This is a genomic window from Streptomyces sp. NPDC048337 (genome assembly GCF_043201175.1).
Lineage (GTDB): Bacteria > Actinomycetota > Actinomycetes > Streptomycetales > Streptomycetaceae > Streptomyces.
This window is the reverse complement of record NZ_JBICYR010000033.1, coordinates 1-57,671: the sequence shown is the minus strand read 5'-3', so window position 1 is coordinate 57,671 and position 57,671 is coordinate 1. Positions and strand designations below refer to the sequence as shown.

The following is a 57,671-nucleotide window of genomic DNA, read 5'->3' as shown; positions in this document are numbered from 1 at the left end:
CCGCGCGTGCACGCCAACCAGCTCGGCCACGGCCCCGGCGTGCAGCTCGCCGTGGAGCTGGAGGCCGCCTCCGCCGACCACTGCACCCACCTCACCGACGCCGATGTGGACGCGCTCGCCCAGGCCGCCGACACCACCGTGGCCACCCTGCTGCCCGGGGCCGAGTTCTCCACCCGCGCCCAGTGGCCCGACGCCCGCCGCCTGATCGACGCGGGCGTGACCGTCGCCCTGTCCACGGACTGCAACCCCGGCTCCTCCTATACGAGTTCCATGCCGTTCTGCATCGCGCTCGCCGTCCGGGACATGCGCATGACCCCCGACGAGGCCCTCTGGTCGGCCACCGCCGGCGGCGCCCGCGCCCTGCGCCGCGGCGACATCGGGTACGTCACGCCGGGCGCGCGCGCCGATCTGGCCCTGCTGGACGCCCCCAGCCATGTCCACCTGGCCTACAGGCCAGGTGTTCCGCTCGTTTCCGCGGTGTGGCAGAAGGGTGTCCGCGCGCACTGACGAAGGGTCAATTCCGGCCTGTCCTTTGTCTTCCCTCCGTAAGGCCCCGGGCGTACCTTGAGCCACCAATCTGATGTGGCGTCAGTAACTTGTGGTCCCGAGGTTCGAGGGGAAGACGAAGGTGTCCGACCGGAAACGCTCCACCGCGCTCGCGCTGGCCTCCGCGCTGGCGGCCGGATCGGCGGTCCTGCTGGCCGCCCCCGCAGCCCACGCCAACGTCGTCGACGTGGCATACGACTGCAAGACCCCGATCGGGGACAAGTCGGCGGTATCGCCCATCGACATCAAGGCCGTCAAGGAGGGCGACGGGTACAAGCTGACGATGTCCTTCCAGAAGGGCGTCTCCTCCAGCCCCGTCGAGCTCGGCAAGGGCGCGATGAGCCCGAGCGCCGTCATCCTCGTCGACGGCGCCGAGAAGGTCTCCGTACCGGTCTCCGGCCCGCCCAACCCCGAGGCGGTGCCCGCCAACACACCCATCAAGATCACCGACCTGTCGGGCACCTACACGCCCAAGAAGACCGGCAAGGCCACCTTCACCGCCGGCGTGCTCACCATCAAGGCCCTGGGCACCACGACCACCTGCACCCCTGGCAACAGCCCCAAGCCCTCCCTTGAACTCGACGTCACGGCCGCCGGCGGCTCCGGCGGCTCGCAGACCGGCGGCGGCTCCGGGGAGGACACCCTCCCGCAGACCGGACCCACCGACTCCGCCCTCGCCCTCGGCACCCTTGGCGGCACCGTGCTGCTCTCCGGCGCCGCCGGCGTGCTCTGGCTGACCCGGCGCGGCCAGCGGGCCCGGTCCTGAACGGAGCACCTCCGGCCATGCCCGTGCTCCACACCATCCGCAGGCTCGGGGTGCTGCTCCTCGTGGCCGCCGCGCTCCACACGGCGGCCGCCGCGACCCCGGCCGCCGCCGACGAGCCCGGCTGGACCGCCGAGCCCGCCGCCGGGACGGCCGCCGCCCGGCCCGGCGGCGCCCGCCCGTACTTCTACCTTTCGGGCCCCGCCGGCACCGTGCTGGAGGACCGGCTCGCCCTGGCCAACACCACCGACCAGGAGCGCACCGTCACCCTGCGCGGCGCCGACGCCTACAACACCGCCGACGGCGCCCTCGCCGTGCGCCCGGCCAGGGAATCGACCGCCGCCGGGGCCTGGATCAGCTTCGGCGCCGGAGCCACGGTGAAGATCCCGCCCCGCACCCGCGCGGTCGTCCCCTTCACCGTCACCGTCCCACCCGCGTCCCCGCCCGGCGACCACCCCGCCGCCGTGGTCGCCACCGAAGCCGGCCACGAGGTGGGCGTACGGGTCCACCTGCGGGTCAGCGGCCCCACCCTGGCCGCCCTCACCGTCGAGGACGTCGCCGTACGCGGCAAGGGCGCGGCCGCGGTCGTCGCCTACACCCTCGTCAACCGGGGCAACGTGGCCCTCACCCCCGAACTCGCCCTGCACGCCGAGGGCCTCTTCGGCGAAGTCCCCGGCCGCGGCGCCCGCGCCCTGCCGGTGGAACTCCTCCCCGGCCAGCGCGTGGAGCTGACCGAACCCTGGCCCGGAGCCCCCGTCCTCGACCGGGTCCGCATCGGCCTCACCGTCACCGCCCCCGGCGGCGCCCGGGCCACCGCCGACGCCTCGGCCTGGTTCGTGCCCTGGGGGATCGCGGCCCGGACGGGCCTCGGCCTGCTCGTCCTCGGCGGGACCACCCTGGCCGCGCTGCTCCTCGTACGCACCCGGCGGACCGGCCGGGACCAGCCGGACGGCGCGGCGCCCACGGCCGGACCGGCCACCCCCGCACCGGAACACGAACTGACGGGAGCCTCCAGGTGAGAAGAGTCGGAGCCCTGCTCGCCGCCGGGCTGGCGGTGTGCGCGCTCGCGCTGCTCCCGGCGGCCCCGGCCACGGCCGCGGACGGCAAGCCCGCCGTGACGCTCTCCCTCCAGGAGGCCGCCAAGGGCACCGAGATCACCGTCAACGGCACCGGCTGGCCCGCCAAGACGCTGGTGATGCTGCTGGTCTGCGGACAGAACATGATCGGCGGCACCAACAGCTGCGCCAACGCCGACGGCGCGGCCGTCTCGGTCGCCGACGACGGCCACTTCGCGGCCAAACTGCCCGTGGTGGCACCGCCCAAGCCCTGCCCCTGCGTCGTCAACGTCACCTCCGTCAACGGGGACCAGTCCACCGTCGCGGCCCCCCTGAAGATCACCGACCACCCGGTGGCCGAACTGCCCGCCGAATCCGGCACGGCCCGCCTCGCCATGCTCACCGGGGTGCGGCTGGAGGGCGACGACGGCGTGCTGACCTGGTTCGGCGCCCCGCCGACCCGGAAGTTCAAGGTCACCGTCGGCAATCTCGGCTCTGCCCCGGTCAAGGACCCGGTCTTCCAGCTCGGCACCGCCCACGGGGTCTTCGCCCCGCTGTGGGAGGAGGCCCGCTGGAAGGGCACGATCCCGCCCGGCGGCAAGGCGGAGATCGCCCTGGACGTCGCCCTCACCGCGGGCGCGTACGGCGACTACACGATCTCCCTCAAGTACGGCGAGACGGTCGTGGCCACCCAGCCCTGGGGCGTGGACCGCCCGTACGGGGTCCTGCTCTTCTGGGGCCTGCTCCTGCTGGTGATCCCGGCCGCGGTCTTCCGTATCGGCATGGCCGTCGTCGACAAGGTCCGGCCCCGCACCCCCGGCGCGAGCGGCCGCCACCGGGGGGCGCGGCTCCCCGACGCGGCGGCGGCCGTGACGGCCCGGCTGCCGAGGATCCCCGCCGTACGGAGCCCCGCGCCGGCGGACTCCCCCCAGACGACCACGGCGGTCCTGCCGTGGTTCACCCCGGACAGCGCGCCGGGCACAGCACCACAGGCGTCCGCACCGTCTGAGAACCGTTCGACGACGAAGGGACCACAGTGAAGACCCAACGGAGGGTGAGCGCGGCCGTGGTCGCGCTGCTGCTCGGCGGCGCTGGTATCGCCATGGCGGCTTCCCCCGCCCAGGCCGCGGAGACCACATTCAAGGTCAAGTGCGTTCCGCCGGCCGGCGGCGGCGACCCGGTGGAGGGCGAGACCACCGCCAAGATCACGGCGCCGGCCACCGCCAAGGTCGGCGACGAGGTGGACGTCTCCTGGGAGACCGTCAAGCCGGCGTCCAACAACACCGACCTGATGGTGATCCCGAAGGACTCGGTCCAGCCGACCGGCTGGATCACGCTGGGCGGCGGGGCGGGCGAGCTCAAGGTCGTCGGGGAGAAGAAGAACCCGGAGATCCCCAAGAAGGCGCCCATGGTCATGTCCACCATGAAGGGCAAACTGAAGCTCACCAAGGCCGGCAAGATCACCCTGACGCCCGGCAAGTACGACGTCGCCGTCACCTTCTCCTTCGGCACGTTCGTCACCAAGTGCGCGCCCGTGGGCGAGGTGAGCGCGGCGGCCACCATCGACGTGTCGGCCGGCTCCAGCGGCGGCACGACCAGTGGCGGCTCGACGAGCGGCGGCACGACCAGTGGTGGCACCACCAGTGGCGGCTCGACGAGCGGTGGCAGTGGTGGCACGACCAGTGGTGGGACGACGAGCGGCGGCTCCACCAGCGGAGGCGGCGGCGGGCAGACCGACTTCCCGGGCAAGGCCGTCGAGGTCGCCTTCGACTGCGGTGCGGTCGTCCCCGGGGGCATCAAGACCCCGGTCACGATCAACGCCAAGAAGAACGGCGGCAGCTACGACCTGACCGTCAAGACGGCGAAGGGCGCGATGGCCGCGCCCATGGCCCTGCCCGCGGGGGCCCTCAAGCCCTCGATGGACGTCAAGCTCGGCGGCGCCGACAGCGGCACGGTCAAGGTCTCCGGCCCGGCCAACGCGGAGCCGATCCCGGACAAGGCCCCGGTCAGCCTGAGCGACATGACCGGGACCTACAAGCCCGGCAAGAGCGGCAAGGTCACGCTGAGCCCGGACCAGCTGACCATCGACGTCACCATGGCCCCGGGCTCGACGCCGATCAACGTCCCCTGCAAGGCGACCAGCAGCGGCGTCTCCCTGGAGCTGGACACCACCGCCCAGCCGGGCGGTTCCGGCTCCCCGTCCACCACCGGGGCCACCACGTCCAACCCGGGCGGCGGCCTCGCCGAGACCGGAGCCGAGGACGAGGGCGGCATCAAGGCGCTGGCCCTGGTCGCCGGCACGGTGATCCTGCTCGGCGGCGCGGTGTTCACGTTCACCCCGTGGCGCCGCCTGCGCGGCACCCGGTAACCCTGGAAACGCAGGACGGCCCGGCACACCGAGAGGTGTGCCGGGCCGTCCGCACGGCTCAGGGTGACGGTGACGTCAGTGGACGTCGCCCATCAGGCCCTGGACCTTCTTGCGGTACATGTAGATCGCGAAGCCCGCGAGCGTCGCCAGCGCGGCCTGCGCCGCGATGATCGAGGTGCCGTTGAGGTCCACACCCGCGATGGAGAGCAGGCTGGTGGTGCAGTCACCGGCGGTGACGGCCAGGAACCAGACACCCATCATCTGGCTCGCGTACTTCTTCGGGGCCATCTTGGTGGTGACGGACAGACCCACCGGGGACAGGCACAGCTCGGCGATGGTCTGGATCATGTAGATCGAGACCAGCCACATCGGGCTGACCTTGGCGTCGCCGGCCGCCATGCCCATCGGCACGACGAAGACGAAGAACGAGCCGCCCACCAGGACCAGGGCCATCGCGAACTTCACGATGGTCGACGGCTCCTGGTTCTTGCGCGACAGCCAGATCCACAGCCAGGCGAAGACCGGGGCCAGGGACATCACGAAGAGCGGGTTCAGCGACTGGAACCAGGTCGAGGGGAAGTCGAAGCCGAGCAGCGTGTTCGCGGAGTTGGTCTCGGCGAACGCCGACAGGGTGGAGCCACCCTGGTCGTAGATCATCCAGAAGACGGCGGCGGCCACGAAGAACCAGATGTAGCCGGTCATCTTCGACTGCTCGGTGGCGTTCAGGTCCTTGTCGCGCTTGATGCGGGCGAGGACACCGATCGGGATGAGCAGACCGGCGATGGTCAGCGGGACCATGGCCCAGTTCAGCGTGAAGACGCCGGCGAAGCCGACGATCGCGTAGAAGAGGGCGACGATGCCGACGACCGCGGCGGCCTTGACGATGATCGCGCTGCGCTCCTGGGCGGAGAGCGGGTTCGGGACCAGGTTGCTCGTCGGGCTCAGGTGCTTGGTGCCCAGGAGGAACTGGGCCAGGCCCAGGGCCATGCCCACACCGGCCATGGCGAAACCGAGGTGCCAGTTGACCGTCTGGCCGACGGTGCCGATGGCCAGCGGCGCGACGAAGGCACCGAGGTTGATGCCGACGTAGAAGAGGGTGAAGCCACCGTCACGGCGGGGGTCCGTCGGGCCGTCGTAGAGGTGGCCGACCATCGTGGAGATGTTGGCCTTCAGCAGGCCGGAGCCGACCGCGACGAGGGCCAGACCGACGAAGAACATCGCCTGTCCGGGGACGGCGAGCGCGAAGTGGCCCGCCATGATCACGCCGCCCGCGACGGTGACCGTCTTGCGGGCACCCCAGACGCGGTCGCCGAACCAGCCGCCGGGCAGGGCCATGAGGTAGACCATGGCCACGTAGACGGAGTAGATCGCCGTGGCGACGGCGGTCCGCATGGCGAGGCCGCCGGCCTGGCTGCCCTCCGCCGCGTCGGGGCCGCCCGACAGGATGTACACGACGAGAAGGGCGCGCATGCCGTAGTAGGAGAAGCGCTCCCACATCTCGGTCATGAACAGAGTGGCCAGGCCACGGGGGTGTCCGAAGAAGGTCTTCTCGGCGGACGGCGCCGCGGAGTCCCTCGTCAGGCTGGAAGCCATGGTCGATCCTTGCTTGCTCGGGACGCTTGGCTTCGTGAGCTCATCAGCGCCCGGTGGGGGGTGGCCGGCACCGGCGACGGGGCCCTACCCCACGCCCGGGGGTCCGCCCCCCTCGTGCGGGGAGCGCAGGAACATCCGTAACCGGGATCCACGCCCGCTCACGCACCATCGCGAGAGGGGCCCGGCCCACAGGTCATTCACTGTCATCAAGCCCGGACAGGGCAGTCCATCAAGACTGCTCGATCCGGTCAGGACAGAAATAGAGACCTTTGGCTCGCTTTTCGGCACAAAGGTCCCTGAGGTAGTGCATCAGGCGTCTCGCCACCATACGACACGACACTGCGGCATATGAAAGGACTTGAGATATGGATCACAGGGTGGCGTGGGAACCATTCATCATATTCGAAGGCGCTTAGTAGTTCATAAGCGCAGATAGACAGGGGTCTACCGGCACGACCCTGGTTTCACCGTGTGCGGACTACCATCACCCACATGACGCGTGTACTGCTCGCCGAGGACGACGCATCCATCTCGGAACCCCTGGCCCGTGCTCTGCGCCGGGAGGGGTACGAGGTCGAGGTCCGGGAGGACGGCCCCACCGCCCTGGACGCCGGACTGCAGGGCGGCGTCGATCTCGTCGTCCTGGACCTGGGACTGCCGGGCATGGACGGCCTCGAAGTCGCCCGCCGGCTGCGAGCCGAAGGCCACGGCTTCCCGATCCTGGTCCTCACCGCCCGCGCGGACGAGGTCGACACGGTCGTCGGCCTGGACGCCGGAGCCGACGACTACGTGACCAAGCCCTTCCGTCTCGCCGAGCTGCTGGCCCGGGTCCGGGCCCTGCTCCGGCGCGGCGCCACCGAGGCCACCCAGCCGCCCGCCACCCACGGCGTGCGCATCGACGTCGAGTCGCACCGCGCCTGGATGGGGGAGGAGGAGCTCCAGCTCACGGCGAAGGAATTCGACCTCCTGCGGGTCCTGGTCCGCGACGCCGGCCGTGTCGTCACCCGCGACCAGCTCATGCGCGAGGTCTGGGACACCACCTGGTGGTCCTCCACCAAGACCCTCGACATGCACATCTCCTGGCTGCGCAAGAAGCTGGGCGACGACGCCGCCAACCCCCGGTACATCGCCACCGTCCGGGGCGTCGGCTTCCGCTTCGAGAAGAGCTAGTACGTACTGAGCCATGCGCCGCCGCCTGATCAACTCCACGCTCGCCGTGGTCCTCGTCGTGATCGCCGTCTTCGGGGTCTCCCTGGTCATCGTGGAGACCCGGACCATCACCAGCAGCGCCCAGGACCGGGTCGAATCCGAGGCGCTGCGGCTGGTGGGCATCGTCGAGTCGAACGTCCTGGAGCACAAGGCGGTCGACCCCGAAGCGCTCGCCGAGCAGCTCGACACCGGCCGCTACGCCCGGATCACCATCCCGGGCCGGCCGGTCGTCGAGGTGGGCGACCGCATCCCCGAGAGCGTCATCCGGGGCACCGCGCGCGGCGAGCAGGGCGAGGTCGTGGTCGTCGAGGAGTCCCGCTCCACCGTGACCAAGGAGGTCGGGCGGACCCTGGCGGTGGTCGGCGCCGTGGCGCTGCTGGCCGTCGTGGCGGCCGTCCTGCTCGCCGTACGGCAGGCGAACCGGCTGGCCTCCCCGCTCACCGACCTCGCCGAGACCGCCGAGCGGCTGGGATCGGGCGACCCGCGGCCCCGGCACAAGCGGTACGGGGTCCCCGAGCTGGACCGGGTCGCGGACGTACTGGACTCCAGCGCCGAGCGGATCGGCCGGATGCTCACCGCCGAGCGGCGCCTCGCCGCGGACGCCTCGCACCAGCTGCGCACGCCCCTCACGGCCCTGTCGATGCGGCTGGAGGAGATCACGGTCACCGAGGACCTGGAGACCGTACGGGAGGAGGCGACGATCGCCCTCACCCAGGTGGAGCGGCTCACGGACGTGGTCGAGCGGCTGCTCACGAACTCGCGGGACCCGCGGACGGGCTCCGCGGTCCCCTTCGACCTCGACGAGGTCGTCAAACAGCAGGTGGAGGAGTGGCGGCCCGCCTACCGCAGCGCGGGCCGGGCCATCGTGCGCTCCGGCAAGCAGGGAGTACGGGCCGTGGGCACCCCGGGAGCGGTCTCCCAGGTCCTGGCGACGCTGGTGGAGAACGCCCTGATGCACGGGGGCGGCACGGTCGCCCTGCGCACCCGGGTGATCGGCAACCAGGCGGTGCTGGAGGTCACGGACGAGGGCCCGGGGGTCCCGCCGGACCTCGGCAACCGGATCTTCGAGCGGGCGATCAGCGGCCGCAACTCCACCGGGATCGGCCTCGCGGTCGCCCGGGACCTCGCGGAGGCGGACGGCGGGCGCCTGGAGCTGCTCCAGACACAGCCGCCGGTCTTCGCCCTCTTCCTCAGCCGGACGGCGCCGGAGCGGGCCGAGCCGGAGGCCACGGTCCGCTGAGCCCGCGGGCCGGCCGGGCGGCGTACTAGTTGTTCGCGGGCTCGGGCTCGGGAAGCGGCTCGGGCTTGCGCTCCGGCCTGGGCAGCGGGGCCGGCTCGGGCACCGGCTCGGCCGCGGGAGCCGGGGCGGCCGGCGGGAGGGCCTTGAAGACCCAGGTCCGGTAGGACCAGAAGCGGAAGACGGTGGCGGTTCCGATGCCGATGAACTTGAAGACGTTCGTGGCGACCGGGCCGTCCCAGCCGAAGCCGTAGGTGGCCGTGTACAGCACGCCGTTCTCGATGACCAGCCCGATCGCGCTGAAGGCGGCGAACAGGGCCAGCTCGCGGGTGCGGCCGCTCTTGGCGCGGTCGCGGTAGGCGAAGTAGCGGAAGCCGATGTAGTTCGTGGCGATGGCCACGACGGTGGCTATCACGCTCGCGCGCACCACCTGGAGGTCGGTGGTGTTGCGGATCAGGTTGAAGACACCCAGGTTGACCAGCACGCCCAGACCGCCGACCGCCCCGAACTTCGCGACCTCGCGGACGAGGGCGCGGGCGCGTTCGAGGACAGATCCGTACCCCGGTGTGCTCATCGGATGGTTCAGTCCCTGTCGGTCACCGCCCCGCGAGGGGCGTCCGGTGTTCTGGTCAACCCACCCATCGTAAGTGTCGCCCCTGTGGTCCGTCTGTGCCTTCGGGCACCGTGCGATGCACGGCACACCGGGGCCCACAGGGGGCCCGCGCGAGGCGGACCCGACGGGTCCGCGCCAGGGCTGCGTCCGGATGGCGGAATACCGCCGGATACCCTGGAGGAGTGACGTTCCCGGTAGTCGGCATGGTCGGCGGCGGACAGCTCGCCCGCATGACCCACGAGGCGGGCATCCCCCTCGGCATCAGATTCAAGATCCTCAGTGACACCCCACAGGACTCGGCGGCCCAGGTCGTGAGCGACGTCGTCATCGGCGACTATCGCGATCTGGAGACGCTGCGCGCCTTCGCGCGCGGCTGCGACGTGATCACCTTCGATCACGAGCACGTACCCACCGAACACCTCAGGGCCCTGGAAGCGGACGGCATCCCCGTCCGCCCGGGGCCCGACGCGTTGGTGCACGCCCAGGACAAGGGGGTGATGCGCGCCAAGCTCGACGAGATCGGCGCGCCGAGCCCCCGCCACCGGATCGTGCGCGATCCGGTGGACGTGGCGGCCTTCGCGGACGAGGTGGGCGGCTTCCCGGTCATCCTCAAGACGGTGCGCGGCGGGTACGACGGCAAGGGCGTGTGGTTCGTCCGCACCCCCGAGGACGCGGAGGCCCCGTTCAAGGCGGGCGTCCCGGTCCTCGCGGAGGAGAAGGTCGATTTCGTCCGCGAACTCGCGGCCAACATCGTCCGCTCCCCGCACGGCCAGGCGGTGGCCTACCCCGTCGTCGAGTCCGTCCAGGTGGACGGGGTCTGCGACACGGTGATCGCCCCCGCCCCGAACCTCTCGGAGGCCCTGGCGGGCGAGGCCCAGGCCCTGGCCCTGCGCATCGCCAAGGAGCTCGACGTGACCGGCCACCTGGCCGTGGAGCTCTTCGAGACCACCGACGGCCGCATCCTCGTCAACGAACTGGCCATGCGCCCGCACAACAGCGGCCACTGGACCCAGGACGGCGCGGTCACCTCCCAGTTCGCCAACCACGTACGCGCGGTCCTGGACCTCCCGCTGGGCGACCCGCGCCCCCGCGCCAAGTGGACGGTCATGGCGAACGTGCTCGGCGGGGACTACCCCGACATGTACGCGGCGTACCTGCACTGCATGGCCCACGACCCGCAGGTGAAGATCCACATGTACGGCAAGGACGTGAAACACGGTCGCAAGGTCGGCCACGTCAACACCTACGGCGACGACCTTGACGATGTGCTGGAACGCGCACGTCACGCAGCCGGCTACCTCAGAGGAACGATCACCGAATGAGCACCTCTCCCGTCGTAGGCATCGTCATGGGCTCGGACTCCGACTGGCCGGTCATGGAGGCCGCGGCCCAGGCCCTGGACGAGTTCGAGATCTCCTACGAGGTCGACGTCGTCTCCGCCCACCGCATGCCGCGCGAGATGGTCGCGTACGGGGAGGAGGCCGCGGGCCGCGGCCTCAAGGCGATCATCGCCGGCGCCGGCGGCGCCGCCCACCTGCCCGGCATGCTCGCCTCGGTCACCCCGCTGCCGGTCATCGGCGTCCCGGTGCCGCTGAAGTACCTCGACGGCATGGACTCGCTGCTGTCGATCGTCCAGATGCCGGCGGGAGTTCCCGTCGCCACGGTCTCCGTCGCGGGCGCGCGCAACGCCGGGCTGCTCGCCGTACGGATGCTGGCCGCGCACGACACGGAGCTGCTGGCCCGCATGCGCGAGTTCCAGCAGGAGCTGAACGACCAGGCCACCGAGAAGGGCAAGCGGCTGCGTACGAAGGTCGCGGGCGCGGAGTCCTTCGGATTCGGCAAGTGAGCGCGGCGCAGCGCCTGGACGAGGCGCGCGAGCTGCTGGCCGAGCACCCCGTCGTGGACGGCCACAACGACCTGCCCTGGGCGCTGCGCAAGCAGGTCCGCTACGACCTGGACCGGCGGGACATCGCCGGGGACCAGTCGGCGTACCTGCACACCGACATCCCGCGGCTGCGGGCCGGCGGCGTCGGCGCGCAGTTCTGGTCGGTGTACGTGTCCACCGAGCTCACCGGGGACGAGGCGGTCAGCGCCACCCTGGAACAGGTGGACGCGGTCGACCAGCTGATCGACCGTTACCCCGCCCACCTGGCGCGGGCGCTGACGGCCGACGACATGGAGGCGGCCCGCGCCGACGGCCGCATCGCCTCGCTGATGGGCGCCGAGGGCGGGCACTCCATCAACAACTCGCTCGCCACGCTGCGCGCCCTGCACCAGCTGGGCGTGCGGTACATGACGCTCACGCACAACGACACCATCGACTGGGCGGATTCGGCGACCGACGAGCCTCGGCACGGCGGCCTGACGGACTTCGGGCGCGAGGTCGTCCGCGAGATGAACCGCGTCGGCATGCTGGTGGACCTCTCGCACGTCGCGGCGACGACGATGCGAGACGCCCTGGCGGTCACGTCCGCGCCGGTGATCTTCTCGCACTCCTCGGCGCGCGCGGTCTGCGACCACCCGCGCAACGTCCCGGACGACGTGCTCGCGCTGCTGCCGGGCAACGGCGGGGTGGCGATGGCCACCTTCGTACCGAAGTTCATCCTCCCGGCTGCGGTCGCCTGGACCCAGGCGGCGGACGAGAACCTGCGCGCGCACGGCCTGCACCACCTGGACACCACCCCGGAGGCGATGGCCCTGCACCGGGCCTTCGAGGAGTCACGCCCCCGCCCGGTGGCCACGGCGTCGACGGTGGCCGACCACCTGGACCACATGCGCGAGGTGGCCGGCGTCGACCACATCGGCATCGGCGGGGACTACGACGGCACGGCCTTCACCCCGGCCGGTCTGGACGACGTGGCGGGCTACCCGAACCTGATCGCGGAGCTGCTGTCGCGCGGCTGGTCGAAGCCCGACCTGGCGAAGCTGACCTGGTCCAACGCGGTCCGCGCCCTCCGCGACGCGGAATCGGTCTCCCGCGACCTCTCGTCCACCCGCGGCCCGTCGAACGCGGTCCTGCCCACGGCCCGCTGACCCGCCCCCACCCGGCGGGGCCGATCCGGCCCCGCCGGTCTTTGAGCCGCACGTGCGTGCTTGGGCGGGCAAATCCAGCCCCGCCGGCGTTTGAGGCGCGGGGTCTGGGGCGGAGCCCCAGGTCTTGTACGGGCGGCACCCGGAGGGCAGCGGCAGGGCGGGTCGGGAGCGGCCCCGCCCAGCAACGCCAAGGCCCGCCACCCGAATGCCGCACCCGCCGGGCGGCACACACGCCCCGCGTGTCACGGTGGCACCATCTCTCCCTGCTGCCGCCGAGACCGGAGCGAACGCCATGGCCGACCTGCAGGATGAACCCCACTCCGTGGGCATCGGAGCAGAAGACCTTCCCGCACCCACCGTGGTGGCCGGCGCCCTCGACCGGGCCGCCGTGCTGCTCTCCGTGCATCCCGTCGCGGACGGGTGCAACACCCTCGTCTGGACGCTGCGCCAGAGCCCGTACCACGACATCGACACCCCCGACATCGGTGTCGACACCGACATCCCGCGGCTGCGCGCCGGCGGGGTCGGGGCCCAGTTCTGGTCCCTCCTGACCCCGCGCGAGGCCTCGGAATCAGACCAGGTCGTCTCCGACACCCTGGAACAGATCGACGTGGCGCTGACCCTCATGCGCCGCTACCCCGACGGCCTGCGCCTGGCGCTCACCGCCGACGACATGGTGGACGCCCGCAACCGGGGCCGTATCGCCTCGTTCCTGGGCCCGGTGCCCGGCCGCACGCTGACCGACTCCCTGGGGGCGCTGCGCGCCTTCCACGCGCTGGGCGTACGGATCCTCGCGCCGGCGGGAGCGCCCTGGGCCCAGGAGGGCCTGACGGCCTTCGGCCACGAGGTGGTCAAGGAGGTGAACCGGCTGGCGATGCTGCTGGACCTCACCGGCTGCCCACCCGTGGCGGCCTGCCAGCTGGCCGGCGCCTCCAAGTCACCGGTGATCATCTCCAACACGGCCGCGGCGGCGCTGAACCCGCATCCGGGGAACGTGACCGACGAGGTCCTGCTCGCACTGCGGGCGGCCAACGGCCTGGCGATGATCACCTTCGACGCCGCGCGCACCGGGGACTCCCTCCACGCGGTGGCCGACCACCTCGACCACGTCCGCGCGGTCGCGGGCCCCGAGTGCGTCGGCCTCGGCGCCGCCTTCGGCACCGAACCCCGCAACCCCCGTCCGGCCGGCCTCACCGACCCCTCGGGCTACCCGCTCCTGATCGCGGAGCTCATGGAACGGGGCTGGCCGGAGTCCGACCTCTCCCTCCTGACCTGGGGCAACGCCCAACGGGTCCTGCGCGACGCGGAGTTCACCTCCCGCGCCGCCCAACACCACCGCCGGACCTGACCTGGCAGGCGCACAGGCACACCTGGGGCGGAGCCCCCGGCAACGGCGCCGCACTCAGGCGCGGGGGCGCCCCATCACTCAGGCGCGGGGGCGCCCCATCGCCCGGTACGTCCACCCGGCGGCGCGCCACCGCTCGGCGGAAAGCGCGTTGCGGCCGTCCAGGATCAGCCGATCGGTGACCACACCGCCCAGCTCCGCGGGATCAAGGTCCCGGAACTCCCGCCACTCCGTGAGGTGCAGCACGACCTCCGCCCCACGAGCCGCATCCACCGCGGAGTCCGCGTAGCCCAGCGTCGGGAAGACCCGCCGCGCGTTGTCCATCCCCTTGGGGTCGTACACGGTGACCTGTCCACCCTGCAGATGGATCTGCCCGGCGACATTCAGCGCGGGGGAGTCGCGGACGTCGTCCGAGTCCGGCTTGAAGGTGGCGCCGAGCACCGCCACCCGCTTGCCCAGGAAGGACCCGCCCACCGCCTCGCGCGCCAGCTCCACCATGTGCCCGCGCCGCCGCATGTTGATCGAGTCGACCTCCCGCAGGAAGGTCAGCGCCTGGTCGGCGCCCAGCTCACCGGCCCGGGCCATGAACGCCCGGATGTCCTTGGGCAGGCAGCCGCCGCCGAAGCCGATCCCGGCCCGCAGGAACTTCGCGCCGATCCGCTCGTCGTAGCCGATGGCCTCCGCCAGCTTGACCACGTCGCCGCCGGCGGCCTCGCACACCTCGGCCATCGCGTTGATGAAAGAAATCTTCGTCGCCAGGAACGAATTGGCGGCCGTCTTCACCAGCTCCGCCGTCGGGAAGTCGGTGACCACCAGCGGCGTACCCTCGCCCATCGGCGTCGCGTACACCTCGCGCAGCAGCTTCTCGCCGCGCTCCCCCTGTACGCCGATCACGATCCGGTCGGGGTGCAGGGTGTCCTGCACGGCGAAGCCCTCCCGCAGGAACTCCGGGTTCCAGGCGAGCTCGACCCCCTCGCCCGCCGGGGCCAGCTCGGCCAGCTTCGCGGCCAGCCGCTCCGCCGAGCCCACCGGCACCGTGGACTTGCCGACCACCAGCACCGGCCGCTTCAGGTGCGGGGCCAGCGACTCCATCGCCGCATCGACGTACGACATGTCACAGGCGTACTCCCCGTGCTTCTGCGGAGTGTTCACGCACACGAAGTGGACGTCGCCGAATTCGGCGACCTCCTCCCACGACTGCGTGAAGCGCAGCCGCCCCGTGGAGCCCGGCAGCCCGGCCACGTGCGCGCCCAGCAGCTCCTCCAGCCCGGGTTCGTACATCGGCACCCGGCCCGAGGCCAGCATCTCGATCTTCTCCGGCACCACGTCCAGCCCGAGCACCTCGAACCCGAGCTCCGCCATCGCCGCGGCGTGCGTGGCGCCGAGGTAACCGGTGCCGATCACAGTGATCCTGAGGGGGGCCATGGGTGCTCCAGAGGTGCGGGGCCGTTTGCGGCCACTGAGCATAGTCGGGCCTGCCAGGGGGGACGTTCCCCAGGAGTCCACCGCTGGCGCCGCCGCTGTCACGCAACTCACGTAGGCCGTCCATATCGCCATCCGTGTGCCGGACACTAAGCTTTGGGTTACTTAACGGTAGTTAGCACACGCATCACGCATCACCCTGGGGAGTGAGAGATCTTGGCGGGTTCTGCCGACTTCGACCTGTACCGCCCGGCCGAGGAGCACGACATGCTCCGCGAGTCGGTCCGCGCTCTCTGCGAGGCCAAGATCGCGCCGTTCGCCGCCGCGGTCGACGAGGAGTCCCGCTTCCCCCAGGAGGCCCTCGACGCCCTGGTCGCCAACGACCTGCATGCCGTCCACGTGCCCGAGACCTACGGCGGCGCGGGCGCCGACGCCCTCGCCACCGTCATCGTGATCGAGGAGGTGGCCCGCGTCTGCGCCTCCTCCTCCCTCATCCCGGCGGTCAACAAGCTCGGCTCGCTCCCGGTGATCCTCTCCGGTTCCGAGGAGCTCAAGGCCAAGTACCTCGGCCCGCTCGCCAAGGGCGACGCGATGTTCTCGTACGCGCTCTCCGAGCCCGAAGCGGGCTCCGACGCGGCGGGCATGAAGACCCGCGCGGTCCGCGACGGCGACTTCTGGGTCCTCAACGGCGTCAAGCGCTGGATCACCAACGCGGGCGTCTCCGAGTACTACACCGTCATGGCGGTGACCGACCCGGAGAAGCGCTCGAAGGGCATCAGCGCCTTCGTGGTCGAGAAGTCCGACGAGGGTGTCTCCTTCGGCGCCCCGGAGAAGAAGCTCGGCATCAAGGGCTCCCCGACGCGCGAGATCTACCTCGACAACGTCCGGATCCCGGCCGACCGCATGATCGGCGCCGAGGGCACCGGCTTCGCCACCGCGATGAAGACCCTGGACCACACCCGCATCACCATCGCGGCCCAGGCCCTCGGCATCGCCCAGGGCGCCCTGGACTACGCCAAGGGCTACGTCCAGGAGCGCAAGCAGTTCGGCAAGCCGATCGGCGGCTTCCAGGGCGTGCAGTTCATGCTCGCGGACATGGCCATGAAGATCGAGGCCGCCCGCCAGCTGACGTACGCGGCGGCCGCCAAGTCGGAGCGCGTCGACACCGACCTCACCTTCTTCGGCGCCGCGGCCAAGTGCTTCGCCTCCGACGTGGCCATGGAGGTCACCACGGACGCCGTCCAGCTCCTCGGCGGCTACGGCTACACCCGCGACTACCCGGTGGAGCGCATGATGCGCGACGCCAAGATCACCCAGATCTACGAGGGCACGAACCAGGTCCAGCGCATCGTCATGGCCCGCAACCTCCCGTAACGGGCGGTACGTGCTCTGACCTGCACTGACGAGGAAGGCTCCGGCTGTGGCCGGGGCCTTCCGGCGTTCCGGGGGCGTGGCTAGTCTGTGCGCCGACAGGTCATCGGGCTGTGGTTCAGGGCGGGAAGAGTAGATGTCCGTACAACGGTTGGTCGCGCACACGCTCCAGCAGATCGCGCGCCAGGACGTGTTCCAGATCGGCCCGGAGAGCTCTCCCCGCCGCGCGGCCGCCCTGGTCCACATCGCCGAGCAGTACGGCTTCGAGTACGGGGAAACACGGCGGACCGGACACAAGAACACGCTCATTGCGGTCCTCATGTACCGCGACGCGCGCCCCGAGGCGCGGGCCCGTGAGGCGGCCACCATCACCGCCCACCCGCAGGCCGGGAACGGCGGGACGGTGCCCGGGATGCGGCCCGGTTCGCTCAAGCCCCTCCCCGAGGCCGAGCAGGCCGTCGCCCTGGCGAAGGACCGCATCATGTTCGACGCCATGGCCCAAGCCGCGGACAAGAAGCAGAAGCTGATCGCGTGGGCATGCTGCGCGGTCCTGCCCCTCATCCTCCTCGTCGCCGGGATGCCGCTCGGCGCGCTGTTCGGCGGCGCCGCGATGGCCGGCTTCCTGCTCGCGGGCTTCAAGATCGGGGCGGTCCGCCGGCAGAAGATCGCACAGCGGCTGACCGAGGCCGGGTTCGTGCCCGTCCGGGACGAGCACGGCCGCACGCGGTTCCTCCGCCCGGGGCAGCAGCTCCCGGGCCACGCGAATCCGTTCGCGGCCTGACGGCCCACGCACGCGTACGGCCCCCCGGTGGACGCCGGGGGGCTTTGCCCTGTCGGCCCCTTCCCTCAGGGGCAGCTGATGCGGGTGTCGCCCGGGTCCGTGGTGCAGGTGTCGGTGTTGTAGCCGCCGTTGGCGGTGTCGTTGCCGGAGACGCCGTCGACGGTGTTCAGGCTGTCGGTGCCGAAGTTGCCGATGAGGTTGTCGCTGCCGGGGCCGCCGATGAGGGTGTCGTTGCCGTAGCTGCCGTCGACGCGGTCGTTGCCGGGGCCGGCGTGGACGGTGTCGTTGCCGAAGGAGGCGTTGACGGTGTCGTTGCCGCTGAGGGCGCAGATCACGTCGTTGCCGTAGCCGCCGTTGAGGGTGTCGTTGCCGCTCGTGCCGACGATGGTGCAGCCGCGGGTGTTGGTGACGGTGGTGGTGCGGGTCGCGGTGTTGTTGCCGGGGGTGGTGTCGTTCTGGGCGCTGACCGTGGCCGTGTCCGTGAGGGAGCCGGCTCGGGAGGGCTCGGCGGTGAGCGTCACCGTGGCGGTGGCTCCGGCGGGGAGGGTGCCCAGGGCGCAGGTGGCCTGGGTGGGGGTGGTGGTGCAGCTGCCCTGGGTGGTGGTGGTGCCCAGGACGGTGCCGGCTGCCGTGCCGCTGAGGGCGTCGGTCAGCTGGACGCCGGTCGCCGCGGTCGTGGTGCTGTTGTTGGTCACGCGGACGGTGTAGGTGACGGCGTCGCCGAGGCTGAGCGAGGTGGCGCCGTCCTTCGTCACGGACACGTCCGCGGTGGGGGGCGTGGTTCCGGACACCAGGTAGCGGACCAGGCCGCGGGCGGTGGAGTCCTCCGTGACGCCGGACACGACGATCTTTCCGTCCGGCTGGATGGCCACGGAATGGCCCTCCTCCCAGTCGTCCTCGTAGAACGGGCCGACGTCCGTTGTCACCTTGCCGTCGCCGCTGAAGGTGGTGTCCAGGCTTCCGTCGGTGTTCTGGCGGACCACCGCGAAGTCGTGTCCGTCCCCGGGGCCGGCTCCGGAACCGGCGGCGACGATCTTTCCGTCGGCCTGGAGTGCCACGTCGTGGGCGGCGCCGCCGCCGGCCTCGAAGGTGGTGCCCACCCGGCCGTCCCCGCCGAAGGTGGTGTCCGGGGTGCCGTCGGTGTTGAAGCGGGCTGTCGTGAAGCCCTCCGAGCCGTAGCCGGCCACGACCAGTTTGTTGTCCGGCTGGAGGACGACGCCGTTCGCGGTGTCCGCCGCGCTACCCCAGTCGACGGTCGCGTTTCCGTCGGTGTCGAAGCCGGGGTCCGGGTCGCCGTCCGTGGTGTAGCGGGCCAGGGCGATGTCGGTGGTGTACGCGGGGGAGGTGTAGCCGGCCCGGCCGGCGGCGACGATCTTTCCGTCGGAGGTCTGGAGCGCCAGGTCCTCTACGGACGCGCCGCCGCCCGCGAACTCGGTCGTCACCCGGCCGTCACCGTTGCCGAAGGTGGTGTCGAGGATGCCTTCGGGCGTCAGGCGGGCGAGCGCGAAGGCGCCCTGGGCTCCGCCCGCGGCCAGGATCCTGCCGTCGCCCAGGACGCGCAGCGCGCCGGCCGAGGATCCGCGGCCGAAGTCCGGCGACACCCGGCCGCCGGTGCCGAAGGTCGGGTCCAGCGCGCCGTTCGCGGTGTAGCGCAGGACCGTGAACTGGCCCCAGCTGATGCCGCCCTCCTCCACGATGGTGTCCCCGGCGACGATGATCTTTCCGTCCGACTGCAGGGCCACCGCGCGGCCCCCGTCGCCGGGGCTGAGGTCCGTCGTCACAGCCCCGCCGTCGCCGAAGGTCGCGTCCAGGGAGCCGTTGGGGTTGTAGCGGAGGAGGGAGAAATCGCTGCCGTTCTCGCCGCCCTCGGCCGGCGTCAGGCTGCCGACGGTGATGATCTTGCCGTCTGGCTGGAGCACCATGTCCTGGCTGTCCTCGTAGTAGACGAGGTCGGTGATGACCTTCCCGTCCCCGTCGAAGGCCGGGTCCAGGTCTCCCGGCGCCGCGAGCGCCGCACCGGGCACGGTGAGCAGGAGTGCCGCACCCGCGGCGGTCGCCGCGCAGGTCAGACGGAGTCTTGTACGGAGAGCTGCCAGGGGCGTGGTCATGCGGGCGACTCCTTCGGATGGCGGGCGAGGGCCGGGGGTCCGTGCAAGGGAACCCGGAAGCCATGATCGACTGCACGACAGGCGCATTTCGGGACACGCCGGGTGCATCCGCTGTACGGGCGTGCGCGTTCACGCCGACGCGCGCCGCGGCCGACGGTGCCCTTCGCGCCGTTCGCCGCCGACGGCATCTGCGGACCTCCCGGATGGGCTAAATTTGGCCCTTCGTACGCCGGAGTAATCGGTTGGGGAGAACGCAATGACGGAAGCGATCCTGCTGGTCGGCGGACAGGGGACGCGGCTGCGCCCGGTGACGGTGAACACGCCGAAGCCGATGGTCCCCACGGCAGGCGTCCCGTTCCTCGCCCACCAGATAGCCAGGGCCGCCGCCGCCGGTGTCACCCACATCGTGATGGCCACCTGCTACCTCGCCGAGGTCTTCGAGCCGTACTTCGGCGACGGATCCGACTTCGGCCTGCGCCTGGAGTACGTGGTCGAGGAGGAGCCGCTGGGCACCGGCGGAGCCATCCGCAACGCCGCGCAGCGCCTGACCGGCGGCCCGGACTCCTCCGTCCTCGTCTTCAACGGGGACATCCTGACCGGCCTGGACATCGCCGGGCTCGTCGAGTCCCACAAGGCCGCCGACGCCGACGTCTCCCTGCACCTGGTGCGGGTCGAGGACCCGCGCGCCTTCGGCCTGGTCCCCACCGACTCCGAGGGGCGGGTGCTGGCCTTCACCGAGAAGCCGCAGACCCCCGAGGAGATCATCACCGACCAGATCAACGCCGGCTGCTACGTCTTCCGCCGCAGCGTGATCGACTCCATCCCGGCCGGCCGCCCGGTCTCCGTCGAGCGCGAGACCTTCCCCGGCCTGCTCGCCGCCGGGGCCAGGCTGCACGGGGTCACGGAGAACACGTACTGGATGGACCTCGGCCGGCCCGAGTCCATCATCCAGGCCTCCGCCGACCTGGTCCGGGGCGTCGTCTCCTCCCCGGCCGTACCGGGCCGCCGCGGCGAGTCCCTGGTGCTGCCCGGCGCCGAGGTGGCGGCCGGGGCCAAGCTGTCGGGGGGCACCGTCGTGGGCGCCGGAGCACGCATCGGGGCGGGTGCGGCCGTCCACGGCACCATCGTGCTGGAGGACGCGGTGATCGGCCCGGACGCGCAGGTCAGCGCCAGCCTGGTCGGCGCCCGCGCCTCGGTGGGCGCCCGTACGGTACTGGACGGCGCGGTCATCGGCGACGGCGCGGTCGTGGGGGCCGACAACGAGCTGCGGGCAGGCGCCCGCGTGTGGTGCGACGCCGAGCTGCCCGACGCCGCGATCCGCTTCTCCCCGGACGCCTGACGCCGGGCCGCCGACCACGATCCCCCGGACCGCCGATCGCGGTCCGGGGGATCGTGGTCAGCGTCAGTTGCCGCGGACGGTGACCTTCTCGTCGTTCTGGATCTGCTTCACCAGCTGCTGCACCTTCGCCTTGTCCCAGACGAGGTTGCCCGCGTGCTGGCCGCTGATCGGCATGTTCATCGAGACGCCGTCACCGCCGTTGATGCCCTTCATCGCGAAGAACATCTGGCCCATGTCCCACAGGCCCATGTCCTTGTCCACGATCAGCGTGTCCAGCCCCGCGCCCAGCAGCGGGTACAGCTCGAACGGGTTGAGGACCGTGGACGGCGTGGCCGCCTGGTTGGCGAGCGCCGCCAGGAACTTCTGCTGGTTCTTCGTCCGCTGCAGGTCCGACTCGGCGAAGGCGTAGCGGGTCCGTACGAAGGCCAGCGACTGCTCGCCGTTCAGCGTCTGCTTGCCCGCCTTGAAGTCGGCGCCCGACTTCTCGTCCTTGAAGCCCTGCTCGATGTCCAGCTCCACCCCGCCCAGCGCGTCCACGATGTTCGCGAAGCCGGCGAAGCCGATCTCCGCGTAGTGGTCGATCCGCAGGCCGGTGTTGTGCTCCACCGTGCGCACCAGCAGCTCGGGGCCGTCCTCCGCGTACGCCGCGTTGAGCTTGACCCGCCGCCCCTGCGCCGGGAACTTCTTGCCCGACTGGGACCCGACGAAGGAGGGGATCTCCACCTCCGAGTCGCGCGGCAGCGAGATCATGGTGTTCCCGCTGGAGCACTTCGCCAGGATCATCATCGAGTCGGTCCGCTTGCCCTCGGCCGAGCCCGTGTGGAGCTTCTTCTTCTCCTCGTCGGACATGCCCTCGCGGCTGTCGGAGCCCACGATCAGGTACGTGGTGCAGTCGCCCTCCTTCGGGCGCTCGATCACCTTGGAGAGGTCCACCTCGCGGCGCACCTTGGAGTCGGCCCAGAAGTACGTGGAGACGGTGGTCACCAGCAGCGCGGAGACCAGCACGATCGAGCCGATCTTGATCCGCCTGCGCCAGTCCGGTGCGGGGCCGGGCGCGCGTCCGGGCCGGCCGGGCCCCGAGGGCGGCTGCCCGGGCCCACCGGGCCCGGCGGGAGCGCCGCCCGAGGGCGAACCGTAGATCTGGCCGGTGTTGTAGCCGCTGTCGTAGCCGCCGTAGGTGTCGGGGCTCTGCGCCTGCTGCGGGGGGACCGAGGGCCTCGCCGTGCGCGGGGACCGCGGCGGCTGCCCGGGCTGCCGAGGGGGCCGCGGGGGCTGTGCGGGCTGCGGCGGCTGCTGCCGCTGCACGTGCCGCATCCGCTGCGCGCCCTCCGGCTGCGCCTGCGCGCTGCCGCGCCCGTACCCGTCGTCGCGGCGGCCGCGGTCCTCGCGGTCGCCGTTCCACCCTGCAGGCCATTCATTCATGCGCCCAAGGATGCCTGCCCGGGCGTGTCGTCCGACAGCCCGGGGCGGGTTCCGTGCCTGGGCTGTTGCAGAGCTGATGCCCGCCCCGCGCATCTAAGGTGGCCGTATGACAGAGATAGCGGACGCACCGGAGGCAAAGCCGGTCTCGGCCTCCCGGACCACCCTCAGCCACATCATGACCGCGAACGACACCAACCTCCTGGGCACGGTGCACGGCGGAGTGATCATGAAGCTGGTGGACGACGCGGCCGGTGCCGTGGCCGGCCGCCACTCCGGCGGCCCGGCGGTCACGGCGTCCATGGACGAGATGGCCTTCCTCGCCCCCGTACGGGTCGGCGACCTCGTGCACGTGAAGGCGCAGGTCAACTGGACCGGCCGGTCCTCGATGGAGATCGGCGTACGGGTCCTCGCGGAGCGGTGGAACGAGTCCACCCCCGCCACCCAGGTCGGCAGCGCCTACCTGGTCTTCGCGGCCGTGGACGCCGACGGCAAGCCCCGCCGGGTCCCGCCCGTGATCCCCGAGACGGAACAGGACGAGCGGCGCAACCAGGAGGCCCAGATCCGCCGCACCCACCGCCTCGCCCGCCGCCAGGCCATCATGGCCCTGCGCGAGGAGCGCGCGGCGCAGGGCTTCGACGACTGACGTGACGCCCGGCCGCGGCCCGACGCAGTGCCGCGGCCGCCCTCACCTCCCGCAGACGACCTGGTCGCCCGTGACCACCCCAAAGGAGCCCTGGTAGGGGTCCTCCGCCCGCACCGGCACCACCTTTCGGTAGTCCGCGCCCGCGATCACCAGCACCGTCCGGCCCTGGCCCGCCACCGCCCGCAGCTCGCTGCCCGGCAACGCGGTCGACACCGACCGGGCGGAGCGGTCCCAGCGCGGGTCGTACGCGATCACGGTGCGCCTGACCTCGCGGCTGGCGCCGTTCCCCGGGGCCCGGGTGGTGTCGAAGCCGGTGGCGCGCAGCGCCGCGTCGACCCGGCCGCCCAGCCCGTCGATCCGGGTCCCGTTCTCCACCTGGACCCGGACCTGCTGCGGGGGCACGTCCACCGGGACCGCCGGGGGCCGGGCGCCGGTCGTCCCGGGCCGGGGCGGGGCGAGCGGGCGGTCCTCCCGCAGTGCCTCGAACAGCTTGGCGGCCTTCGGCTCGTCCCACTTCACCGTGGAGCCGATGCCCTTGAGGGGGAAGGAGGGATCGCCGACGGGCACCGAGGCGAATTCCGACGAGGACGGGGTGAAGTCGCGCATCGCCTGCCCGAGGGCGAGCATCTGCTCCGAGCCGAAGCCCGTGTCGGCCCGGACCGAGCCGAGCAGCGTGGAGCTGACCTGCTTGAACTTCACGGGGTTGAGCAGGACCCCGCCGCCGGTCGCCTGCTTGATCAGGGCGGCCATGAACCGCTGCTGGCGCTGCATCCGGCCGAGGTCGGAGGCGCCGTCGACGTGGCGGGAGCGCACGTACTGCAGGGCCTGTCCGCCGCTCAGCCGGTGGTTGCCCGGCAGCAGGTCGAGGCCGGTGTTCGGATCGCGCATGGTCTTGGCGGTGCAGATGTCCACGCCGCCGATCGCGTCGACGGTCTTCATGAAGCTGGTGAAGTCGACCTCCAGGTAGTGGTCGATCTTCACCCGGGTCATGTTCTCGACGGTCCGCACGGTCAGATTGGGCCCGCCCTCCGCGTACGCGGCGTTCAGCTTCACGGGGTGGGCCTTGTGCGCCTTGCCGGTGACCAGGTCCCGGTGCGCGGGCACCTCGGCGTAGCTGTCGCGGGGCAGGCTGACGACGCTCGCCCGCTCCCGGTCCGCCGAAAGGTGCACCAGCATGATCGTGTCCGTGCAGTGGCAGGGGGCCCCGCCGAGGCGGTACTCGCGCTTCTCCTCCGGGGTGATCTTCTCCCGGCCGTCGGTGCCGACCAGCAGGAAGTTCTGGCCGTGCCCGGCCTGCGGGCGGTTCTTCATGTCCTTGAACGGGTCCACCCGCTCGATCCCGGTGTCCAGCCCGGTCATCACCGCGTGCCCGATGGCCCCCGAGCCCAGCACCAGCACCGCCAGCCCGCCCGCGAGCCGCACCCCCCACCGGGGCCGCTCACCGCGGCGCCGGACCGGTCCGCCCGTACCGCCGCGCCGTGCGCGCTGCGGCTGGGGCGGCCTGGCGGGACGGGTGGGGCGGTGCGGCTGGGGCACGGTGGACACCTCCGCGGGGATCAGCTGGAGACCAGTCGGGGGGCGGGTCGTATCGGTCTGATTCGTCAGAACAGTAGGCCCATACGATCAGCCTCTGTCCGTACCGCTCACTCGGCGCGCACCCGGTTCCCTCGTACGCGGTAACGTGACACCGGTACCCGACCGTGAAGGACCCCATGCCCACCCAGCAGCCCGCCGTCTCGGTGATCATGCCGGTGCTCAACGAGGAGCACTACCTCCGCGATTCCGTCCGCCACATCCTGGAACAGGAGTACGCGGGCGAGATGGAGGTGGTGATCGCGCTGGGGCCGTCCACGGACCGCACCGACGAGATCGCCGCCGAGCTCGTCGCCGAGGATCCCCGAGTCCACACCGTCCCGAACCCCACCGGCCGGACCCCGGCGGCCCTCAACGCCGCCATCAAGGCTTCGCGTCACCCGATCGTGGTACGCGTCGACGGCCACGGCATGCTCTCGCCGAACTACATCGCCACCGCGGTGCGCCTCCTGGAGGAGACCGGTGCGCAGAACGTCGGCGGCATCATGCACGCCGAGGGCCAGAACGCCTGGGAAGACGCCGTCGCCGCCGCGATGACCTCCAGGATCGGCGTCGGCAACGCGCCCTTCCACACCGGCGGCCAGGCGGGCCCGGCCGAGACCGTCTACCTCGGCGTCTTCCGCCGGGAGGCGCTGGAGCAGCAGGGCGGCTACAACGAGGAGTTCATCCGCGCCCAGGACTGGGAGCTGAACTTCCGCATCCGCGAGGCCGGCGGCCTGATCTGGTTCTCCCCGGAGCTGAAGGTCCAGTACCGCCCGCGTCGCTCCGTACGGGCCCTCGCCAAGCAGTACAAGGACTACGGGCGGTGGCGGCACGTGGTGGCCCGCTACCACGCGGGCTCCATCAATCCCCGCTACCTGGCCCCGCCGACCCTGGTCTGCGCGCTCGCGGCGGGCGTGGTCGTGGGCGTGGCGCTCACCCCGCTCGGCTTCGCCGTCCCGGCCGGCTACCTCGCGGCGATCGCCGCGGGCTCCGTCCCGGCGGGCAAGGGCCTGTCCCTCAAGGCCCGGGCGCAGATCCCGCTCGCGATGGCCACCATGCACCTGTGCTGGGGCTACGGCTTCCTGACGAGCCCGCGCGCACTCGCGAACAAGGTCATCGCGAGCCGCCGTCCGGCCGTGCGCCGCGACGCCTCGCAGGTCTGAGGCGCCTCCGGACGTACGGAAGGGGCCCGGTGCTGCTGCACCGGGCCCCTTCCTCGTACGGACGAACTACCAGGTGAAGCCCGGCTGGATCGCCATGCAGGCGCCGTCGTTGTTGCCGTTGAGCGCGTGGGCGGATGTCGGGAGCGCCGTGGGGGCGGGCGGCGGCGGGGTCGGCGCGTCGCCGGTCCGCCAGTCCTTGCCGACGAACAGCACGATCCCGGAGACCTCGTCGGACTTCTGCACGGAGGCGGCGGGCAGGCCCAGCGAGGCGGCGACGGCGGCGGCGTCGGCGGCCTGGCCGTCCGTGGCGAAGCGGACCACCGTGGTGTCCTCGGCCCCGGTCTGGGTGTCGGCGGTGGCCTTGGTGAAGCCCTTGCCGGCCATCAGCGTGGCGACGTCGGTCGCCCGGTTCTTGACCCTGGCCTGGGCTCCGTCCTTGCCGCCGGTGGCGTTGCGGACGGAGAGCGCGATCTTCGCGGGTGCCGCGGCCGGGGCCGTGGTCGGTGCCGCGGTCGGGGAAGCCGGGGCGGTCGGGGTCGCGGAGACGCCCGGCGAGGGGGAGGCCCCGTCCGAGGGGGTACCGGACCCCTTGCCGTCCAGCGGGATGTCCTCGCGGACCATCCGGAACACGGCCTCGGCGGCTCCCGCCTCGGGCTCGACCCGGCCCTCCTCGCGGGTGCTGTACACCCACGGCATGGTGGTCATCGTGATCCGCTCCGGCGGGACCTTCTTGAGCTCCATGCTGAGGTCGTACAGCTTGTCGATCTTGTTCAGGCCGGGGTCCACGACCATGGCCTCGATGGCCGCCTGCGCCAGGCTGTTCATCTTCACCGGGTTGGTGAGCTTGGCGTTCTTGCGGAACTCGCGGGACAGCGAGCTCATGTACTGGTGCTGGGCGTGGGTGCGGCCGATGTCCGTGCCGTCCTCGAAGCCGTACCGGGTGCGCAGCCACTGCAGGGCCTGCTCGCCCTGGATCTTGGTCGTGCCCTTCTCCAGCTTCAGGCCGGAGCCCTTGCCGTCGCGGGTGCGGGAGTGGACGTTCTGCTCGACGCAGACCGGGACGCCCCCGATGGCGTCCGCCATCGACACCACGCCCTTGAAGTCGATCATCATGAAGTGGTCGATGGGTATCTTCGTCAGCTCGGTCCAGGCGGCGACCGTGCAGCCCGGTCCGCCCCGCTGGAGCGACTCGTTCGTCTGGACGAGGCCCTTGCTGGCGGGGTGCACCTTGCCGTTCGGCTCGGTGCACTTGGGCATCATCAGCAGCGTGTCGCGGGGCATCGACACCACGGACATGTTGCTGCGGTCCGCGGACACGTGCAGCAGCATCTGCACGTCCGCCAGCGGCGGTCCGTCAAAGGTGTCCGAGGCTCCGCCGAGGGCCTGGTTCGCCTCGTCGTCGCGGGCGTCGGAGCCGATGAGGAGGATGTTCAGCGGGGTCTGCCCGAAGGCGTTGGGCTTGGAGCCGCCCAGTCGGGTCTCGCCGAGGTTCAGCGGGTCCGTCTTGATGCTGCCGTTCAGATGGCGGTAGTAGAGGTAACCGGCCGCCGCCGTCCCGAGTATGAGCAGGGACAGGACGGACGACACCCAGCGCAGGACGCGCCGTCGGCCCCGCCGGGTGGGACGGCCGCCGGCCGCGCGGCGGGCCGCCCTGGACCCGCCCCGCGGTGGGGGCACCGTGCCGGGCGCGCCCGCCCCGCCGCCGGATATGTCACCGTCGGCCTGGGCGGTCGCCCCCTCCCCCCGCACGCTGCTGCGCCTCACACGTCCCCCTCAAGATCCTCAATGGTCGGTATTGTGCCGGTTGTTCCGGCTTCAGCCCGTTATTTCGCGCAGACGGCCTTGTCGGCCTGCGCCTGCTGGATGTCCTTCGACAGTTCCTGCGGAACCGGCGGCGCCAGCGGGGCGCCCGGTTCCTTGAAGTCCGGGCCCAGCGTCAGCTTCATCGGCGTCTTCGCCGCGGCGTCCGCCGTGCCCATCTTCATCGCGCCGGCCGGGAGCCCCATCATCTCGGCCAGCGCCCGGGCCTGGTCGGCCTGGTTGGGCGCGTACTCGAGCTGCGTGGCACCGACCTTCGCGGGGGCGTTGCCCTGGCTGCCGGACTTGGTCACGCCCTTGGTGTTCTGCAGCCAGGTCAGGGTGGTGGACGCGGAGCCCTGGGGGCCGCCGCCGTTGTACACGTCCACCCGTACGTCCGCCGCCGGCGCCTTGGCGCCCTGGAGCAGCGCGTCCTGCTTGGCCTTCGCGTCCGCGTCGGCCGCGTCCTTCGCGGCCTGCTCCTTCTTCTCGACCTCCGTGAGCGAGACGTCCCCCCGGATCATCTGCAGCAGCGGCTCGGCGTCGGTGTGGTTGAGGACGACGGTGGCCTTGACCTTCTCGGCCGGGTTGTCGAGCACCGGAAGCGTCGTGAAGGTCACGTTCTTGAGGTTTATGTCCTTCAACTCGCCCGCGAGATCGGTGAGTTTGTCGATGGACCCCAGGCCCTTGTCCACGGTCAGCGACTTGGTGGCCGCCTCCGCCAGGGAGAAGAACTTCTTCGGGCTGGTGAGCGTTTCCTTCGACTTCATCTCGCGCATCATCGAGCCGAGGAACTGCTGCTGGGTCTTGATCCGGTCCAGGTCGCTCTCGTTGCCGAAGGCGTGCCGGGTCCGTACGAAGGCCAGCGCCTGCTCGCCCTGCAGCCGGTGCTCGCCCTGCGACAGCTTGAGCTTGGAGTCCTCGTCGTCGACGGCCTTCTCCAGGCAGACGGGCACCCCGCCGACGGCCGCGCTCAGGGTCTTCACCGCGTTGAAGTCGACCATCATGAAGTTGTCGACCTCGATCCCGGTCAGCTCCTTCACGGTGCGCATCGTGCAGCCCGCGTCGCGCCCCTCCTGGCCGAGGCTGTTGTTGAAGCGGGTGCCCTTCGTGCCCCGGATCTCCTTCGTCGTACCGTCCGGCTGCTTCGTCGGGCAGGACGGGATGTCGGTGATCAGGTCGCGCGGGATGGACAGCGCGGTGGCGTTGGAGCGGTCCTTGGCGACGTGGAAGAGGATCGTGGTGTCGGCGTGGCCGACGCTGTCCTTGTCCCCGTAGCCCTCGTTGCCCGCACCGCTGCGCTTGTCGGTGCCGATGACCAGGATGTTGATGGCCTGGTCCTTCTTGAAGCCGCCCGAGCCCGCGCCCGCGATGTCGGTGACGTTGAGGTTGTCGTTCAGGTGGTCGTAGTAGAGGTACGCGCCCACCGAGCCGGCGACCAGCAGGAAGGCCAGCGTTCCGCCCGTGATGACCAGCGCCTTCTTGCGCCGGCCGCCGCCACCGCCGCCGCCCTTGCGGGAGCGGCCGCTGCGCCGTCCGCCGGGCGGGCCGTCGCCGCGCCGGGGCTTGGGTACGGCGGGGGAGGGGGCGGTGGGGGCCGGAGCCGACGAGGAGGATCTGCGGGGCGGGGCCACCGTGGGACGGCGCGTTTGCGCTGCGGGGTTGCCCAGTCGCAGTTCGTAGTTGCCGGTGCGGGGGTTGAGCACCCACTGGTCTGCGGGGTCGATCTCATCGGCCCGGCCACGGCTTTGCGCATCCACGGTTGCTCGAGTCCTCCGTCGGGTGCCTCGCGACGCGCCTCCCCCTGGGCGCACGGTCAACGATCCGGCTAACGGGTGCCCGGTCTCTGGTCCGGCCGGGGCACCGGATCGCTCACCTTATCCGCCAGGTGCGGCTGCAAACCATGCTGGTGACAAATTCCACTCCCCTTATAACGGGGTGAATTGCCCATTCCGCTCGGTTCGATCACGGGCTTTTGGGATTGCTTTACCGGCAGTCCGCGGTCCCCGCGGTGGTCCCGGGGAAGGTGGGGACGGGTGCGGGGGTCGGGGTGGTTCCCCCGTCGGCGGGATCCGTGGGAGGCGCGGCCGTCCCGGCACCCGCGGCCTCTGCCGGCTCGATCGTGCGCACGGGCTGTGGTTCGGGTTGCGGCGGGGTGACGGTGACCGGTTTGTCCATCCGCAACTGCAGGAACAGCCGGGCCGCGTCCGGCTCCACCAGCTCGTCGCGGTTGGGGTCGGCGGCGTACGGCTGCCGGGGCACGGTCAGGAATTTGACCTGGTCGGTGGGTATGTCCCGGATGCCCCGCGCCAGTTCGTACAGGCCGCGCAGCGAGGCCAGCCCCGGGTCCGTGGTCACCGAGGAGGTCGCCGCGTCCAGCAGCGGGTACAACCGCGCCGGGTTCAGCAGAACCCCGTTGCTCTGCACCTTCTTGACGAGCGAGCCGAGGAACTGCTGCTGGCGCTCCATCCGTTCGGTGTCGCTGCCGTTGCCCAGGCTGTAGCGGGCCCGCACGAAGCCGAGCGCCTCCTCGCCCTGGAGGGTCTGCCGCCCGGCGGGCAGCCGCAGCTTGGCCTCGGGGTCGTCCACGGGCTGCCTGAGGCAGACCTCCACCCCACCGATGGCGTCGACCATCTTCTTGAAGCCGCCGAAATCGATCACCATGTGGTGGTCGATCCGGATCCCGGTGAGCTTCTCCACCGTACGGATCGTGCAGGCGGCCCCGCCCCACTGGAAGGCCCAGTTGAACTGCGCGAACCGGTCCTCGGTGCGGCTCCCGTCCGCCTTCAGGCAGGCCGGTATCTCCACCATCAGGTCCCGGGGTATCGACACCGCGGTGGCGCTCCGCCGGTCCGCCGGCAGGTGGAGCAGGATCGCGGTGTCCGAGCGCTGCGTGCCCTCGTCCTGTCCGTACCGGGCGTTGTCGCTGCCGGAGCGCGAGTCCGAGCCGATCAGCAGGATGTTCTCGCTCCCGGCGGCGAAGTGCGCGGGCCGATCGCGCTCGTAGCGCCGCAGCTCGGCGGCTGCCGAGGTGTCCTCGGTGATGTTCCCGTCGAGCTTGTTGTAGAGCCACCACCCGGCGCCCGCCCCCGCCAGGACCAGGAAGGCCATCCCGAGGCCGATCCAGCGCAGCAGCCGGCGCCTGCGGCTGCGCGGAGGCTTGCGACCGCCTCCGGCGGCCGCGGCGCTCCCGCCCGGTATGCCCGCGCTGTCCGTGCCGATCGAGAACCAAGACGGCACAAGCACCTCCACGCGTTGCCGTACCGAACCGGGCTGGTTCCAACCCGGCTGGTGTTGATCGTGTAAGCGCTGTCGGTCGCCGACCGGCAGCCGGCGTGAGCCGGGAATCCCCCTGCCTCAGCTGGGGGAGGGTTCAATGGCGTCCGTCCTCTCAAACGACGACAACAGCCGTACGGGTGAGTGCGGCCACTGCCGATGGTGCCCTCGGGTCGCTGGCGCGGCCTGGGGGCACCGGCGTGTCTAGGGCCATGTGGGTGACAGATCGCCCGGCGGCGCCGTCCCGCCGTGCGGGTGACGGCCTCAGACCGTGTGGGTGACGCGCTCGGTCTCGACCCGCTGGGTCAGCGCCTGCTCCGACAGCCGGTCCAGATTCCGGCACAGCACCACGGATCCGCCCGAGGCGAGCGCCGCGTACAGTCCGGCCGACAGCCCGTCCCAGGTGTCGTAGCCGAGCCCGGTCAGCACCCGCGAACCCGCGCCGAGCCCGAGCTTCGCCGCGTCCTTGCGGGCCCGCGCGGTGAGCGCCGCGTACGAGAGCTCCTCGCCGCCGACGACCAGCCCCGGCCCCTCGGGATCCACCGGCGCGAACGGCGCGAACCGGTCGCCCTGCCCCGGCACCTCCACGGCGTAGTCGGCGAACCCGGCCGGCGGCTGCGGGAACCGCCCGCCTAGCGGCCGCAGCGCCAGCGCCACGCGCTCCCCTCCGCAGGCCAGGGCCCGGTCCAGGGTGTCCGGCCCGCTCACCACGAGGTCGGCGTCGCCCGGATCCCCGTCCACCTCGGCGACCACCCCGACCGAGGCACAGGCGAGCAGCCAGACGGCGCTCTGCCAGTGCGCCGGGAGGAGCAGCGCGAGCCGGTCGCCGGGCTCGGCGCCCAGGTCGCCCTGGAGCAGATTGGCGGTCTTGGCCACCCAATTGGCGAAGGTGGCGACGGACAATTCCACGCGCTCGCCCGTGGCGTCGTCGTAGAAGGTGACGAGCGGGCGGCCCGGATCGGCGGCGAGCGCGGATCGCAGCAGGTCGGCAGGGGTGCGGTCGTTGGCGTTCACCCGCCACAGCGTACGCGGGCCCCTCCCCCGTACGGACGATCCGGGGGCGGCCGTACGGGGGAGGGAACACCGGACGGGGCGTCAGTTCCCGGATGCGAGCAGGGCGGAGGGTCCTCACGATCCTTTCCATGCGTGGATTCCTTGCTTCCTCGATCGGCGTCGCGACGGCCGCCGCACTGGCCCTCCCGCTCGCGCTCCCTACTCCGGCCCTGGCCGAGGCCTCCCCCGCGACCCCAGCCGGGTCCACCCAGTCGCTGCCGCTCGTCCCCCTGGGACCCGTAGCCGACCGGACCCCCGGCACCCCCGGCATGAGCGCCTCGCCCCGCCTCCCCGAGACTCAGGGCCTGGCCGCCCGCGAGGTCAAGACGTTCTCGCTGGTCGGCGTCGTGTGGGACGACGTCGCGACCCAGCTCCACGGCCGGGTCCAGGTCCGCACCCGCTCCCTGCGGACCGCGACCTGGTCCGACTGGCAGGACGTCGAGACCCACAACAGCGAGCACGCGGCCGACCCCGACGCGGCGGAACGCGGCTCCGGGCGGGTCCGCGGCGCCACCGCCCCCCTGTGGGTCGGCGCGTCCGACGGAGTGGAGGTCCGAGTCCAGGCGGAACCGTCGGGCCGCGCCGCCTCGCGACTGCCCACGGGCATGCGGATCGAACTCGTCGACCCGGGCGCGGAAACGCCTCCCGCGGCGTCGGACGGCAAGAACAGCGGCCCCGAGGGCGACGACAAGGGCGAGCTGGCGCCGGGCATGACCATGGAGATGGCCGAGTCCTCCGCCGCGAACCTGCCGCACGCCGAGCTGGGCGCGAACGAGATCATCGCGCTCGACAAGGCAGACTCCACCGCCGACGCGATCTTCGCGAGCGAAGGCGAGCTGAGCGCGGCGGCCCGCCCCTACATCGGGCCACGCCCGCGCATCGTCACCCGCAAGGGGTGGGGCGCGGACGAGAGCCTGCGCGAGAGCGGCTTCGTCTACACGAACACGGTCAAGGCCGCCTTCGTCCACCACAGCGCCTCCGGCAACAACTACGCCTGCAAGGACGCCCCGGCGGTCATCCGCAGCCTGTACCGCTACCACGTACTGAGCAGCGGCTGGCGCGACCTCGGCTACAACTTCGCCGTCGACAAGTGCGGCACGGTCTACGAGGGCCGGGCGGGCGGGGTCTCCAAGCCGGTGCTCGGCGCGCACACCATGGGCTTCAACACGGACAGCATGGGCGTGGCGGTCCTGGGCACCTACACCTCCACGGCCCCGCCGGCGGCGGCGGTCGACGCGGTCGCCCGCCTCACGGCCTGGAAGCTGGGCCTCTTCAGCAGGGACCCGCGGGCGAAGACCACCCTGAAGTCGGGCGGCGGCAACCTCTACCCGAAGGGCAAGAACGTCACGATGAACGTCATCTCGGGCCACCGGGACGGCTTCGCCACGGAATGCCCGGGCAAAAAGCTGTACGCCAAACTCCCGCCGACCCGCACCACCTCCGCCAAACTCCAGGGCCGCCCTTAGCCCGGTGGCTCCGCCGGTTCCGCCGCCCGTGCCCAGCGCGGCTCAAAGACCGGGGCTCTGCCCCGCACCCCGCGCCTCAAACGCCGGCGAGGCTGAATGGTCCCGGCGAGGCTGGATGTGCCTGGCGTGGCTGGGTTGGGTGCGGGTCAAAGATCGGGGCTCTGCCCCGGGCCCCGCGCCTCAAACGCCGGCGGGGCTGGATTTGCCGGCCCGGGCTGGAAGGTGCCAGGTGGGCCGGATGGTGGTGCCGAGGTCGGGGCCGGGGTCGGGGTGGGGTGTCGGCCGGGACTAAAACGAGATGAATTCGGCGCGATGGCGGGTCCGACAGAGCCGACCCGGAACGGGCGCCGAACATCGAAGCCCGTCCCGGACGACACCCCACCCCGGCCCCGGCCCCCGCGAAGCCCCCGCCAGGGATCGGCCGGGCCCCCGGCCGGAGAACCGGCCCCGACCCTCAGGAAGCCCCCGTCAGGGATCGGCCGGGCCCCCGGCCGGAGAACCGGCCCCGACCCTCAGGAAGCCCCCGCCAGGGCACCGCCGAGCCCCCCCGCCAGGGGGACGGGGGCGGAGCCCCCGTCGGGGACTGCCGAGCCCCCGGCCGGGGATACGCTCGACGCATGGCCGGCCGCTTCGACCCCCTCACCCCCACCGCCGCCCGAGGCGGCCGCACCCACGTGCCCCCAGGCCACGGCCGCCCGGCAGGCGCCGGCGCCAAGCCCCGCCGCTTCACCCCCGACGGCCCCGTCGACCTCGGGCTCACACTCGGCCCGCTCCGCCGCGGCCCCGCCGACCCCACCTTCCGCACCACCCCCGACGGCTCCGTCTGGAAGGCCAGCCAGACCCCCCAGGGCCCCGCCACCCTCCGCGTGGCCGCGAGCGGCGGAGCGGAGTTTGCCGCCGAGGCCTGGGGCCCCGGCGCCGACTGGATCCTCGAACAGCTCCCCGCACTCCTCGGCGCCTACGACGACCCCGCCGCCTTCGTCCCCCGCCACCGCCTCGTGCACGCCAGCCACCGCCGCCGCCCCGGCCTGCGCCTCACCCGCACCGGGATGGTCCTGGAGTCCCTGATCCCCACGGTCCTGGAGCAGAAGGTCACCACCGACGAGGCGTACCGCGCCTGGCGCCGCCTGGTGCGCCAGTACGGGGAGCCCGCCCCCGGCCCGCGCGGCCCGGACCTGTACGTCATGCCCACCGCCGCCACCTGGACCCGGATCCCGTCCTGGGACTGGCACAAGGCCGGCGTCGACTCCAAACGCTCCGCCACCGTCATCCGCGCCGCCCGCGTGGCGAACCGCCTGGAGGAGGCCGCCGCCATGGCGCCCGCGCAGGCCGCCGCCCGGCTGGAGGCCGTCCCCGGCATCGGCCCGTGGACCTCCGCCGAGACCCTCCAGCGCAGCAACGGCGACCCCGACGCCGTCACCACCGGCGACCTCCACCTGCCCGGCATCGTCGGCTACGCCCTGGCCGGCGACCGCGACGCCGACGACGCCGCGATGCTGGAGCTCCTCGCCCCCTACGCCGGCCAGCGCCACCGCGCCGCCCGCCTGATCCTCCTCGCGGGCCGCGTCCCACCCCGCCGTACCCCGAAGATGCCGAAGACGGACATCGGCCGCCTCTGAAATCCGGCGGCTACCGGACCTCGATGAACGCCGACGCCGCCCGAGCCCCCCGCTCCCGCGGAGCCCCGGCCGGATGGCCCACCGCCACCGCCCCCATCGGATCCCAGTCCTCCGGCAGCCCCAGCACCTCGCGCACCACGTCCCGGCAGAACATCGTCGAGGACACCCACGCCGACCCCAGCCGCTCCCCGGCCAGCGCGACCAGGAAGTTCTGCACGCCCGCGCCCATCGCGACCACGAACATCTCCCGCTCCGCCGCATCCCGCCGCGCGTGCCCGTAGTGGTGCGCCCCGTCCGTCACCAGACACGGCACCACCAGGTACGGGGCGCCCCGCAGCACGTCCCCGCGCCGCACCCGCTTCGCGATGGACTCCTCGGACTTGCCGTCCGCCCGCAGGTCCGCGACCCACGCGTCCCGCATCGCGTCCAGCAGCCGCACCCGCGAGGCCTCGGACTCCAGAAGCACGAACCGCCACGGCGTGGTGTGGTGCGGGGCCGGCGCGGTCACGGCCGCCGCGACCGCCCGCCGCACCGCGCCCGGATCCACCGGCTCGGCCGTGAAGGCCCGTACGGTACGCCGCTGCGTCACCGCTTCCCGTACGGCTTCCGAAGTGCCCAGCCGGAACATGTCGTCGGCGGGCGTGCGGACCAGGTCCCGCGCCGAGGAGCCTTCGGCGACGACATGGGCCAGCCCGCGTACGACCGCCACCGGCAGCCCGGCCGCCTTGCCCTTGACCAGGTCGCCCGCCGCGGCCAGCTCGTCCGCGGTCGCCACCACCGTCGCGCTCAGCGGGTTGCCGTGCGCGTCGGTGCCGCCGCGCAGGTCGTCCAGGACCCGCACCCCGGCCGAACCGATCGCCACGTCCGTCAGCCCGGTGCGCCACGGCCGCCCGAAGGTGTCCGTCACGACCACGCCCACGTCCACGCGAAGGATGTCGCGCAGCCCGGCGCGGATCGCGGCGGCCGAGGCGTCGGGGTCCTCGGGCAGCAGCAGAACCGTGCCGGGCGCCGTGTTGGAGGCGTCGACCCCGGCGGCCGCCATGACCAGCCCCTGCCGGTTCTCGACGATCCGCAGCGGACCCCGGCGCGCGACCACCCGTACGGTCTCGGCGTCGATCGCCTCCTCGCGCGAGTCGGCCTCGACGATCCGGCCCTCCGCCTTCGAGACGATCTTCGAGGTGACGAGCAGGACGTCCCCGTCCCGCAGATCGGGCGCGGCCACCGCGATCAGCTTGGCCAGATCGTCGCCCGGCCTGACCTCCGGTATCCCGTCGACGGCCCGCACCTCGTACGAGGGCACGGTCGGGGCGGTCACCGAGAGGCCTCCGCCAGTTCCAGCGCGGCCCGCGCCATCTCCGCGGTGGCCTCCAGGTCGGTCATCATCAGCGGCACCGCGCGGCAGGTGATCCCGGCGGCCTCCACCTCGGAGACGGCGTCCGCGTCGGCGGTGTCCACGAGCCAGCCGTCGAGCAGCTCGGTCCCGTAGTGCAGGGCGACCGCGGCGGCCGTGGACTCGACGCCGACCGCGGCCAGCACCTTGTCGGCCATCCCGCGCACGGGGGCGCCCCCGACGATGGGGGAGAGGCCCACGACCGGGGCCGGCGAGGCGGCCACGGCCTCCCGGATGCCGGGCACGGAGAGGATGGTCCCGACGGAGACCACCGGGTTGGACGGCGGGAAGACGATCACGTCGGCGGCCGCGATGGCCTCCAGCACGCCGGGCGCGGGCTTGGCCTGCTCGGCGCCGACGGGGACCACGGCCTCCGCGTCCACCGAGGCGCGCAGACGGACCCAGTACTCCTGGAAGTGGATGACCCGGCGCTCGCCGGTGCCGGCCTCGGTGATGGCGACGTGGGTCTCGACCCGGTCGTCGGACATGGGGAGCAGCCGGACCCCGGGCTGCCAGCGGTCGCAGAGGGCCTCGGTGACGGCGCTCAGCGGGTAGCCCGCGCCGAGCATCTGCGTACGGACGATGTGGGTGGCGAAGTCGCGGTCGCCGAGGCCGAACCAGGTGGGTCCGACGCCGTAGGCGGCGAGCTCCTCCTTGACGGTGAAGGACTCGTCGGTGCGGCCCCAGCCCTGGGCTTCGTTGATGCCACCGCCGAGGGTGTACATCACCGTGTCCAGATCGGGGCACACCTTGAGCCCGAACAGGTGAATGTCGTCACCGGTGTTGCCGATGACCGTGATGTCAGCGTCGGGCACGGCCGACTTGAGTCCGCGGAGGAACCGGGCGCCGCCTATACCGCCGGCCAGAACAACAATGCGCATACACCGAAGTCTGTCAGGCCCGGCGGCCCAGGTCAGGCCGGTACGGACTCCGGGCGGGCCGGGGAGCAGTTGTGCATCGGCATCTCGGTCAGGCCCGGGAAGTAGACGTGCAGGCTGACCGCGCCGTCGAGGGTGTCGTTGACGACCTCGTGGGCGTAGCCGGGGGCGAAGACGCGCTGGGCCCCGGCGCGGTGGGTGAGCGGTCCGCGCGGGGTGTGCTCGGTGAGCTCGCCGTCCAGGACGGTCAGCACACCGGAGGAGTCGCCGTGGTCGTGCAAGCCGCTGCCCTGGCCGGGGACCCAGCTGAGCAGCCAGACCTCGTAGCCGATGGGGGCACCCCCTGCTCGAGCGGAGCCGAGAGCTTGGGGGACGGCGCGCAGCCGGTGGTACCAGCGGGTGGTGGCGTCGTAGCGGACCAGGTGCTCCCAGGAGGCGCGGTCCTCGGCGATGGAGCGGGCGAGGCCGACGAACTCGGCGACGGTGGCCGGGTGTTCACGGGCCGGCTGCAGGAGGTGCTGGACGGCGAGGATGTCGCCCGCGATCTGGAGGTCGCTCTCGACGGTGGTGCGGGCGGGGGCGGCTGCGGTGGTGCTGTTCATCGTGGGGGTTACCTCGACGGTGTCAGTCGTGCTGGCGGTTGCTGTGGGGGCGGCCGGAGCTCAGGGGAGCCGAAGCTCCGAAGGCATCAACAGCTGCAACAGCAACAGCGAACCTGGGCAGCGCACAGGAACCCACGAATGGGGGTTCGGGTGGCGGCTGCGGGCGCTGACATGCGAACAAGGAGACCGGGTTCAGGGCCGGACTGTCAACCCAATGTCCGGTATGTGGGAAAAGTTTCACCTCATCCGGTTACTGTGCGCGGAGAAAGGTTTGTGCACTCCGCGCCAGGGGATGTGGCGCTGTGCGCGAGCTCCAACTCGCCGCCATCTAAACCAGGATGCGTCACCTCGTGATCGGAATGTGATCTACGCCGCTTCTTTGGCCGGATCGCAACCCCACCCCAGAGTGATACGTCGATTACGGGTGAAGGCGGGCATCGCGTGGCGTGTGTGGCATGTGTCACGATTTTTGGCGATATGAACACTTTCTGCATAGGCTTGGTTCCGCAGAGTGAATAAGGGGCCCAATAGCAGATCTCGGCTTGACTGCCCTGGAGCCACGCACTTGTAATTTCACTCGTGTCGTTACGTAGCGATCAGTAACGGCATCACCACGGGGACGCACAGACAGAGCGAGGGGCGCACATGACCGAGCTGTTTCAGGAACTGCTGGTCGAGGAGGCGGACGAAGAGCTCGGATGGCAGGAGCGCGCTCTGTGCGCCCAGACCGACCCCGAGTCCTTCTTTCCCGAGAAGGGCGGCTCCACCCGCGAGGCCAAGAAGGTCTGCCTCGCCTGCGAGGTCCGCTCGGAATGCCTTGAGTACGCACTCGCCAACGACGAGCGATTCGGCATCTGGGGCGGACTGTCCGAGCGCGAGCGCCGCCGGCTGAAAAAGGCCGCCGTCTGACCCCGACCGGAACCATCCCGCCGGGCACCTACCGCACATCGCACGACATATCGAACCGTACGGCCCACACGGCACCGCGCAGAGCAAACGGTCCGCCTCCTGCACCTTCCCCGCTGGAGGCGGACCGCCGCTTTTCCAGCCGTTAGGGTGGGGCGCTGTCCAGCAGCCTCCGAGGGCCCACCCCCCTCGGACCCTCCCCCCGGACCCCGTACCGGAGGGACCCCCAGGCCGGAGGGCCAGTAGCGCGATGTCCCTGCACAGCCAGTCGGCGGCCGCCCACCAGGCCCCCGCCACACCCGAGTTCCCCCGGCACGTCGTCACCGCGGTCCTCGTCGCCCACGACGGCGCCCGCTGGCTGCCCCGGACACTCGCCGGCCTCCTCGGCCAGGAACGCCCCGCGCAGAACCACATCGCCGCCGACACCGGCAGCGCCGACGAATCCGCGCGCCTGCTCGGCGAAGCCTTCGGCGACGACCGCGTCCTGCACCTCGCCCGCCGCACCGGCTTCGGCACCGCCGTCGACGAATCCGTCCGCACCGCGGGCACCCTGACCCCCGAGGACCTCCCGTACCTCAAGCGCCCCAGCGGCTGGGACCCCGTCAGCCGCACCTGGCGCGACGACGCCTACGACCTCCCCGAACTCCCCCACGGCGAACCCGTCCAGTGGCTCTGGCTCCTGCACGACGACAGCGCCCCCGAACCCGACGCCCTCACCGAACTGCTGCGCGTCGCCGACGAGAACCCCGACGCCGCCGTCATCGGCCCCAAACTGCGCGGCTGGTACGACAAGAAGCAGCTCCTCGAAGCCGGCGTCACCATCGCCCGCAGCGGCCGCCGCTGGACCGGCCTCGACAGACGCGAACAGGACCAGGGCCAGCACGACCAGGTCCGCCCCGTCCTCTCCGTCTCCACCGCCGGCATGCTCGTGCGCCGCGACGTCTACGACGCCCTCGGCGGCTTCGACCGCCGCCTGCCCCTCATGCGCGACGACGTCGACCTCTGCTGGCGCGCCCAGAGCGCCGGCCACACCGTCCTCGTCGCCCCCGACGCCGTCATGCGCCACGCCGAGGCCTCCGCCCGCGAACGCCGCACCGTCGACTGCGCCGGCCGTACGAGCGCCAGCCCCCACCGCGTCGACAAGGCCGGCGCCGTCTACACGATCCTCGCCAACAGCTCCGGCCGCGCCCTGCCCTACGTCCTGCTGCGCGTCCTGCTCGGCACCGTCCTGCGCACCCTCGCCTACCTCGTCGGCAAGGCCCCCGGCCAGGCCGTCGACGAGATCACCGGCCTCCTCGCCGTCCTGCTCCGCCCCGGCCGCATCCTCGGCGCCCGAAAGCGCCGCCGCCGGCCCGTCGTCCCCGCCGCCGAACTGCGCCCGCTGTTCCCCCCGCCCGGCGCCTCCCTGCGCGCCAACGCCGAACAGCTCGCCGGCTACTTCGCCGACGGCCGCGACACCGACGCCGCCCCCGCGGGCCGGCACGGCGGAGGCAGCATCCTCACCGCCCCCGGCGAGGAGGAGTTCCAGGACACCGAGCGCTTCGCCCGCCTCAAGCGGATCGCCCGCAACCCCGCCCCCGTCCTCTTCGGCCTCCTCCTGCTGCTGTCCCTGGGCGCCTGCCGCGCCCTCATCGGCGGCGGCTCCCTCATGGGCGGCGCCCTGCTCCCCGCCCCCGACAGCGGCCCCGACCTCTGGCGCGCCTACACCGAGGGCTGGCAGGCCGTCTCCACCGGCACCACCGCCGACGCACCGCCCTACCTCGCCGTCCTCGGCGCCTTCGCCACCCTGCTCTTCGGCTCCACCCAGGCCGCCCTCACCCTGCTGCTCGTCGGCTCCGTCCCGCTCGCCGGACTCACCGCCTACTTCGCCTCCCGGCCGCTCGTCGAATCCCGGCTGCTGCGCGCCTGGGCCGCCATCGCCTACGCCTTCCTGCCCGCCGTCACCGGGGCCCTCGCCGGCGGCCGCCTCGGCACCGCCGTCCTCGCCGTCCTGCTGCCGCTGATCGCCCGCTCCGCCGTCGCGGCCTTCGGCCTCGGCGCCGACGGGGACCGCACCGGCCGGCGCGCCGTGTGGACGTACACCCTCCTGCTGACCCTGGCCACCGCCTTCGCCCCCGTCGTCTGGCCGCTCGCCGCCGCCCTCGGCGCCGCCGCGCTGATTCGCCGCCGAGCGCACTGGAAGACGTACGGACTGCGGCTGCTCGCCACCCTCGCCGTCCCCGTCCTCGTCCTCGCCCCCTGGTCACTGGGCCTGCTCACGCACCCCGGCCGCCTCCTGAACGAGGCCGGACTGCCCTACGGAACCGGCTCCGCCACCGCCCTGGACCTGCTCGGCACCAGCCCCGGCGGCCCCGGCACCACCGGCGGCCTGCTCCTCCTCGGCATCGTCCTCGCCGCCCTCGGCGCCCTGCTGCGCACCGAACGGCAGTTCGCCGTCCGCACCGCCTGGGCCGCGGCCCTCGCCGCGCTGCTCCTCGCCGTACTCCTCAACCGCAGCGCCTGGGCCGGCCCCGCCACCCTCGTCTACGGGCTCGCCCTGCTGGCCGCCGCCGCACTCGGCGCGGACGGCGCCAAGGACCGGCTCGCCGCCCACGGCTTCGGCTGGCGCCAGCCGCTGGCCGCGCTCATCGCCCTCGCCGCTGCGGCCGGACCGCTGCTCGCCGCGGCCGCCTGGCTGCTCGCCGGCGCCGACGGCCCGCTCCAGCGCCGCGACCCGGTACAGGTCCCCGCCTTCGTCGCCGACGCCGGCGGCGACGACAACCAGACCCGCACCCTGATCCTCGACCTGGACCGGCCCGGCACCGTCTCCTACAGCCTCGTCCGCGGCTCCGGCGGCCGCCTCGGCGACGCCGAGACCACCGCCGCGGCCGGCAGCGACCCCCGCCTCGACAAGGTCGTTTCCAACCTTGTCGCCGGCTCCGGCGCCGACCAGTCCAGCCAGCTCAGCGCCTACGCCATCCGCTTCGTCATGTTCCGCCCCGGCGGCCCCGAGGACATCCGCCGCGTCCTCGACGCCACCCCCGGCCTCAGCCGCCGCCACCAGCAGGACGGCACCGCGCTCTGGGGCGTCGAACCCTGGCTGCCGCGCGTCGTCATCGTCTCCGGCAAGCAGGGCGAGGCCCCGATCCCGGTCGCCGCGGGCCCCGTCGAGGCCCACGGCAAGATCCCGGCCGGCGAGGCGGACCGCGTCCTGCGCATCGCCGACCGCGCCGACTCCGGCTGGCAGGCCACCCTCGACGGCAAGCCCCTCAAGCCCGAGACCCTGGACGGCTGGGCGCAGGGCTTCGAACTGCCCGCCGACGGCGGCCGCCTCGACCTCGTCCACGAGGACTCCCTCCTCAGGACCGCCTGGCACTGGGCCCAGGGCCTCCTCGCCCTGGTCCTGCTCGTGATGGCCCTGCCCGGCCGCCGCCGGCGCCTCGACGACGACCTCCCCGAGGAGGACGCCGCGATCCCCGCCCAGCCCGGCCCCGGCGAGCCCGGCGAAGGCCGCCGCGCCCGCCGCCTGCGCGCGGAGGCCGAGCAGGCCCCCGCACCCGTGGAGGCAGCCGTCGCCGCCGACCCGTACGCGGAGATCCCCGCACAGCCGGCCTACGGCGAGGAGACGTACGCCTACCAGGCCTACGGCGACCAGGGCGGCTACGCCTACGAACCGCAGCAGCCCGGGCAGCAGCCCCAGGGGTACGAGCAGTACGACCCGTACCCGGCCTACGAGGACCCGTACCAGCAGCACCAGCCGGTCCACGACCCGGAGCAGCAGCAGTACCCGTACCCGTACCAGCCGTACGAACGGCACGACCCGCGTCCCGACGGGAGCCCCCAGCAGTGAAGCAGCGCGCCCCCCTGACGCTGGCGGCCGTGACCGCCGCGCTCGCCGCCCTCACCGGCCTCGCCGCCCTCACCGCCCCCTCCGCCGAGGGGAAGGCGGCCGACGCCGAGGCATCGGCGTCCCGGATGCCCGTGGAGCGGTCCCTGCTCGTGTGCCCGGCGCCCAGCTCCTCGGACATCGCGGACACCACGTACACCGCCTTCACCCCCGGCAAGGCCGCCCCGGCCGAGGGCAAGGGCTCGGCCCGGCTGCTCGGCGCCACCAAGGAGGCCAAGCCCGTACTGGAGTCCAAGGAGGTCGGCAAGCCCTTCGGGGCCACCGCCACCGGCGCCGACGCCCCCGCGCTGACGGGCAGCGCCGACGGGATCCTCGCCCCCGGCTGGACCGCCCAGCAGACCACCAAGGTCTCCGTCGGCCGGTTCCGCGGCCTCCTCGGCGTCGGCTGCACCGCACCCGGCACCGACTTCTGGTTCCCGGCCGTCGGCACGGCCAAGGGCCGCGAGGACTACCTCCACCTCACCAACCCCGACGACGCCGCCGCGGTCGTCGACATCAAGCTCTTCGGCCCCGACGGGCTGGCGAAGGCCGAGGCCGGCACCGGCGAGGGCATCCGGATCGACCCCAAGTCCAGCAAGTCCGTCCTGCTGTCCTCCCTCGTCCCGGGAACCCAGCTCGCCGACGCCACCGCCCACGTCACCACCCGCGCCGGCCGGGTCGGTGCCGCGGTGCAGGCCGCGGAGGAGGGCGTGGGCGCCGACTGGCTGCCGGCCGCCGCGGACCCGGCGGGCTCGCTGGTCCTGCCGGGCATCCCGGCCGACGCCGCCTCCGTACGGCTGGTCGCCTTCGTCCCCGGCGAGCAGGACGCGGACCTGAAGATCCGGCTGGCCGGCCCCGGCGGCCCCATCACCCCGGCCGACAACGAACAGCTGCACGTCAAGGCCGGCATGACCGCGAGCGTGGACCTCAAGGACGTGACCCGCGGCGAACAGGGCTCCCTGGTCCTGACCCCGGCGGACCCCAAGCGGGCCACGCCCGTGGTCGCGGCGGTACGGGTGGTCCGCGGCAGCGGCGCCAAGCAGGACCTCGGCTTCGTCCCGGCCGCGGCGCCGGTGGGCACCCGGGCCACCGTGGCCGACAACCGGCCCGACGCGAACGCGACCGTACTGGCGCTCACGGTCCCCGGCGACAAGGACGCCAAGGTCAAGGTGACGGCCTCGCCCGGCACCGGCGGCGGCGAACCGGCCTCCCAGGAGGTCACGGTCAAGGCGGGTACGACCCAGAAGGTCGACATCGCCCCGGCCGGCGCCAAGGGGTCCTACGCCCTCACCGTCGAAACGCTCTCCGGCGGCCCGGTCCACGCGGCCCGCATGCTGTCCCTCCCGAACGACGGCATCGCGATGTTCACCGTCCAGACCCTGTCCGACGACCACTCCACCGTCGCGGTCCCCAAGGCCACCGAGGACCTCTCGGTCCTGACCCGGTAGCCCGCTCAGTCCTGCCCGTAACGCGGGTCAACGGTCTCGGGGGACAGCCCCAGCAACTCCGCGACCTGCTCCACGACGATCTCGTGCACGAGCAGCGCCTTCTCGTCCCGCGACTTCGTCCGGATCTCCACCGGCCGCCGGAAGACCACGATCCGGGCCGGCCGGCCGTCACGGGCCTCGTGCAGCCCGCCCAACGGCACCGCCTCGTCGTTCCAGCCGCCGTCGGGCCCGCCCGGCGGCCCCGGCACGTCACCGACGAGGAACTCCACGTCGGCCAGTTGCGGCCAGCGCCGCTCCAACCGCTCCACGGAATCCCGTACGAGGTCCCCGAACAGCTCCGCCCGGCTCGCGGACAGCGGCACCTGCGGGGGCGCCACCGGCCCCCGCATCCCGCGCCCGTGCCGGTCCCGGCGACGCGGGCGCGGCTCGGCGGGGGCCCCCACGGGGGGCTCGGCGGGGCGGGGAGGCAGGGGGCTGTCGGTCACCCCCGCAGGGTAGCCCTCGGCACGACACGGGGGAGTGAGCGGCAGGAGAGTCGTCGCGGCCCGGTCAAGAGTGCGGTACCGTCCAACGTCGTGAGCCTTGTACGTCGCTGTTCGCGCACCGCGTGCGGCCGCCCTGCCGTCGCGACACTGACGTACGTCTACGCCGATTCGACCGCAGTTCTCGGCCCGCTCGCCACGTACGCCGAACCCCACTGCTACGACCTGTGTGCCGAGCACTCGGAGCGCCTGACCGCACCGCGCGGCTGGGAGGTCGTCCGTCTCTCCGACGGGTCGGCCCCGTCGCGCCCCAGTGGCGACGACCTCGAAGCCCTCGCCAACGCCGTACGCGAAGCCGCCCGCCCGCCCGAGCGCGCGGCCGAGGCGGGAGGGTCCGGCCCGAACGGCCCGTCCACCGGCGAGACGCGTCGCGGACACCTCCGCGTCCTGAGATCGCCCGATTCCTGACGCCCTGATCATCTGAAGAGCCGCTCCGGGTTCGATGTAGGTTTGCCGGACCGCATGGAACCTTCAGGAGGGCAGGCAGTGGCCGCAGATCTTTCGAACATCGTCAAGGCGTATGACGTGCGTGGCGTCGTGCCGGACGAGTGGGACGAGTCGTTGGCGGAGCTGTTCGGTGCCGCATTCGTGGAGGTCACGGGTGCTGCGGCGATCGTGGTGGGCCATGACATGCGTCCCTCGTCGCCGGGTCTGTCGGCGGCGTTCGCGCGGGGCGCGGCGGCCCGCGGTGTGGACGTGACGCTGATCGGTCTGTGCTCGACGGATCAGCTGTATTACGCGTCGGGGTCGCTGGACCTGCCGGGTGCGATGTTCACGGCGTCGCACAATCCGGCCCGGTACAACGGGATCAAGCTGTGCCGGGCGGGTGCGGCGCCGGTGGGTCAGGACACGGGTCTGTCGCAGATCCGTGAGCTGGTGGAGGAGTGGTCGCAGGAGGGTGCCCCGGCGATCGCGGCCGGGACCACTCCGGGCACGGTCACGGAGCAGGACACCCTGGCCGGTTACGCGGCGCACCTGAAGTCACTGGTGGATCTGTCGGTGATCCGCCCGCTGAAGGTGGTGGTGGACGCGGGCAACGGGATGGGCGGTCACACGGTTCCCACGGTCTTCGAGGGCCTGCCCCTCGATGTGGTCTCGATGTTCTTCGAGCTGGACGGCACGTTCCCGAACCACGAGGCGAATCCGCTGGACCCGAAGAACATCGTGGACCTCCAGGCCCGGGTGATCGCCGAGGGTGCGGATCTGGGTATCGCGTTCGACGGGGACGCGGACCGTTGTTTCATCGTGGACGAGCGGGGCGAGGGTGTGTCCCCGTCCGCGATCACGGCGCTGGTCGCGGCGCGTGAGCTGGCGCGCAACGGGGGTACGGGCACGGTGATCCACAACCTGATCACCTCGTGGTCGGTTCCGGAGGTTGTCAGGGAGCACGGCGGCACCCCGGTCCGTACCCGGGTGGGGCATTCCTTCATCAAGGAGGAGATGGCCAAGACGGGTGCGATTTTCGGTGGTGAGCACTCGGCGCACTACTACTTCAAGGATTTCTGGAACGCGGACACGGGGATGCTGGCGGCGCTGCACGTGCTGGCCGCCCTGGGCGGGCAGGACGGCCCGCTGTCGGGCCTGGTGGCCTCCTACGACCGTTATGCGGGTTCGGGGGAGATCAACTCGACGGTCGCGGACCAGGCGGCCCGCCTGGCGGCGGTGAAGGCCAGGTTCGGGGGCCGGGATGACGTCACCCTGGACGAACTCGACGGCCTGACGGTCACGGGGGCGGACTGGTGGTTCAACGTCCGCGCCTCCAACACCGAGCCCCTCCTGCGCCTGAACGTCGAGGCCCGTGACGAGGAGACCCTGTCCAAGATCCGCGACGAGGCCCTCACCCTCATCCGCGCCTGATCCACCGGACCGGGGCTGGGCCGCACGCCGCGCAACCCAGCCCCGCCGGCGTTTGAGGCGCGGGGTCCGGGGCGGAGCCCCGATTCTTGAGCCGCACCTGTGAACCAAGGGCAGATCCAGCCCCGCCGGCGTTTGAGGCGCGGGTCCGGGCGGAGCCCGGTGCCCGGCGGAGCCGGGTTTCCCTGGGGCGGAGCCCCGGACCGACCCCGCACCAAGACCCCGCAGGCCACACCGCAGGTGACTCGGCACCGAAGGTGACTCGGCGGTACGCTGACCACGCCCCACCCGCACCCCCGAAGGGAACCCGCCCCATGCCGCTCGAAGCCGGTCTGCTGGAGATCCTCGCCTGCCCCGCCTGCCACTCGCCCCTCGAGGACAAGTCGGCCGACGAGACGGCCCCCGAGCTGATCTGCACCGGCCAGGACTGTGGCCTCGCCTACCCCGTTCGTGACGGCATCCCGGTCCTCCTCGTGGACGAGGCCCGCCGCCCCGCCTGATCCGCGGCACAAGCAGCGCAGCGCAGCGCAGACGCAGACTGGTTCCGTCACACAACAGCCGGAGGCCGCCATGCTCGACGAGTCGCTCCTCGACGCACCGGACGATCTCGCCCGCGCCGACCGGCGGGGCCTTCTTCGAGGCGCCGCAGAGGCCGGCGCCAGAGTCCGCACCGCGGCCCGGCACGCGGCCGAAGCGGGCCTCGGCGACCTGCGCCCCGACGGCCGCCCCCGCGCCGTCCTGATCGCGGGCCCCGGCACCGCCGCCACCGGCGTCGCCGACCTGCTCGGCGCCCTCGCCGGAGCCTCCGCGCCCGTCACCCGCCTGCACCCCACCGGCGTCGCGCACGCCGCAGGCGCCCTGCGCTGGGCCCTGCCCGGCTGGGCCGGCCCCGTCGACCTGCTGCTCATCGCCACCACCGACGGCACCGAGCCCGGCCTCGGCGTCCTCGCCGAACAGGCCTACCGGCGCGGCTGCACCGTCGTCGCCGTCGCCCCCGAGCGCTCACCGCTGAGCGAGGCGGTGGACGGCGCGCACGGGCTCCTCGTACCGATGGCCAAGGCCCCCTACCAGGAGTACGACGAGTCCGCCGCGGCCGGACCGGGAGCCCTGTGGGCCCTGCTGACGCCCCTCCTCCTGCTCCTCGACAAGGTCGGCCTGATCACCGCCGCCCCCGACACCCTCCAGCTCGTCGCCGACCGGCTCGACCGCACCGCCGAGCGCTGCGGCCCCGCCATCGCCACCTACTCCAACCCGGCCAAGACGCTCGCGGCCGAGCTGGCCGACTCCCTCCCGCTCATCTGGAGCGAGGGCGAAGGCGCGGGCCCCGCGGGCCGCCGCTTCGCCGCCACCCTCGCCGAGCTCGCCGGCCGCCCCGCACTGGCCGCCGCGCTCCCCGAGGCGCTCCCCGCCCACGGAGTCCTGCTCTCCGGCTCGTTCGCCGCCGGTGCCGATCCCGAAGATTTCTTCCGTGACCGGGTCGAAGAGCCCCAGGCTCTGCGCGCCCGAGTCGTCCTGCTGCGTGACCGGCCGACGGGCGGCCTCACCGCCGCCCCCGCCGCACGTGAACTCGCCCTCAGCCACGACACGGCCATCAGCGAGCTCGAACCGGAGGAGGGCGTGGAGCTGGAACAGCTCGCCGAACTCCTCGCCGTCACGGATTTCGCCACCGCCTACCTGGCGTTGGCCTCCGGGGGACACAGCTGAGGTACACCCCCGTGCCCGGCGCTATCCAGGAAGACGACGATGGACCGCCTGACCAACACCATTCGCCCCTACGCCTGGGGATCGACCACCGCCATTCCGAAGCTGTTCGGCGTCGAACCCACCGGTGAACCCCAGGCCGAGATGTGGATGGGAGCCCACTCCGGCGCCCCCTCCCGCATCGACCGCGGCAACGGTGAGACGGCCCTCTCGGACGTCATCGCCGCCGACCCCGACGGCGAGTTGGGCGCGGCCACCGTCGCCAAGTTCGGCACGCGGCTGCCCTTCCTCTTCAAAGTGCTCGCGGCCGGCGCCCCCCTCTCCCTCCAGGTCCACCCCGACCGGGCCCAGGCCCGGGCGGGATTCGAGGACGAGGAGCGCCGCGGGGTCCCGATCGACGCGGCCCACCGCAACTACAAGGACCCCAACCACAAGCCCGAAATGCTGTGCGCGCTCACCCCGTTCGACGGACTGTGCGGCTTCCGCCCCCCGCAGCAGGCCGCCGATCTGATCGAGGGCCTGGGCGTCCGCTCGCTCAAGCCGTACGCAGACCTGCTGCGCGCCCACCCCGAGGACGCCGCGCTGCGCGAGGTGCTGACCGCCGTACTGACCGCGGACCGCGAGGAGATGGCCCACACCGTCACCGAAGCCGCGGCCGCCGCCGAACGCCTGGGCGGCGCGTACACCCCGTACGCCTCCCTGGTCCACGACTACCCGGGCGACCCGGGCGTCATCGCGGCCATGCTGCTCAACCCCTTCCGGCTCCAGCCCGGCGAGGCGGTGTTCCTCGGCGCGGGAGTCCCGCACGCCTACGTCCAGGGCCTCGGCGTCGAGCTGCTCGCCAACTCCGACAACGTGCTGCGCGCCGGGCTCACCCCCAAGCACGTGGACGTGCCCGAGCTGCTGAAGATCGTGAAGTTCGAGCCGGGGGACCCGCACGTCCTGCGCCCCGAGGGTGACGGCGAGGAGGTCTACGAGACCCCCATCGACGAATTCCGGCTCTCCCGCTTCGTCCTGCCTCCGGGCGCGGCCCCCCGGAGCCTCCCGGCGGACACCCCGCAGATCCTCCTCTGCACCTCGGGCTCCCCCAGGCTCGGCGAACTGACCCTGGCCCCCGGCGAGTCGGTCTGGGTCCGGGCAGGCGAAAAGTCCGAACTGTTCGGTACTGGCACTGTTTTCCGCGCCACCGTGGTGATCTGACGTAGCGTCCGCCGTGACGGCTGCAACAATGTGCGGCCGTAGTCAGTGGCTAGGAAGGACACCCTGCACCCATGAGCGCGTCGGGCGGTACCAAGGCGATCGTGGCGGCACTCGCCGCCAACCTCGCCATCGCTGTAGCCAAATTCGTGGCGTTCCTCTTCAGCGGCTCCTCGTCGATGCTCGCGGAAAGCGTCCACTCGGTGGCGGACTCCGGGAACCAGGGCCTGCTGCTCCTCGGCGGGAAGAAGGCCCAGCGCGAGGCCACCCCGCAACACCCCTTCGGGTACGGGCGCGAGCGCTACATCTACGCCTTCCTCGTCTCCATCGTGCTGTTCTCGGTCGGCGGCATGTTCGCGATCTACGAGGGCTACGAGAAGATCAAGCACCCGCACGAGATCGAGGCGTGGTACTGGCCGGTCGGCGTCCTCGTCTTCGCGATCATCGCCGAGTCCTTCTCCTTCCGTACGGCCATCAAGGAGTCGAACGAGACCCGCGGCTCGCTGTCGTGGGGCCAGTACATCAAGCGGGCCAAGGCCCCCGAGCTCCCGGTGGTCCTGCTGGAGGACCTCGGCGCGCTCGTCGGCCTGGTCCTGGCCCTCGGCGGCGTCGGCCTCGCCCTGCTGACCGGCAACGGAGTCTGGGACGGCATCGGCACCCTGTGCATCGGTGTGCTGCTGATCATCATCGCGGTCATCCTGGCCGCGGAGACCAAGTCCCTGCTGCTCGGCGAGGCCGCCGGCACCGAAGAGGTCGAGAAGATCAAGGCAGCCGTGGTCGACGGGGACACCGTCACCCGCGTGATCCACATGCGCACCCTGCACCTCGGCCCCGAGGAGCTCCTGGTCGCCGCCAAGATCGCCGTCCAGCACGACGACACCGCGGCGGAAGTGGCGAACGCGATCAACGCCGCCGAGGCCCGCATCCGCGAGGCCGTCCCGATCGCCCGCGTGATCTACCTGGAGCCGGACATCTACCGCCCGGACGCCGTCAAGTAGTCCACGGACGTACGAAGGCCCCCGCGGGCAGCGGCCCGCGGGGGCCTTCGTACGTCCTACGGCTGCTGCCCCGGCGGAGGCTCGACGCTCGTGGCCCCCCACACGGGCTGCGCGTACGCCACGGGCCTGCGCCGCCGCACCACCAGCGCGGCGATCCCCAGTCCGATGCCCACGAGGAGGACGGCCGTCCCGGCGGTCATGGCCAGACCGAGTCCCACCTGCACCGCGCCCTCCCGGTCCTCCTCGATCCCGGTCAGGGCCGACACCGGCAGCGTCCCCCCGTTGCTGTCCGGGTGGAAGCGGGAGTCCGCCGAGTTGCCGCGGTTGTCACCCAGGATGAAGACCCGGCCCTGCGGCACCGTGACGTCGAAGCGCATCCCGCCGGCCCCGGGGGCGCCGTTCAGCACGTAGGGCTCGTCGAGCGGCTGCCCGTTGAGGGACCCGGAGGGGGTGGTTCGGGGCCCGAGGGGAGGACGGGGGAGCTAGCTGATCTCGCGCAGCACGTCCAGGATCGCCGCCTCGTCCGCAGCCGACTGGAGCCGCTCCCGGAAGCCGGTGTCCATCAGCTTGCGGGACAGCAGCGCCAGGATCCGCAGGTGCTCGTCCCCGGCCGCGGCCTCCGGCACCGAGATCATGAAGACCAGCCGCGCCTTCGTCCCGTCCAGCGCACCCCACTCGATGCCCTCGTCCGACCGGGCGAAGCCCACCGTGGGCCGGCTGACCGCGTCCGTCTTGGCGTGCGGGATCGCGATCGACTCGCCGAGGCCCGTCGTGCCCTGCGCCTCCCGCGCGAGGGCGACCCGTACGAGCTCGTCCACGTCCCGGACGTTGCCGGTGGTGGCCAGCATCTCCGCCATCTCGCGGATCGCGGCCTCCTTGGAGTCCGAGACCAGCTCCGTCTTGACGGTCTGCTCGGTCAGGTACCCGGAGAGCACCTCCTCCGGCTGCGCGGCCGGAGCGGCGGCCGCCGCTCCGGGCGCGGCCTGCGCCCGTACGGCCGTGCCGACGGAACCGGAACCCGCTCCGGCGCCGACACCCGCGCCCACACCGGCCAGTACCGGCTCGGGCGACACGGGCACCTGCGGGGCAGCCCCGCGGTTCTTGCGCTCCTTGATGTCGATCAGTGCGTTCGTCGTCAGCGCGGTCACCACCGTGCCCACCGCGATCGCGATCAGGAACCAGGCCCAGCCGCTGATCGCGCCCAGCGCGGCCACGATCGGACCGCCGTGCGGCACGTGGTCCCCCACGCCCGCCACACCGGCGATCGCACCGGCCACCGCGCCGCCCAGCATGTTCGCCGGGATCACGATCGCCGGCCGCGCCGCGGCGAACGGGATGGCGCCCTCGGAGATGCCGAACATGCCCATGAACAGCGCGGCCATGCCCGTGTCACGCTCCTGCTCGGAGTACAGCTGGCGCCGCAGCACCGTCGCCAGACCCTGGCCGAGCGGCATCACCGGGATGGCAGCCGCGCACATGCCCATGACGGCGTAGTTGCCGGAGGCGATGAGGCCCGTACCGAAGAGGAAGGCGGTCTTGTTGACCGGCCCGCCCATGTCGAAGGCGATCATCAGGCCGAGGAGGGCGCCGAGCAGGATCGCACTGGTGCCGGTCATGCCGGACAGCCAGCTGGTGAGGCTCTCGAAGACCCAGGAGATCGGCCTGCCGATGACGTAGATGAAGAACAGGCCGAGCGCCGTCGTCGCCACGATCGGGATCACGATGATCGGCATGATCGGCTGGACGACCTTGGGGACGTTGACCTTCTTGATCCACAGGACCAGATAACCCGCCAGGAAACCCGTCACGATCGCGCCGATGAACCCGGCACCCGACTTGGAGTCGTAGAGCGCGCCGGTGTTGGCGATGAAGCCGCCGATCATGCCGGGCACGAGCGCGGGCCGGTCGCCGATGGCGTACGCGATGTAGCCGGACAGGATCGGGATCATCAGGGTGAAGCCCAGCACGCCGATCTGGAAGACGTGGTCCCAGAAGGTGCCCGGGGTGACCGCGTACCCCTCGGCCGTGGCGTGACCGCCCAGCGCCAGCGAGATCGCGATCAGCAGACCGCCGACCACCACGAAGGGGATCATGTACGAGACGCCGTTCATCAGCGCCTTGTACGCGAGGCTGCGCTCCTTGCCGCCGCCCCCGGAACCGGCCGCCGCGGCCGTCCCACTCTGCACGGGCGCGCTCTGCACGCGCTCGATCAGCTCCTCCGGCTTGTGGATGCCGTCGGCGACACCGGTGGACAGGACCCGCTTGCCCGCGAAGCGCGCGCGGTCGACCTCCTTGTCCGCGGCGATGATGATGCCGTCCGCCTCTCTGACATCGTTGTCAGAGAGCACGTTCTCGGCGCCGATGGATCCCTGCGTCTCCACCTTCATGTCGACACCGAGGCGCTCGGCGGCCTGCTGGAGCTTCTCCGCGGCCATGTAGGTGTGCGCGATCCCCGTGGGGCACGCGGTCACGGCGAGCAGCTTCAGGCGCTTCTGCCCTCCCCCAGACTCCGTCTGGGAGGTGCCCCCAACGCCCCCGCCTACGGGAGGGCCTGCCGGACTGGTCACGGAAATCTCCTTCACGCCAATGGGCCTGCGGGATCGCGCAAGTGTTCCGATCCACCGGCATCCTTCCCCAGGTAAGGGCTGGATCAAAAGTCCGAAAGGCCCTAAACCTGCCCGCCGGAGGACCTGAAACCGCTCCGCGACTTGGTCTCCGATCAACTGGGGCAGGCTCCGCCGATCGGTGTAGATTCGTCATCAGTGTCAGACGTCGCTGCTGATGGCAGTTGGGCGGTCTTCGCGACCGGCCGAGGGGAGAGAGGGCCTCCGACGGACTGTGCTCGGTGCTCCGTCCCCAGGACGGCGCACGGCTCAGCCGTACCCACCCCTCTCGAACCACGAGGAGCAGCACGCATGGACTTCAAGGTCGCAGACCTTTCCCTTGCCGCTTTCGGCCGCAAGGAGATCACGCTGGCCGAGCACGAGATGCCGGGCCTGATGTCGATCCGCGCCGAGTACGCGGAGGCCCAGCCCCTGGCCGGCGCCCGTATCACCGGCTCCCTGCACATGACCGTGCAGACCGCCGTGCTCATCGAGACCCTCGTCGCGCTCGGCGCCGACGTCCGCTGGGCCTCCTGCAACATCTTCTCCACCCAGGACCACGCGGCCGCCGCCATCGCGGTCGGCCCGAACGGCACCCCGGAGAACCCGCAGGGCGTCCCCGTCTTCGCCTGGAAGGGCGAGACGCTGGAGGAGTACTGGTGGTGCACGGAGCAGGCGCTGACCTGGCCGAACACCCCCACCGGCGGCCCGAACATGATCCTCGACGACGGTGGTGACGCCACCCTCCTCGTCCACAAGGGCGTCGAGTTCGAGAAGGCCGGCGCGGCCCCGGACCCGTCCACGGCGGACTCCGAGGAGTACGGCCACATCCTCACCCTGCTGGGCCGCACCCTCGGCGAGACCCCGCAGAAGTGGACGCAGCTCGCGTCCGAGATCCGCGGCGTGACCGAGGAGACCACCACCGGTGTCCACCGCCTCTACGAGATGATGGCCGAGGGCACCCTGCTCTTCCCGGCGATCAACGTGAACGACGCCGTCACCAAGTCGAAGTTCGACAACAAGTACGGCTGCCGCCACTCCCTGATCGACGGCATCAACCGCGCCACCGACGTCCTCATCGGCGGCAAGGTCGCGGTCGTCTGCGGCTACGGCGACGTCGGCAAGGGCTGCGCCGAGTCCCTGCGCGGCCAGGGCGCCCGCGTCATCGTCACCGAGATCGACCCGATCTGCGCCCTGCAGGCCGCCATGGACGGCTACCAGGTCGCCACGCTGGACGACGTCGTCGAGATCGCCGACATCTTCATCACCACGACCGGCAACAAGGACATCATCATGGCCTCGGACATGGCCAAGATGAAGCACCAGGCGATCGTGGGCAACATCGGCCACTTCGACAACGAGATCGACATGGCCGGTCTCGCGAAGATCGAGGGCATCGTCAAGGACGAGGTCAAGCCGCAGGTCCACACCTGGAAGTTCCCCGACGGCAAGGTCCTGATCGTCCTCTCCGAGGGCCGTCTGCTGAACCTGGGCAACGCGACCGGCCACCCGTCCTTCGTCATGTCGAACTCCTTCGCGGACCAGACCCTGGCCCAGATCGAGCTCTTCACGAAGCCGCAGGAGTACCCGACCGACGTCTACGTGCTGCCCAAGCACCTCGACGAGAAGGTCGCCCGCCTCCACCTCGACGCCCTCGGCGTCAAGCTCACCACCCTGCGCCCCGAGCAGGCCGACTACATCGGCGTGGACGTCGAGGGCCCGTACAAGCCGGACCACTACCGCTACTGATCTCCCCGCAGATCCGCAGCACCTCAGTCAGGCCCCCGGCACCCGTGCCGGGGGCCTGCCCCATACGTACGCACGCAAGGACCCAGCCCATGCCCCGCGGCCGCTACTCCCTCCACGATCCGCACGACCACACCCCGCTCGGCGAGGAGCACTTCCACTGCGCCCCCGGCCCTTCCGGCTGGCGCTACGTCTCCCAGCTCACGGCCCCGAACGGCGACCACCGCGGCTCGGTCGACCTGGCCATCGACGAACTCGGCCGCCCCATCCGCCTCGAAGTGAACGCATCGAGCTGGCAGGTCCGCGGGGCCGCCATCGACGGCGTCACCTGGGTCCGCACCGACCCCACGGGCGCCGAGGCCACCGAAGGCAACGTCCGCGCGCCCGGCTTCACCGGCACCTCCCCGGCCTTCCTCATCGCCACGGCCCGCCTGCTCCGCCTGACCCCCGGAGCCCCCGCAACCCGCGTCCGGCTCGTCGCCCTCACCGACCCCGTCCTGGCCCCCCGTACGGTCGACCAGGCGTGGGCCCTGCTGCGACGCGAGGAGCACCCCACCGACAGCGGCCCGCTCCTGGTGGACGAGTACCAGGTCAGCGCCCTGGACACCGGCGAGGTCCACACGATCCACATCGCCGGCGACGTGGTCCTCTCGGCCCCCGGCATCGAGCTCGAACACCTGGAGACCCCGCCCTCGACCTTCGAGGAGTAGCCGCTCAGGCCGGCGGCGCGAACCCGCCGGCGCGCGGAGCCGCCGCGGGAGCCTGCGGCTGTACGGGCGCCACGGGCGCGGCATCCGGCGCCGATGCCCCGACCGGACCCTGGACGTACGGCGCCGCGGCCGGCCCGGGACCGGCGGGCATCGCAGGCATCGCAGGCATGCCGGGAGCCACGGGAGCCACGGGCGCCGCCGGATGCACCGGCCCCATCGCCCCCATCGCCCCCTGGGCGCCCGCGAAGGCCCGGGCCGCGTCCCGCGACTGCCGCTCGTGCACCACGGCCATCAGGAACGCCGCCGCAGGCACCCCCACCGGCGGCAGGGCCCCCGTCCGCGCCACCAGATCGTCCGCGAGCCGCGCCGCCATCGCCGCACCCACCTGCGGATCCAGCTGGTTCATCCGCGTCAGGTACTGCCGTATCGCCAGCCACAGCCCGTCCGGCACCGCCGACAGGTCCAGCCCGCTGAAACGCCCGGCCAGCCACGGCGGCGGCGGAGGCACCGGCATCACCCGCGCCCCCGGCACCCGCTCCCGGATCACGAGCGTCCCCGCGAACACGTCCCCGAGCCGCCGCCCGCGCGCCGACACCAACGAGGCGATGCACGCCACGGACCCGAAGGTCATCAGCAGCTCCACGACCCCCATGGCCCCGCGCACCAGCGCGTGCCGGAACCGGATCGGCCCGCCGTCGTCCCGCACCACCCGCAGCCCGCAGGCGAGCTTGCCCAGCGACCGCCCGTGCGTCAGCGTCTCCACCGCGATCGGCACACCGACCAGCAGCAGGAGGAAGCTCGCCACCGACACCGCCGCCAGGGCGGCCTCGTCCAGCGAGGCCGTCGCGAGCGCCAGCCCGACCGAGAGGAGCAGATACCCGGCGACGTACACGGCCAGGTCGAGGACGATCGCCAGCGCCCGGCTCGGCAGCCTCGCCGGCCTCAACCCCAGGACGACCGCGTCCCCCGTCACCAGATCGCTCACCGCATCACCTTTCACGTGACCTGCCCCGCCCCTTCGGCATCCAGTCTGCCAAGCTGACCACACGTGCAAGAGAGCACTGGCAGGGGACCTGGGGCAGGGGAGCGGCAACCGGATGGATCTCGACGTCTTCGTGGCGGCACACCGCGCGGAATGGGCCCGCCTGGAGCAGCTCCTGGGCCGCGGCCGCAGGCTCACCGGGGCCGAGGCGGACGAGCTCGTCGCCCTCTACCAGCGCACCTCCACCCATCTCTCGCTGATCCAGTCCAGCGCCCCCGACCCCATGCTCACGGGTCGGCTGACCCAGCTGGTCGCCCGCGCCCGCGCCACGGTGACGGGCACCCGCCGCGCCGGCTGGCGCGACGCGGCCCTCTTCTTCACCGTCGGCTTCCCGGCCGCGGTGTACCGCAGCCGCCGCTGGTGGATACCGACCGCCCTGCTCTCGACGGCCCTCGGCGTGCTCATCGGCTGGTGGATAGCCACCCACCCCGAGGTCCAGGGCGCCATCGGGGCCCCGGAGGACCTGAAGGCCCTCACGCGGCCGGGCGGGGAGTACGAGACGTACTACTCCAGCCACCCCGCCGGCTCCTTCGCGGCCCAGGTCTGGACGAACAACGCCCAGGCGGCCGCGATCTGCCTCGTCCTGGGAGCCTTCCTGGGCATCCCCGTCCTCTGGATCCTCTTCCTGAACATGGCCAACCTCGGCGTCGGGCTCGGCCTGATGGCCGCCGCCGGCCGCCTCGACGTCTTCCTCGGCCTGATCCTCCCGCACGGCCTCCTCGAACTGACGGCGGTCTTCGTCGCCGCCGGCACCGGCCTGCGCCTGGGCTGGACGGTCATCGACCCGGGCCCCCGCACCCGCCGCACCGCCCTCGCCGAACAGGGCCGCGCCGCTCTGGGCATGGCCATCGGCCTGGCGGTGGTCCTGTTCGTCTCGGGCCTGATCGAAGGCTTCGTCACCCCCTCCGGCCTGCCCACCTGGGCCCGCATCGCCATCGGCGTCGCCGCGGAAACGGCCTTCCTCCTGTACGTCTACATCCTGGGCGGCCGCGCCTCCCGCACCGGCGAGGCGGGCGACGTGGAGGCCGCGGACCGCACGGCCACGCAGCCCACCGCGGCCTGATGTGCGTACAAGCCTGCTGAGCTGCTAGTCTCCTCGTCGTCCCGCGAAGGCCGTTGACACGGAGCGAGCGGGGAGGTAGATTCGAACGGTTGCCTGGACTGGACAAGCCCAGCAGCGACGGTTTATAATCTTGTCTCGCCCTTGAGATGGAATTGAATTCCACCGGGGCACAATCGACTCTTCATTGAGGATCCGAAGCCGGGGAAATCCGGTGGAGAACTTCTGATAGAGTCTGAATCGCCGGAAAGGGAAAACGCGAAAGCGTAGAACCTGGAAAGCGCCGAGGAAATCGGGCCCGAAAGAGTCTGATAGAGTCGGAAACGCAAGAA

46 protein-coding genes and 1 pseudogene (1 of these 47 running past the window's edge) are annotated in these 57,671 nt (G+C 72.1%); 30 read left to right on the top strand and 17 right to left on the bottom strand.

The window, feature by feature from the left end; genetic code table 11:
- The 5 genes from hutI to ACGFYU_RS34545 all read left to right on the top strand — a co-directional run.
- Nucleotides 1-507 carry the final stretch of an imidazolonepropionase gene (gene hutI / locus ACGFYU_RS34565; protein WP_393831260.1) on the top strand. 669 nt of this gene lie to the left of the window's left edge, so only the last 507 of its 1,176 coding nucleotides appear in the window; its start codon lies beyond the left edge, outside the window; it ends in the stop codon at nt 505-507.
- A gap of 121 nt (nt 508-628) precedes the next feature.
- Nucleotides 629-1,312 (top strand): LPXTG cell wall anchor domain-containing protein, encoded by a 684-nt coding sequence (locus ACGFYU_RS34560; protein ID WP_393831259.1) that lies wholly within the window; start codon nt 629-631, stop codon nt 1,310-1,312.
- Nucleotides 1,313-1,329: 17 nt separating this feature from the next.
- Nucleotides 1,330-2,328 carry a hypothetical protein gene (locus tag ACGFYU_RS34555; protein WP_393831258.1) on the top strand — a complete coding sequence of 333 codons (999 nt, stop codon included), beginning with the start codon at nt 1,330-1,332 and terminating at the stop codon, nt 2,326-2,328.
- Nucleotides 2,325-3,404 (top strand): hypothetical protein, encoded by a 1,080-nt coding sequence (locus ACGFYU_RS34550; protein WP_393831257.1) that lies wholly within the window; start codon nt 2,325-2,327, stop codon nt 3,402-3,404. Before ACGFYU_RS34555 ends, ACGFYU_RS34550 begins: the two co-directional genes overlap by 4 nt.
- A 14-nt stretch (nt 3,405-3,418) precedes the next feature.
- Nucleotides 3,419-4,732 (top strand): hypothetical protein, encoded by a 1,314-nt coding sequence (locus tag ACGFYU_RS34545; RefSeq protein ID WP_393831256.1) that lies wholly within the window; start codon nt 3,419-3,421, stop codon nt 4,730-4,732.
- Nucleotides 4,733-4,807: 75 nt separating this feature from the next.
- Here ACGFYU_RS34545 and ACGFYU_RS34540 read toward each other — a convergent pair whose 3' ends face one another.
- Nucleotides 4,808-6,325 carry a peptide MFS transporter gene (locus ACGFYU_RS34540; RefSeq protein ID WP_393831255.1) on the bottom strand — a complete coding sequence of 506 codons (1,518 nt, stop codon included), beginning with the start codon at nt 6,323-6,325 and terminating at the stop codon, nt 4,808-4,810.
- 492 nt (nt 6,326-6,817) lie between these two features.
- Between ACGFYU_RS34540 and ACGFYU_RS34535 the strand changes: the two genes are divergently transcribed.
- On the top strand, nt 6,818-7,495 hold the full coding sequence (locus tag ACGFYU_RS34535) for a response regulator transcription factor (RefSeq protein WP_327385112.1): 678 nt from the start codon (nt 6,818-6,820) through the stop codon (nt 7,493-7,495).
- Between the two features lie 13 nt (nt 7,496-7,508).
- Nucleotides 7,509-8,774 carry an ATP-binding protein gene (locus ACGFYU_RS34530; protein WP_393831254.1) on the top strand — a complete coding sequence of 422 codons (1,266 nt, stop codon included), beginning with the start codon at nt 7,509-7,511 and terminating at the stop codon, nt 8,772-8,774.
- Nucleotides 8,775-8,799: 25 nt separating this feature from the next.
- Here the strand turns inward: ACGFYU_RS34530 and ACGFYU_RS34525 are convergent, their stop codons facing one another.
- A complete protein-coding gene (locus ACGFYU_RS34525) occupies nt 8,800-9,345 on the bottom strand; it encodes a GtrA family protein (RefSeq protein WP_393831253.1) in 546 nt (181 codons plus the stop codon).
- Nucleotides 9,346-9,566: 221 nt separating this feature from the next.
- Between ACGFYU_RS34525 and ACGFYU_RS34520 the strand changes: the two genes are divergently transcribed.
- The 4 genes from ACGFYU_RS34520 (at nt 9,567) to ACGFYU_RS34505 (ending at nt 13,765) form a co-directional block, all read left to right on the top strand.
- On the top strand, nt 9,567-10,706 hold the full coding sequence (locus tag ACGFYU_RS34520) for a 5-(carboxyamino)imidazole ribonucleotide synthase (RefSeq protein ID WP_393831252.1): 1,140 nt from the start codon (nt 9,567-9,569) through the stop codon (nt 10,704-10,706).
- Complete coding sequence (gene purE, locus ACGFYU_RS34515; protein ID WP_393831251.1) at nt 10,703-11,230, top strand: 5-(carboxyamino)imidazole ribonucleotide mutase; 528 nt, start codon at nt 10,703-10,705, stop codon at nt 11,228-11,230. The genes ACGFYU_RS34520 and purE overlap by 4 nt, the downstream gene beginning before the upstream one ends.
- Nucleotides 11,227-12,417 (top strand): dipeptidase, encoded by a 1,191-nt coding sequence (locus ACGFYU_RS34510; RefSeq protein ID WP_393831250.1) that lies wholly within the window; start codon nt 11,227-11,229, stop codon nt 12,415-12,417. Before purE ends, ACGFYU_RS34510 begins: the two co-directional genes overlap by 4 nt.
- Before the next feature lie 292 nt (nt 12,418-12,709).
- A complete protein-coding gene (locus ACGFYU_RS34505) occupies nt 12,710-13,765 on the top strand; it encodes a membrane dipeptidase (RefSeq protein WP_393831249.1) in 1,056 nt (351 codons plus the stop codon).
- A gap of 78 nt (nt 13,766-13,843) precedes the next feature.
- On the opposite strand, the gene ACGFYU_RS34500 is transcribed toward ACGFYU_RS34505, so the two are convergent.
- Nucleotides 13,844-15,187 carry a UDP-glucose dehydrogenase family protein gene (locus ACGFYU_RS34500; RefSeq protein ID WP_393831248.1) on the bottom strand — a complete coding sequence of 448 codons (1,344 nt, stop codon included), beginning with the start codon at nt 15,185-15,187 and terminating at the stop codon, nt 13,844-13,846.
- Between the two features lie 213 nt (nt 15,188-15,400).
- Between ACGFYU_RS34500 and ACGFYU_RS34495 the strand changes: the two genes are divergently transcribed.
- Together ACGFYU_RS34495 and ACGFYU_RS34490 are read left to right on the top strand one after the other, a co-directional pair.
- Nucleotides 15,401-16,558 (top strand): acyl-CoA dehydrogenase family protein, encoded by a 1,158-nt coding sequence (locus tag ACGFYU_RS34495; protein WP_393831247.1) that lies wholly within the window; start codon nt 15,401-15,403, stop codon nt 16,556-16,558.
- Between the two features lie 133 nt (nt 16,559-16,691).
- Nucleotides 16,692-17,336, top strand: coding sequence for a hypothetical protein (locus ACGFYU_RS34490; protein WP_393831246.1), 645 nt, complete (start codon nt 16,692-16,694; stop codon nt 17,334-17,336).
- A 65-nt stretch (nt 17,337-17,401) separates the two neighbouring features.
- Here the strand turns inward: ACGFYU_RS34490 and ACGFYU_RS34485 are convergent, their stop codons facing one another.
- Nucleotides 17,402-19,444: a calcium-binding protein gene (locus tag ACGFYU_RS34485; RefSeq protein ID WP_393831245.1), complete on the bottom strand. Its 2,043-nt coding sequence runs from the start codon at nt 19,442-19,444 to the stop codon at nt 17,402-17,404.
- A 256-nt stretch (nt 19,445-19,700) separates the two neighbouring features.
- Here ACGFYU_RS34485 and ACGFYU_RS34480 point away from each other — a divergent pair, with 256 nt between their 5' ends.
- Nucleotides 19,701-20,783 carry a sugar phosphate nucleotidyltransferase gene (locus ACGFYU_RS34480; protein ID WP_393831244.1) on the top strand — a complete coding sequence of 361 codons (1,083 nt, stop codon included), beginning with the start codon at nt 19,701-19,703 and terminating at the stop codon, nt 20,781-20,783.
- 63 nt (nt 20,784-20,846) lie between these two features.
- On the opposite strand, the gene ACGFYU_RS34475 is transcribed toward ACGFYU_RS34480, so the two are convergent.
- Nucleotides 20,847-22,205: an LCP family protein gene (locus tag ACGFYU_RS34475; RefSeq protein ID WP_393831243.1), complete on the bottom strand. Its 1,359-nt coding sequence runs from the start codon at nt 22,203-22,205 to the stop codon at nt 20,847-20,849.
- Nucleotides 22,206-22,311: 106 nt separating this feature from the next.
- Here ACGFYU_RS34475 and ACGFYU_RS34470 point away from each other — a divergent pair, with 106 nt between their 5' ends.
- Nucleotides 22,312-22,848 carry an acyl-CoA thioesterase gene (locus tag ACGFYU_RS34470; protein WP_382647360.1) on the top strand — a complete coding sequence of 179 codons (537 nt, stop codon included), beginning with the start codon at nt 22,312-22,314 and terminating at the stop codon, nt 22,846-22,848.
- A gap of 42 nt (nt 22,849-22,890) precedes the next feature.
- Here ACGFYU_RS34470 and ACGFYU_RS34465 read toward each other — a convergent pair whose 3' ends face one another.
- A complete protein-coding gene (locus ACGFYU_RS34465) occupies nt 22,891-24,270 on the bottom strand; it encodes an LCP family protein (protein ID WP_393831267.1) in 1,380 nt (459 codons plus the stop codon).
- A 290-nt stretch (nt 24,271-24,560) separates the two neighbouring features.
- Between ACGFYU_RS34465 and ACGFYU_RS34460 the strand changes: the two genes are divergently transcribed.
- Nucleotides 24,561-25,586: a glycosyltransferase family 2 protein gene (locus tag ACGFYU_RS34460; RefSeq protein WP_393831242.1), complete on the top strand. Its 1,026-nt coding sequence runs from the start codon at nt 24,561-24,563 to the stop codon at nt 25,584-25,586.
- Nucleotides 25,587-25,652: 66 nt separating this feature from the next.
- On the opposite strand, the gene ACGFYU_RS34455 is transcribed toward ACGFYU_RS34460, so the two are convergent.
- The 4 genes from ACGFYU_RS34455 to ACGFYU_RS34440 form a co-directional block, all read right to left on the bottom strand.
- Nucleotides 25,653-27,350 carry an LCP family protein gene (locus ACGFYU_RS34455; RefSeq protein ID WP_393831241.1) on the bottom strand — a complete coding sequence of 566 codons (1,698 nt, stop codon included), beginning with the start codon at nt 27,348-27,350 and terminating at the stop codon, nt 25,653-25,655.
- 59 nt (nt 27,351-27,409) lie between these two features.
- A complete protein-coding gene (locus ACGFYU_RS34450; protein WP_393831240.1) occupies nt 27,410-29,143 on the bottom strand; it encodes an LCP family protein in 1,734 nt (577 codons plus the stop codon).
- 226 nt (nt 29,144-29,369) lie between these two features.
- Nucleotides 29,370-30,623 (bottom strand): LCP family protein, encoded by a 1,254-nt coding sequence (locus tag ACGFYU_RS34445; protein ID WP_393831239.1) that lies wholly within the window; start codon nt 30,621-30,623, stop codon nt 29,370-29,372.
- A gap of 300 nt (nt 30,624-30,923) precedes the next feature.
- Nucleotides 30,924-31,673 carry a TIGR03089 family protein gene (locus ACGFYU_RS34440; RefSeq protein ID WP_393831238.1) on the bottom strand — a complete coding sequence of 250 codons (750 nt, stop codon included), beginning with the start codon at nt 31,671-31,673 and terminating at the stop codon, nt 30,924-30,926.
- Nucleotides 31,674-31,801: 128 nt separating this feature from the next.
- Here ACGFYU_RS34440 and ACGFYU_RS34435 point away from each other — a divergent pair, with 128 nt between their 5' ends.
- Together ACGFYU_RS34435 and ACGFYU_RS34430 are read left to right on the top strand one after the other, a co-directional pair.
- Nucleotides 31,802-33,178: a peptidoglycan recognition protein gene (locus tag ACGFYU_RS34435; RefSeq protein WP_393831237.1), complete on the top strand. Its 1,377-nt coding sequence runs from the start codon at nt 31,802-31,804 to the stop codon at nt 33,176-33,178.
- Nucleotides 33,179-33,795: 617 nt separating this feature from the next.
- Entirely contained in the window at nt 33,796-34,797 is a 1,002-nt protein-coding gene (locus tag ACGFYU_RS34430) for a DNA-3-methyladenine glycosylase family protein (RefSeq protein ID WP_393831236.1), read from the top strand.
- A gap of 10 nt (nt 34,798-34,807) precedes the next feature.
- On the opposite strand, the gene ACGFYU_RS34425 is transcribed toward ACGFYU_RS34430, so the two are convergent.
- The 3 genes from ACGFYU_RS34425 to ACGFYU_RS34415 are packed head-to-tail and all read right to left on the bottom strand — an operon-like array spanning nt 34,808 to nt 37,667.
- Complete coding sequence (locus tag ACGFYU_RS34425) at nt 34,808-36,112, bottom strand: coenzyme F420-0:L-glutamate ligase (RefSeq protein ID WP_393831235.1); 1,305 nt, start codon at nt 36,110-36,112, stop codon at nt 34,808-34,810.
- Nucleotides 36,109-37,068, bottom strand: a complete 960-nt coding sequence (gene cofD / locus ACGFYU_RS34420; protein WP_393831234.1) for a 2-phospho-L-lactate transferase — start codon at nt 37,066-37,068, stop codon at nt 36,109-36,111. The genes ACGFYU_RS34425 and cofD overlap by 4 nt, the downstream gene beginning before the upstream one ends.
- 32 nt (nt 37,069-37,100) lie before the next feature.
- Nucleotides 37,101-37,667, bottom strand: a complete 567-nt coding sequence (locus tag ACGFYU_RS34415) for a cysteine dioxygenase (RefSeq protein WP_393831233.1) — start codon at nt 37,665-37,667, stop codon at nt 37,101-37,103.
- Nucleotides 37,668-38,312: 645 nt separating this feature from the next.
- On the opposite strand from ACGFYU_RS34415, the gene ACGFYU_RS34410 reads away from it, so the two are divergent.
- The 3 genes from ACGFYU_RS34410 to ACGFYU_RS34400 all read left to right on the top strand — a co-directional run bounded on the left by ACGFYU_RS34410 (nt 38,313) and on the right by ACGFYU_RS34400 (nt 43,886).
- The gene (locus tag ACGFYU_RS34410) at nt 38,313-38,576 is read left to right on the top strand and encodes a WhiB family transcriptional regulator (RefSeq protein ID WP_003983763.1); all 264 of its coding nucleotides are present in this window, start codon (nt 38,313-38,315) and stop codon (nt 38,574-38,576) included.
- Nucleotides 38,577-38,823: 247 nt separating this feature from the next.
- Entirely contained in the window at nt 38,824-42,402 is a 3,579-nt protein-coding gene (locus tag ACGFYU_RS34405) for a glycosyltransferase family 2 protein (protein WP_393831232.1), read from the top strand.
- On the top strand, nt 42,399-43,886 hold the full coding sequence (locus ACGFYU_RS34400; RefSeq protein WP_393831231.1) for a DUF5719 family protein: 1,488 nt from the start codon (nt 42,399-42,401) through the stop codon (nt 43,884-43,886). The genes ACGFYU_RS34405 and ACGFYU_RS34400 overlap by 4 nt, the downstream gene beginning before the upstream one ends.
- A 5-nt stretch (nt 43,887-43,891) precedes the next feature.
- Here the strand turns inward: ACGFYU_RS34400 and ACGFYU_RS34395 are convergent, their stop codons facing one another.
- Entirely contained in the window at nt 43,892-44,371 is a 480-nt protein-coding gene (locus tag ACGFYU_RS34395; protein ID WP_393831230.1) for a metallopeptidase family protein, read from the bottom strand.
- Between the two features lie 90 nt (nt 44,372-44,461).
- Between ACGFYU_RS34395 and ACGFYU_RS34390 the strand changes: the two genes are divergently transcribed.
- The 6 genes from ACGFYU_RS34390 to ACGFYU_RS34365 all read left to right on the top strand — a co-directional run bounded on the left by ACGFYU_RS34390 (nt 44,462) and on the right by ACGFYU_RS34365 (nt 50,178).
- Nucleotides 44,462-44,836 (top strand): DUF3499 domain-containing protein, encoded by a 375-nt coding sequence (locus ACGFYU_RS34390; RefSeq protein ID WP_393831229.1) that lies wholly within the window; start codon nt 44,462-44,464, stop codon nt 44,834-44,836.
- A gap of 78 nt (nt 44,837-44,914) precedes the next feature.
- Nucleotides 44,915-46,285, top strand: coding sequence for a phosphomannomutase/phosphoglucomutase (locus ACGFYU_RS34385; protein WP_393831228.1), 1,371 nt, complete (start codon nt 44,915-44,917; stop codon nt 46,283-46,285).
- Nucleotides 46,286-46,596: 311 nt separating this feature from the next.
- Nucleotides 46,597-46,782 (top strand): Trm112 family protein, encoded by a 186-nt coding sequence (locus ACGFYU_RS34380; RefSeq protein WP_037797711.1) that lies wholly within the window; start codon nt 46,597-46,599, stop codon nt 46,780-46,782.
- Nucleotides 46,783-46,852: 70 nt separating this feature from the next.
- Complete coding sequence (locus ACGFYU_RS34375) at nt 46,853-47,986, top strand: SIS domain-containing protein (protein WP_393831227.1); 1,134 nt, start codon at nt 46,853-46,855, stop codon at nt 47,984-47,986.
- Between the two features lie 39 nt (nt 47,987-48,025).
- Complete coding sequence (manA, locus tag ACGFYU_RS34370; RefSeq protein WP_393831226.1) at nt 48,026-49,183, top strand: mannose-6-phosphate isomerase, class I; 1,158 nt, start codon at nt 48,026-48,028, stop codon at nt 49,181-49,183.
- Nucleotides 49,184-49,254: 71 nt separating this feature from the next.
- Complete coding sequence (locus ACGFYU_RS34365) at nt 49,255-50,178, top strand: cation diffusion facilitator family transporter (protein ID WP_393831225.1); 924 nt, start codon at nt 49,255-49,257, stop codon at nt 50,176-50,178.
- A gap of 56 nt (nt 50,179-50,234) precedes the next feature.
- Here ACGFYU_RS34365 and ACGFYU_RS34360 read toward each other — a convergent pair.
- Nucleotides 50,235-50,600, bottom strand: a pseudogene (locus ACGFYU_RS34360) (S26 family signal peptidase); the annotation flags it as partial.
- 60 nt (nt 50,601-50,660) lie between these two features.
- A complete protein-coding gene (locus tag ACGFYU_RS34355) occupies nt 50,661-52,745 on the bottom strand; it encodes a fructose-specific PTS transporter subunit EIIC (protein ID WP_393831224.1) in 2,085 nt (694 codons plus the stop codon).
- Nucleotides 52,746-53,093: 348 nt separating this feature from the next.
- Here ACGFYU_RS34355 and ahcY point away from each other — a divergent pair, with 348 nt between their 5' ends.
- Nucleotides 53,094-54,530: an adenosylhomocysteinase gene (gene ahcY, locus ACGFYU_RS34350; protein WP_393831223.1), complete on the top strand. Its 1,437-nt coding sequence runs from the start codon at nt 53,094-53,096 to the stop codon at nt 54,528-54,530.
- An 89-nt stretch (nt 54,531-54,619) separates the two neighbouring features.
- Complete coding sequence (locus tag ACGFYU_RS34345) at nt 54,620-55,237, top strand: hypothetical protein (protein ID WP_393831222.1); 618 nt, start codon at nt 54,620-54,622, stop codon at nt 55,235-55,237.
- Nucleotides 55,238-55,241: 4 nt separating this feature from the next.
- Here ACGFYU_RS34345 and ACGFYU_RS34340 read toward each other — a convergent pair whose 3' ends face one another.
- Entirely contained in the window at nt 55,242-56,222 is a 981-nt protein-coding gene (locus tag ACGFYU_RS34340; protein ID WP_393831221.1) for an RDD family protein, read from the bottom strand.
- Nucleotides 56,223-56,334: 112 nt separating this feature from the next.
- On the opposite strand from ACGFYU_RS34340, the gene ACGFYU_RS34335 reads away from it, so the two are divergent.
- Nucleotides 56,335-57,342: a stage II sporulation protein M gene (locus ACGFYU_RS34335; protein ID WP_393831220.1), complete on the top strand. Its 1,008-nt coding sequence runs from the start codon at nt 56,335-56,337 to the stop codon at nt 57,340-57,342.
- Nucleotides 57,343-57,671: the final 329 nt, after the last annotated feature.

Bases quoted from the DNA above. Each gene is read 5' to 3' on its own strand.
- ACGFYU_RS34375 (WP_393831227.1), top strand. From the start codon at position 46,853: ATGCTCGACGAGTCGCTCCTCGACGCACCGGACGATCTCGCCCGCGCC.
- ACGFYU_RS34405 (WP_393831232.1), top strand. From the start codon at position 38,824: ATGTCCCTGCACAGCCAGTCGGCGGCCGCCCACCAGGCCCCCGCCACA.
- ACGFYU_RS34345 (WP_393831222.1), top strand. From the start codon at position 54,620: ATGCCCCGCGGCCGCTACTCCCTCCACGATCCGCACGACCACACCCCG.
- manA (WP_393831226.1), top strand. From the start codon at position 48,026: ATGGACCGCCTGACCAACACCATTCGCCCCTACGCCTGGGGATCGACC.
- ACGFYU_RS34530 (WP_393831254.1), top strand. From the start codon at position 7,509: ATGCGCCGCCGCCTGATCAACTCCACGCTCGCCGTGGTCCTCGTCGTG.
- ACGFYU_RS34525 (WP_393831253.1), bottom strand. From the start codon at position 9,345: ATGAGCACACCGGGGTACGGATCTGTCCTCGAACGCGCCCGCGCCCTC.
- ACGFYU_RS34480 (WP_393831244.1), top strand. From the start codon at position 19,701: ATGACGGAAGCGATCCTGCTGGTCGGCGGACAGGGGACGCGGCTGCGC.
- ACGFYU_RS34535 (WP_327385112.1), top strand. From the start codon at position 6,818: ATGACGCGTGTACTGCTCGCCGAGGACGACGCATCCATCTCGGAACCC.
- ACGFYU_RS34485 (WP_393831245.1), bottom strand. From the start codon at position 19,444: ATGACCACGCCCCTGGCAGCTCTCCGTACAAGACTCCGTCTGACCTGC.
- ahcY (WP_393831223.1), top strand. From the start codon at position 53,094: ATGGACTTCAAGGTCGCAGACCTTTCCCTTGCCGCTTTCGGCCGCAAG.
- ACGFYU_RS34505 (WP_393831249.1), top strand. From the start codon at position 12,710: ATGGCCGACCTGCAGGATGAACCCCACTCCGTGGGCATCGGAGCAGAA.
- ACGFYU_RS34335 (WP_393831220.1), top strand. From the start codon at position 56,335: ATGGATCTCGACGTCTTCGTGGCGGCACACCGCGCGGAATGGGCCCGC.
- ACGFYU_RS34415 (WP_393831233.1), bottom strand. From the start codon at position 37,667: ATGAACAGCACCACCGCAGCCGCCCCCGCCCGCACCACCGTCGAGAGC.
- ACGFYU_RS34475 (WP_393831243.1), bottom strand. From the start codon at position 22,205: ATGAATGAATGGCCTGCAGGGTGGAACGGCGACCGCGAGGACCGCGGC.
- ACGFYU_RS34540 (WP_393831255.1), bottom strand. From the start codon at position 6,325: ATGGCTTCCAGCCTGACGAGGGACTCCGCGGCGCCGTCCGCCGAGAAG.
- ACGFYU_RS34500 (WP_393831248.1), bottom strand. From the start codon at position 15,187: ATGGCCCCCCTCAGGATCACTGTGATCGGCACCGGTTACCTCGGCGCC.
- ACGFYU_RS34460 (WP_393831242.1), top strand. From the start codon at position 24,561: ATGCCCACCCAGCAGCCCGCCGTCTCGGTGATCATGCCGGTGCTCAAC.
- ACGFYU_RS34490 (WP_393831246.1), top strand. From the start codon at position 16,692: ATGTCCGTACAACGGTTGGTCGCGCACACGCTCCAGCAGATCGCGCGC.
- ACGFYU_RS34380 (WP_037797711.1), top strand. From the start codon at position 46,597: ATGCCGCTCGAAGCCGGTCTGCTGGAGATCCTCGCCTGCCCCGCCTGC.
- ACGFYU_RS34430 (WP_393831236.1), top strand. From the start codon at position 33,796: ATGGCCGGCCGCTTCGACCCCCTCACCCCCACCGCCGCCCGAGGCGGC.
- ACGFYU_RS34470 (WP_382647360.1), top strand. From the start codon at position 22,312: ATGACAGAGATAGCGGACGCACCGGAGGCAAAGCCGGTCTCGGCCTCC.
- ACGFYU_RS34555 (WP_393831258.1), top strand. From the start codon at position 1,330: ATGCCCGTGCTCCACACCATCCGCAGGCTCGGGGTGCTGCTCCTCGTG.
- cofD (WP_393831234.1), bottom strand. From the start codon at position 37,068: ATGCGCATTGTTGTTCTGGCCGGCGGTATAGGCGGCGCCCGGTTCCTC.
- purE (WP_393831251.1), top strand. From the start codon at position 10,703: ATGAGCACCTCTCCCGTCGTAGGCATCGTCATGGGCTCGGACTCCGAC.
- ACGFYU_RS34365 (WP_393831225.1), top strand. From the start codon at position 49,255: ATGAGCGCGTCGGGCGGTACCAAGGCGATCGTGGCGGCACTCGCCGCC.
- ACGFYU_RS34435 (WP_393831237.1), top strand. From the start codon at position 31,802: ATGCGTGGATTCCTTGCTTCCTCGATCGGCGTCGCGACGGCCGCCGCA.
- ACGFYU_RS34410 (WP_003983763.1), top strand. From the start codon at position 38,313: ATGACCGAGCTGTTTCAGGAACTGCTGGTCGAGGAGGCGGACGAAGAG.